The organism is Burkholderia sp. FW306-1C-G01B, assembly GCF_058781685.1.
Genome location: NZ_JBYSWZ010000018.1, coordinates 1 through 55,854, shown reverse-complemented (window position 1 = coordinate 55,854; position 55,854 = coordinate 1). Strand labels below are relative to the sequence as shown.

The 55,854-nt window shown below is 67.0% G+C and carries 49 protein-coding genes, 1 tRNA gene, 2 pseudogenes and 2 riboswitches (1 of these 54 only partly in view); of the genes and pseudogenes, 25 read left to right on the top strand and 27 right to left on the bottom strand.

All coding sequences use genetic code 11. The features are described 5' to 3' along the window. Window positions 1-676, top strand: the final stretch of a protein-coding gene (locus AC3WLY_RS29605; RefSeq protein WP_492309673.1) for an MFS transporter. Its footprint begins 935 nt before the window's first position; the window shows 676 of its 1,611 coding nt (coding positions 936-1,611); its start codon lies beyond the left edge, outside the window; its stop codon occupies window positions 674-676. Window positions 677-780: 104 nt separating this feature from the next. On the opposite strand, the gene AC3WLY_RS29600 is transcribed toward AC3WLY_RS29605, so the two are convergent. Continuing rightward, entirely contained in the window at window positions 781-1,209 is a 429-nt protein-coding gene (locus AC3WLY_RS29600; protein WP_492309674.1) for a pyridoxamine 5'-phosphate oxidase family protein, read from the bottom strand. 335 nt (window positions 1,210-1,544) lie between these two features. On the opposite strand from AC3WLY_RS29600, the gene exaC reads away from it, so the two are divergent. The 3 genes from exaC (at window position 1,545) to AC3WLY_RS29585 (ending at window position 5,177) form a co-directional block, all read left to right on the top strand. Continuing rightward, entirely contained in the window at window positions 1,545-3,071 is a 1,527-nt protein-coding gene (exaC, locus tag AC3WLY_RS29595) for an acetaldehyde dehydrogenase ExaC (protein ID WP_072445299.1), read from the top strand. Window positions 3,072-3,385: 314 nt separating this feature from the next. Continuing rightward, window positions 3,386-3,925, top strand: a complete 540-nt coding sequence (locus AC3WLY_RS29590) for a hypothetical protein (RefSeq protein WP_492309675.1) — start codon at window positions 3,386-3,388, stop codon at window positions 3,923-3,925. A gap of 211 nt (window positions 3,926-4,136) precedes the next feature. Beyond that, window positions 4,137-5,177, top strand: coding sequence for a helix-turn-helix domain-containing protein (locus AC3WLY_RS29585; protein WP_492309676.1), 1,041 nt, complete (start codon window positions 4,137-4,139; stop codon window positions 5,175-5,177). 36 nt (window positions 5,178-5,213) lie between these two features. On the opposite strand, the gene AC3WLY_RS29580 is transcribed toward AC3WLY_RS29585, so the two are convergent. Both AC3WLY_RS29580 and AC3WLY_RS29575 read right to left on the bottom strand, forming a co-directional pair. After that, on the bottom strand, window positions 5,214-6,308 hold the full coding sequence (locus AC3WLY_RS29580; RefSeq protein WP_492309677.1) for a glycosyltransferase family 9 protein: 1,095 nt from the start codon (window positions 6,306-6,308) through the stop codon (window positions 5,214-5,216). Further along, entirely contained in the window at window positions 6,305-8,008 is a 1,704-nt protein-coding gene (locus tag AC3WLY_RS29575; protein WP_492309678.1) for a thiamine pyrophosphate-binding protein, read from the bottom strand. Before AC3WLY_RS29575 ends, AC3WLY_RS29580 begins: the two co-directional genes overlap by 4 nt. A gap of 291 nt (window positions 8,009-8,299) precedes the next feature. On the opposite strand from AC3WLY_RS29575, the gene AC3WLY_RS29570 reads away from it, so the two are divergent. From AC3WLY_RS29570 to AC3WLY_RS29555, 4 genes are all read left to right on the top strand, one after another. Then, the gene (locus AC3WLY_RS29570; RefSeq protein WP_492309679.1) at window positions 8,300-8,761 is read left to right on the top strand and encodes an antitoxin PaaA2 family protein; all 462 of its coding nucleotides are present in this window, start codon (window positions 8,300-8,302) and stop codon (window positions 8,759-8,761) included. Beyond that, window positions 8,758-9,042 carry a type II toxin-antitoxin system RelE/ParE family toxin gene (locus AC3WLY_RS29565; protein WP_175962704.1) on the top strand — a complete coding sequence of 95 codons (285 nt, stop codon included), beginning with the start codon at window positions 8,758-8,760 and terminating at the stop codon, window positions 9,040-9,042. Before AC3WLY_RS29570 ends, AC3WLY_RS29565 begins: the two co-directional genes overlap by 4 nt. 252 nt (window positions 9,043-9,294) lie before the next feature. Continuing rightward, complete coding sequence (vapB, locus tag AC3WLY_RS29560) at window positions 9,295-9,531, top strand: type II toxin-antitoxin system VapB family antitoxin (RefSeq protein WP_072445316.1); 237 nt, start codon at window positions 9,295-9,297, stop codon at window positions 9,529-9,531. Next, window positions 9,531-9,932 (top strand): type II toxin-antitoxin system VapC family toxin, encoded by a 402-nt coding sequence (locus tag AC3WLY_RS29555; protein WP_492309680.1) that lies wholly within the window; start codon window positions 9,531-9,533, stop codon window positions 9,930-9,932. The genes vapB and AC3WLY_RS29555 overlap by 1 nt, the downstream gene beginning before the upstream one ends. A 66-nt stretch (window positions 9,933-9,998) precedes the next feature. Here AC3WLY_RS29555 and AC3WLY_RS29550 read toward each other — a convergent pair whose 3' ends face one another. From AC3WLY_RS29550 to AC3WLY_RS29515, 8 genes are all read right to left on the bottom strand, one after another. Continuing rightward, complete coding sequence (locus AC3WLY_RS29550; RefSeq protein ID WP_310139357.1) at window positions 9,999-11,387, bottom strand: L-serine ammonia-lyase; 1,389 nt, start codon at window positions 11,385-11,387, stop codon at window positions 9,999-10,001. A gap of 30 nt (window positions 11,388-11,417) precedes the next feature. Continuing rightward, complete coding sequence (locus AC3WLY_RS29545; protein ID WP_492309681.1) at window positions 11,418-12,554, bottom strand: alginate lyase family protein; 1,137 nt, start codon at window positions 12,552-12,554, stop codon at window positions 11,418-11,420. Window positions 12,555-12,705: 151 nt separating this feature from the next. Continuing rightward, window positions 12,706-15,633, bottom strand: coding sequence for an aminomethyl-transferring glycine dehydrogenase (gene gcvP, locus AC3WLY_RS29540; protein WP_492309682.1), 2,928 nt, complete (start codon window positions 15,631-15,633; stop codon window positions 12,706-12,708). A gap of 65 nt (window positions 15,634-15,698) precedes the next feature. Continuing rightward, the gene (gene gcvH / locus AC3WLY_RS29535; protein WP_175962709.1) at window positions 15,699-16,079 is read right to left on the bottom strand and encodes a glycine cleavage system protein GcvH; all 381 of its coding nucleotides are present in this window, start codon (window positions 16,077-16,079) and stop codon (window positions 15,699-15,701) included. A 117-nt stretch (window positions 16,080-16,196) separates the two neighbouring features. Beyond that, the gene (gene gcvT / locus AC3WLY_RS29530) at window positions 16,197-17,315 is read right to left on the bottom strand and encodes a glycine cleavage system aminomethyltransferase GcvT (RefSeq protein WP_492309683.1); all 1,119 of its coding nucleotides are present in this window, start codon (window positions 17,313-17,315) and stop codon (window positions 16,197-16,199) included. Between the two features lie 84 nt (window positions 17,316-17,399). Next, window positions 17,400-17,533, bottom strand: a riboswitch (glycine riboswitch). Window positions 17,534-17,565: 32 nt separating this feature from the next. Next, window positions 17,566-17,668: riboswitch (glycine riboswitch) on the bottom strand. A gap of 114 nt (window positions 17,669-17,782) precedes the next feature. After that, window positions 17,783-18,145 (bottom strand): hypothetical protein, encoded by a 363-nt coding sequence (locus AC3WLY_RS29525; RefSeq protein ID WP_347064609.1) that lies wholly within the window; start codon window positions 18,143-18,145, stop codon window positions 17,783-17,785. A 154-nt stretch (window positions 18,146-18,299) separates the two neighbouring features. After that, the gene (locus tag AC3WLY_RS29520) at window positions 18,300-19,352 is read right to left on the bottom strand and encodes an oxidoreductase (RefSeq protein WP_492309684.1); all 1,053 of its coding nucleotides are present in this window, start codon (window positions 19,350-19,352) and stop codon (window positions 18,300-18,302) included. Between the two features lie 232 nt (window positions 19,353-19,584). Then, entirely contained in the window at window positions 19,585-20,292 is a 708-nt protein-coding gene (locus AC3WLY_RS29515; RefSeq protein ID WP_492309685.1) for an SGNH/GDSL hydrolase family protein, read from the bottom strand. A 287-nt stretch (window positions 20,293-20,579) separates the two neighbouring features. Here AC3WLY_RS29515 and AC3WLY_RS29510 point away from each other — a divergent pair, with 287 nt between their 5' ends. Beyond that, window positions 20,580-22,667 carry a UvrD-helicase domain-containing protein gene (locus AC3WLY_RS29510; protein WP_175962713.1) on the top strand — a complete coding sequence of 696 codons (2,088 nt, stop codon included), beginning with the start codon at window positions 20,580-20,582 and terminating at the stop codon, window positions 22,665-22,667. A 115-nt stretch (window positions 22,668-22,782) separates the two neighbouring features. Here AC3WLY_RS29510 and AC3WLY_RS29505 read toward each other — a convergent pair whose 3' ends face one another. Further along, a complete protein-coding gene (locus AC3WLY_RS29505; protein WP_492332739.1) occupies window positions 22,783-23,679 on the bottom strand; it encodes a c-type cytochrome in 897 nt (298 codons plus the stop codon). Window positions 23,680-23,931: 252 nt separating this feature from the next. On the opposite strand from AC3WLY_RS29505, the gene AC3WLY_RS29500 reads away from it, so the two are divergent. Next, a tRNA-Arg gene (locus AC3WLY_RS29500) sits at window positions 23,932-24,007 on the top strand. A gap of 54 nt (window positions 24,008-24,061) precedes the next feature. Here AC3WLY_RS29500 and AC3WLY_RS29495 read toward each other — a convergent pair. Next, window positions 24,062-24,406: pseudogene (locus tag AC3WLY_RS29495) on the bottom strand (tyrosine-type recombinase/integrase); the annotation flags it as partial. Between AC3WLY_RS29495 and AC3WLY_RS29490 the strand changes: the two are divergent. After that, window positions 24,398-24,652 (top strand): annotated as a pseudogene (locus AC3WLY_RS29490) (phage portal protein); the annotation flags it as partial. The pseudogenes AC3WLY_RS29495 and AC3WLY_RS29490 overlap by 9 nt on opposite strands. Before the next feature lie 94 nt (window positions 24,653-24,746). Here the strand turns inward: AC3WLY_RS29490 and AC3WLY_RS29485 are convergent. After that, the gene (locus AC3WLY_RS29485) at window positions 24,747-26,150 is read right to left on the bottom strand and encodes a GGDEF domain-containing protein (protein ID WP_492310500.1); all 1,404 of its coding nucleotides are present in this window, start codon (window positions 26,148-26,150) and stop codon (window positions 24,747-24,749) included. Between the two features lie 364 nt (window positions 26,151-26,514). Here AC3WLY_RS29485 and AC3WLY_RS29480 point away from each other — a divergent pair, with 364 nt between their 5' ends. Together AC3WLY_RS29480 and AC3WLY_RS29475 are read left to right on the top strand one after the other, a co-directional pair. Next, window positions 26,515-28,086 (top strand): TIGR04222 domain-containing membrane protein, encoded by a 1,572-nt coding sequence (locus AC3WLY_RS29480; protein WP_492310499.1) that lies wholly within the window; start codon window positions 26,515-26,517, stop codon window positions 28,084-28,086. Between the two features lie 234 nt (window positions 28,087-28,320). After that, window positions 28,321-30,267, top strand: coding sequence for a tetratricopeptide repeat protein (locus AC3WLY_RS29475; RefSeq protein ID WP_492310498.1), 1,947 nt, complete (start codon window positions 28,321-28,323; stop codon window positions 30,265-30,267). A gap of 90 nt (window positions 30,268-30,357) precedes the next feature. Here the strand turns inward: AC3WLY_RS29475 and AC3WLY_RS29470 are convergent, their stop codons facing one another. From AC3WLY_RS29470 to AC3WLY_RS29425, 10 genes are all read right to left on the bottom strand, one after another. Then, complete coding sequence (locus AC3WLY_RS29470) at window positions 30,358-31,089, bottom strand: class I SAM-dependent methyltransferase (RefSeq protein WP_492310497.1); 732 nt, start codon at window positions 31,087-31,089, stop codon at window positions 30,358-30,360. A 4-nt stretch (window positions 31,090-31,093) separates the two neighbouring features. Then, window positions 31,094-31,879, bottom strand: coding sequence for a phytanoyl-CoA dioxygenase family protein (locus AC3WLY_RS29465; RefSeq protein WP_492310496.1), 786 nt, complete (start codon window positions 31,877-31,879; stop codon window positions 31,094-31,096). A gap of 24 nt (window positions 31,880-31,903) precedes the next feature. After that, window positions 31,904-32,434 carry a GNAT family N-acetyltransferase gene (locus tag AC3WLY_RS29460; protein ID WP_492310495.1) on the bottom strand — a complete coding sequence of 177 codons (531 nt, stop codon included), beginning with the start codon at window positions 32,432-32,434 and terminating at the stop codon, window positions 31,904-31,906. Next, window positions 32,431-33,402: a hypothetical protein gene (locus AC3WLY_RS29455; RefSeq protein ID WP_492310494.1), complete on the bottom strand. Its 972-nt coding sequence runs from the start codon at window positions 33,400-33,402 to the stop codon at window positions 32,431-32,433. Before AC3WLY_RS29455 ends, AC3WLY_RS29460 begins: the two co-directional genes overlap by 4 nt. After that, window positions 33,399-34,175 (bottom strand): WbqC family protein, encoded by a 777-nt coding sequence (locus AC3WLY_RS29450; protein ID WP_492310493.1) that lies wholly within the window; start codon window positions 34,173-34,175, stop codon window positions 33,399-33,401. Before AC3WLY_RS29450 ends, AC3WLY_RS29455 begins: the two co-directional genes overlap by 4 nt. Beyond that, window positions 34,103-35,248, bottom strand: a complete 1,146-nt coding sequence (locus AC3WLY_RS29445) for a DegT/DnrJ/EryC1/StrS family aminotransferase (RefSeq protein WP_492310492.1) — start codon at window positions 35,246-35,248, stop codon at window positions 34,103-34,105. Before AC3WLY_RS29445 ends, AC3WLY_RS29450 begins: the two co-directional genes overlap by 73 nt. A gap of 43 nt (window positions 35,249-35,291) precedes the next feature. Next, complete coding sequence (locus AC3WLY_RS29440) at window positions 35,292-37,628, bottom strand: tetratricopeptide repeat protein (protein ID WP_492310491.1); 2,337 nt, start codon at window positions 37,626-37,628, stop codon at window positions 35,292-35,294. A 258-nt stretch (window positions 37,629-37,886) separates the two neighbouring features. Then, window positions 37,887-38,186 carry a flagellar protein FliT gene (gene fliT / locus AC3WLY_RS29435; RefSeq protein WP_175962757.1) on the bottom strand — a complete coding sequence of 100 codons (300 nt, stop codon included), beginning with the start codon at window positions 38,184-38,186 and terminating at the stop codon, window positions 37,887-37,889. Window positions 38,187-38,211: 25 nt separating this feature from the next. Next, window positions 38,212-39,720, bottom strand: coding sequence for a flagellar filament capping protein FliD (fliD, locus tag AC3WLY_RS29430; RefSeq protein WP_492310490.1), 1,509 nt, complete (start codon window positions 39,718-39,720; stop codon window positions 38,212-38,214). Between the two features lie 132 nt (window positions 39,721-39,852). Beyond that, complete coding sequence (locus tag AC3WLY_RS29425) at window positions 39,853-41,007, bottom strand: flagellin (protein WP_492310489.1); 1,155 nt, start codon at window positions 41,005-41,007, stop codon at window positions 39,853-39,855. 519 nt (window positions 41,008-41,526) lie between these two features. Between AC3WLY_RS29425 and rpsU the strand changes: the two genes are divergently transcribed. Beyond that, window positions 41,527-41,739, top strand: a complete 213-nt coding sequence (gene rpsU, locus AC3WLY_RS29420) for a 30S ribosomal protein S21 (RefSeq protein ID WP_006401410.1) — start codon at window positions 41,527-41,529, stop codon at window positions 41,737-41,739. A gap of 246 nt (window positions 41,740-41,985) precedes the next feature. On the opposite strand, the gene AC3WLY_RS29415 is transcribed toward rpsU, so the two are convergent. Beyond that, window positions 41,986-42,588 (bottom strand): DNA-3-methyladenine glycosylase I, encoded by a 603-nt coding sequence (locus AC3WLY_RS29415; protein ID WP_492310488.1) that lies wholly within the window; start codon window positions 42,586-42,588, stop codon window positions 41,986-41,988. A 142-nt stretch (window positions 42,589-42,730) separates the two neighbouring features. Between AC3WLY_RS29415 and AC3WLY_RS29410 the strand changes: the two genes are divergently transcribed. After that, on the top strand, window positions 42,731-43,612 hold the full coding sequence (locus AC3WLY_RS29410; RefSeq protein ID WP_072443087.1) for a glucosamine kinase nucleotide-binding domain-containing protein: 882 nt from the start codon (window positions 42,731-42,733) through the stop codon (window positions 43,610-43,612). Window positions 43,613-43,749: 137 nt separating this feature from the next. Further along, a complete protein-coding gene (locus AC3WLY_RS29405; protein WP_492310487.1) occupies window positions 43,750-44,574 on the top strand; it encodes a Cof-type HAD-IIB family hydrolase in 825 nt (274 codons plus the stop codon). Window positions 44,575-44,705: 131 nt separating this feature from the next. On the opposite strand, the gene aqpZ is transcribed toward AC3WLY_RS29405, so the two are convergent. Then, window positions 44,706-45,449: an aquaporin Z gene (aqpZ, locus tag AC3WLY_RS29400; protein WP_072443091.1), complete on the bottom strand. Its 744-nt coding sequence runs from the start codon at window positions 45,447-45,449 to the stop codon at window positions 44,706-44,708. Window positions 45,450-45,749: 300 nt separating this feature from the next. Between aqpZ and AC3WLY_RS29395 the strand changes: the two genes are divergently transcribed. Beyond that, the gene (locus AC3WLY_RS29395) at window positions 45,750-46,046 is read left to right on the top strand and encodes an H-NS histone family protein (protein WP_006489320.1); all 297 of its coding nucleotides are present in this window, start codon (window positions 45,750-45,752) and stop codon (window positions 46,044-46,046) included. A gap of 111 nt (window positions 46,047-46,157) precedes the next feature. Here AC3WLY_RS29395 and AC3WLY_RS29390 read toward each other — a convergent pair whose 3' ends face one another. Continuing rightward, complete coding sequence (locus AC3WLY_RS29390) at window positions 46,158-47,222, bottom strand: glycosyltransferase (protein WP_310139406.1); 1,065 nt, start codon at window positions 47,220-47,222, stop codon at window positions 46,158-46,160. 667 nt (window positions 47,223-47,889) lie between these two features. On the opposite strand from AC3WLY_RS29390, the gene flhD reads away from it, so the two are divergent. The 8 genes from flhD to AC3WLY_RS29350 all read left to right on the top strand — a co-directional run. Beyond that, a complete protein-coding gene (gene flhD / locus AC3WLY_RS29385; protein WP_069746442.1) occupies window positions 47,890-48,210 on the top strand; it encodes a flagellar transcriptional regulator FlhD in 321 nt (106 codons plus the stop codon). Between the two features lie 92 nt (window positions 48,211-48,302). Then, window positions 48,303-48,857: a flagellar transcriptional regulator FlhC gene (flhC, locus tag AC3WLY_RS29380; RefSeq protein WP_011350591.1), complete on the top strand. Its 555-nt coding sequence runs from the start codon at window positions 48,303-48,305 to the stop codon at window positions 48,855-48,857. A 168-nt stretch (window positions 48,858-49,025) separates the two neighbouring features. After that, on the top strand, window positions 49,026-49,886 hold the full coding sequence (gene motA, locus AC3WLY_RS29375) for a flagellar motor stator protein MotA (RefSeq protein WP_072443097.1): 861 nt from the start codon (window positions 49,026-49,028) through the stop codon (window positions 49,884-49,886). 13 nt (window positions 49,887-49,899) lie between these two features. Beyond that, entirely contained in the window at window positions 49,900-50,919 is a 1,020-nt protein-coding gene (gene motB / locus AC3WLY_RS29370) for a flagellar motor protein MotB (RefSeq protein WP_425133407.1), read from the top strand. Between the two features lie 24 nt (window positions 50,920-50,943). Further along, complete coding sequence (locus tag AC3WLY_RS29365) at window positions 50,944-51,321, top strand: response regulator (protein WP_047899513.1); 378 nt, start codon at window positions 50,944-50,946, stop codon at window positions 51,319-51,321. Between the two features lie 33 nt (window positions 51,322-51,354). Next, window positions 51,355-53,607 (top strand): chemotaxis protein CheA, encoded by a 2,253-nt coding sequence (cheA, locus tag AC3WLY_RS29360; RefSeq protein ID WP_492310486.1) that lies wholly within the window; start codon window positions 51,355-51,357, stop codon window positions 53,605-53,607. A 48-nt stretch (window positions 53,608-53,655) separates the two neighbouring features. Continuing rightward, on the top strand, window positions 53,656-54,171 hold the full coding sequence (gene cheW, locus AC3WLY_RS29355; protein WP_072443103.1) for a chemotaxis protein CheW: 516 nt from the start codon (window positions 53,656-53,658) through the stop codon (window positions 54,169-54,171). A gap of 37 nt (window positions 54,172-54,208) precedes the next feature. Continuing rightward, window positions 54,209-55,854, top strand: a 1,646-nt coding sequence (locus AC3WLY_RS29350) for a methyl-accepting chemotaxis protein (protein WP_492332738.1), incomplete at its 3' end; no start/stop codon positions are given.

Below are 55,854 nucleotides of genomic sequence, written 5' to 3'. Positions count from 1 at the left end.
GCTCGCGATCTCCGCGCCGATGCTCGTCGTGCCGTTCGCCGCCGCGACGCTCACGCGCTGGCTGTCGGCCGGCGTGATCTCGGCGCTCGGGCTGGTGGTCGCGGCGGGCGGGCTGATGTGGCTGGGTGTCGCGCTGCGCGGCGGCGCGGGGACGGCGGCGATTGCGCCGATGCTGGCGATCGGGGTTGGCGCCGGGATGCCGTGGGGGCTGATGGACGGGCTGTCGGTGAGCGTCGTGCCGAAGGAACGCGCGGGGATGGCGACGGGGATCTTCAGCACGACGCGCGTGGCCGGCGAGGGGATCGCGCTTGCGATCGTCGGCGCGGTGCTGGCCGCGCTCGCGCAGACGGGGCTGCGGCAGGCGGCCGGTGCCGCCGGCACGCCCGACGCGACGCTGCGTGCGGCCGCGCGGCTCGCGACCGGCGACCTCGCGGGTGCGGCTGCTGCGTTGCCGGGTGTCGGTCACGCGGCGCTGCTTGCGAGTTATACGCACGCGTTTGATCGGCTGCTGACCGGGCTGGCCGTCGTCACGGTGCTGTGCGCGGTGGTGGTGTTCGTGTTTCTCGGCGGGCGGCCGGCGGCTGAAGCGGGCGACGACGCGGACGGGCATGCGCCAGCCGACGCGCCGGCGCGCAGCCGGATCGAACCGGCTTGTGCGGAGACGCACGGGCGTTGAGCGTTGCGTCGTCGAGCATGGGCGTTCAGGTAATGGCAGCCGGAGCGCCGGCGCATTTCGTCATGAGCGCATCCGCACGCTGACGATCCGCCAAACGCATCGCATCACGCCAGCACGAGTAACGGCAGCGCCGCATCCGCGCGCGCCTGCGCGTGCTCCACCTCGATCACCACATAACGCCGCGCGTCGGGCCACAGATGCGCGCGGCTTTCCGCATCCTCGTCGATCGTCGCGCGGCCCCGCACGAGCCAGGTCGTCTGGCGCATGAAATCGACGAACAGCAGCGCGATGGCCGGATTCACGAGCAGGTTGCCGATCGTGTTGAACAGGTTGTTGCCCGCGAAGTCGGGCAGCACGAGCGTGCGGCGGTCGGGGATGTCGACGAGCGGCTCGAACGAGCCGTCGGCGCGCGGCTGGCGGCCGCGGTACGAGCAGTCGCTGTCGCCCGCCGCGTCGGCGGTCGCGACGATCACGAACACCTGCTCGCGGATGAACGCGACGGCGTCGTCGGTCAGGGGGCCGGAGTCGCTCATGGTGTCGGTCGGCGCGAACGCCGCTGCGTATGGACGGGATGCGCGATTCGCACGCAAGCGACATGCCACGCGTCGCAGTCTGCATGTCCGTGCCGTCCGGCACAGCCGCTGTGGAAATTCCGAACACCGGCCACGCCGCTGCGCAGTCGCGGTGTTCCGAATCGGCACACCCGCCGTGCTGCGTGCGTGAACACCGCACGGCGCGCACGCGGGCCGGCCGTGGTCGTCGTGCTTTCGTTCCGCTCCCGTCCGTTTGGCACGCATGTTGCGTAAACCGATGCAGCGCGATCCAACCGGCGCTGCATTCACACAAGCACGATGAACAGGAGACATGTATGAACCCGTTTGATCTGAAACAACTGGGCCTCGACGTCGAATACCCGTACCGTCAGCAGTACGACAACTACATCGGCGGCAAGTGGGTGGCGCCGGTGAAGGGCGAGTATTTCGAGAACGTGTCGCCGATCAACGGCCAGCCGTTCTGCCGCATTCCGCGCTCGGGCGCCGACGATATCGAGCTGGCGCTGGACGCCGCGCATGCCGCGCGCCGCAAGTGGGGCAAGACGTCCGTGGCCGAGCGCGCGAACCTGCTGCTCGCCGCCGCCGACCGGATGGAAAAGAACCTGAAGCTGCTGGCCGTGGCCGAGACGATCGACAACGGCAAGCCGCTGCGCGAGACGATGGCGGCCGACCTGCCGCTCGCGGTCGACCACTTCCGCTACTTCGCGGGCTGTATCCGCGCACAGGAAGGCGGCATCTCCGAAATCGACGACAACACCGTCGCGTACCACTTCCACGAGCCGCTCGGCGTCGTCGGCCAGATCATCCCGTGGAACTTCCCGCTGCTGATGGCCGCGTGGAAGCTCGCGCCGGCGCTCGCGGCCGGCTGCTGCGTCGTGATGAAGCCGGCCGAGCAGACGCCTGCGTCGGTGCTCGTGCTGATGGAATTGATCGGCGACCTGTTCCCGGCCGGCACGATCAACATCGTGAACGGCTTCGGCAAGGAAGCGGGCGAAGCGCTCGCGACCAGCAAGCGGATCGCGAAGATCGCGTTCACGGGCTCGACGCCGGTCGGCAAGCACATCCTGCGCGCGGCGGCCGAGAGCCTGATCCCGTCGACGGTCGAACTGGGCGGCAAGAGCCCGAACATCTTCTTCGCCGACGTGCTCGATCGGGAAGATGCGTTCCTCGACAAGACGCTCGAAGGGCTCGCGATGTTCGCGCTGAACCAGGGCGAGGTATGTACGTGCCCGTCGCGCATCCTGATCCAGGAATCGATCTACGAACGCTTCATCGAGAAGGCCGTCGCGCGCGTCGAGCGCATCAAGTCCGGCCACCCGCTCGACCTGCAGACGATGATCGGCGCGCAGGCGTCGCAGCAGCAGCTCGACAAGATCCTGTCGTACATCGACATCGGCCGCGGCGAAGGCGCGCAATGCCTGACGGGCGGCGAACGCACGGCGCCGGCTGCCGAACTCGGCACGGGCTACTACGTGAAGCCGACGATGCTGCTCGGCAACAACAAGATGCGCGTGTTCCAGGAAGAGATCTTCGGGCCGGTCGCGTCGGTGATGACGTTCAAGGACGAGCAGGAAGCGATCGAACTCGCGAACGACACGTTCTACGGGCTCGGCGCGGGCGTGTGGACGCGCGACGGCACGCGTGCGTACCGGATGGGCCGCGAGATCGAGGCCGGCCGCGTGTGGACCAACTGCTACCACCTGTACCCGGCGCACGCGGCGTTCGGCGGCTACAAGCAGTCGGGGATCGGCCGCGAGACGCACAAGATGGCGCTGTCGAACTATCAGCAGACGAAGTGCCTGCTGGTCAGCTACCAGGCCGAGGCGCTCGGGTTCTTCTGACCTGATCGTCAAGGCAGTGGCGAAGCGCCGGGGCCGGCCGTACGGTTGCCGGTGTTCGGCGGTGACACGCGCGATGCGCGGGCTGCGTAGAACGTTCGACGGCCGAGCGATGTTTGCCCGACCGTCGAGCGGCGCACACGCGGGTGCGATGTGCTGACTGCCTGTCATCCGGTCAGCCGGCACTTCGCCATTTTCGACTTCGACATCCGACACCCGGCGCAGGCCTCGCACCGTCGCGGCCAGCGCCGGAAACGATAGCGGCAGCCGCGTGTTCGCTGCGGCCCGGTGCGCCGATGCGTGTAACGAAAACCGGCATGGCAGACCTTCCCCGATCCTTTCCGCGCCACCCCGTATTCCACGCGGGCGAACTCGACGCACAGCACCGCTTCGGCGTGGCGGACGAAGCCGAGCGGATGAGCGACGCCGTCACGACGCGCGTGAGCATCGGCGTGCGGCAGTTCGTCGAAACGCAGCCGTTCATGTTCGTCGGCACTGCATGCGGGGGACGCGCAGCCGTGACCTGCGACATCGTGCAGAGCTTGCGCGACGCGAACGGCGACCTGCTGCCCGTCGTCCGCGTGATCGACACGAAGACGCTGCGGTTCGTGTTGCCCGCACACGGCGATGGCCGGATCGACGCGACAGCGTGCGACGGCAGCGGGGTCGGGTTGCTGTTCGTCGATTTCGTGCGCGGCATCCGATACCGGATCAACGGCCGCGCGACGCTGCGCGCAGATTTGCCCGAAGCGGAAGCGGCGCCCTGGCCGACCGGCAGCGCGATCGTCGATCTGGCGGTCGCGCAGGCGTACGGCAACTGCGGCACGCGGGTCGTGCGGCTGAAACCGGCCGGGTAGCCGGTATTCGGTAGCCGGTGGCGACGGCAGCGGATATGCGCGGTCGCAGCGCGGATCGCACCGGCGGCGTGCGCGGCACGCCGCCTTCGGGTGCGCCCGTATCGCGCACAACGGCCGGACAGCGTGAAATGACGGGTTGTGCGCCGGGCCACGCGGTTCGGCACGGGACTTGCGTGACAGGTGGGGTTCCGGGCAGGCGAGGGAGAACACGATGGATCAATACGTGGCGAGTATCGAAGAACCGACGGCCGAAGACACGCGTCGCAACGCGCAAGGCGACGACGCGCTGGCCGGGCAGGCGGTCGTCAGCGTCGCGCACGACGCGGACGAGCAGGCGCGCAACCTGATCGGCTGGCGGCAGACCTACGACCAGCTCGCGGCCGGCCGCTTCGTCGGCACGCTGACCGAGCTGCCGCTCGACACGATGAAGCTGTTTCGCGAATCGACCAGCCATCTGCTGCGCCAGGCATGCGAGGTGCGCGGCGATGCGTACTGGTTCGGCATCCCGCTCGTGTGCGACGGCGCGGCACGCGTCGATGCATGCCGGATCGGGCCCGGCGCGCTCGCGTTCCGGCCCGGCAACGTCGAATTCGAACTGCTGACGCCCGCGCAGTTCTCGATCTACGGCGTCGTCGTGCGCGGCGAGGTGCTGCGCCGCTATGCGGAGGAGGTCGAACGCTGCGCGCTCGACGAGCGGCTGTTCACGCAGCGCGTGATGCAGGTCGGCGATGCGCGGCTCGCGCGCCTGTGCGCGCTGCTCGGCCGCCGGCTCGACGGCGCGGTGGCCGTGGCCGTGGCCGGCCCGCTGCCCGATGCGCAGCGCGACGAGCTGCAGGCCGAGGTGCTGGCCGCGCTGTTCGATGCGTGTGCGCAACCGGCCGACGACGGCGCCGGCCGCGCGCCGTCGACGCGCCGCTGGATCGTCGAGCAGGCGCGCGACTACGTGCTTGCGCACCGCACGCGTCCGGTCGGCGTGCCCGAGCTGTGCGAACAGCTGCACGTGAGCCGGCGCACGCTGCAATACTGCTTCCAGGACGTGCTCGGGATGGCGCCCGCGACCTATCTGCGCACGCTGCGGCTGAACGGCGCGCGGCGCGACCTGTGCGGCCGCGCGGCCGGCTCGGTGCAGGACGTCGCGGAGGCGTGGGGCTTCTGGCATCTCAGCCAGTTCGCGACCGATTATCGAAGGCTGTTCGGCAAGCGGCCGTCGGAGACGCTGCGCGATCGCGCGGCGATGGTCGCGGCGGGGTGACGACGGCGTTCCGGCTGGCTGCCGCGTGCTGTTTTCTTATCCGGTGATCGCCGCCGCTTCGCGCGGCGCCGGCCACGCGAGCGCATCCCAGTCGATCGCGCGATACGCGGCCTCGACCGCCGCGAGATCGGCCGGCCGCTCGCTGCGATGCAGCCCGTGCAATTCGGCCGGCACGTCGAGTTCGACCGGCACGCAATGCGGATAGTCGCGCACGCGCAGCGCCGGCCCGATCGTCGTGAAACACGCGAGCGTCGGCACGTCGAAACCGTCGGCGAGATGCAGCGCGGCCGTGTCGGGCGCGAACAACAGGCTTGCACCCTTGATCCATGCGATGAAGCGCGCGGTATCGGCAGCGTCGCCGCTCACGTCGGTGTAGGCCGGATGCGCGACGGGGCCGAACCCGGCCACCGGCAGCCCGTAGCGTTGCGCGAGCCGTTCCACGAACGCCGCGCGCAGCGCGGGCGGCACGCTGCGCACCGCGGTGCTCGCATTCGGGCAGAACAGCACGTACGGCCGCTGCCATGCGGCCGGCAGCGCGGGCAGCGGCAGCCGCGCGAGCCAGCGGTTGCGCTTCGCGGCGGCCGGCACGGCGGCCGGGTCGGCGCCGAGCGCGTCGAGGAAGAAATCGATCATTGGCAGCCGCGCGAACGCGGGCCAGTACAGGTGATTGCCGACGTCGATGCACGGCGCGTCCGCCGGCAGCGCGTCGACGGGGCACGGCAGCGTGCGCGATGGAGCGACGACGTCGGCCGCGAGCGCATACAGCGCGTCGACATGGCGCGGCGTGCGGGCCGGCCGGTACAGCGTGAAACGCAGGCCCGCGTGCGCCGCGCGCAGTGCGGCGAGCGCGGTCAGCCCGATCACCGAATCGCCGAGCGTGACGCCCATCCCGTTGATCACGTGCACATGCCGTGCGCCGTCGTAGTCGAGCCGGAACGGCCGGTGCGCGGCGTGCAGCAGGCCGAGCGCGGCCGCGGCCGGCACGTGGCCGACGGCGCGGGCATCGCCGTGCTCGATGTCGTACGGCGCGACGAGTGTGCCGTCGGGCGCGAGCAGCGTGCCGGGGAGCACGAGCGCGTCGTCGTGCGACAGCGCGACGCCGCGCGGCGCGGTGCGCATTTCCACCGTCATCCGCCGCGTGCGCGGCGGCCCTGCTCGCGGATCTGTTCTAGTGTAGCGGCCGGCGTGCTGGCGTCCTGCGGGATGCGGATCTCGATCAGCGCAGGCAGCCCGCAGGTCAGCGCGCGCTCGAGCGCGGGCGCGAAATCGGCGGTGTGCTCGACCGTCTCGCCATGCGCACCGAACGCGCGCGCATATGCGGCGAAATCGGGATTCGTGAGCCCCGTGCCGTGCACGCGGCCCGGATAGTTGCGCTCCTGATGCATGCGAATCGTGCCGAAATGCCCGTTGTTGACGACGATCGCGACGATGTTCAGCCCGTACTGCATCGCGGTCGCGAGCTCGTTGCCGGCCATCATGAAGCAGCCGTCGCCCGCGAGCGCGACGACGGCCCGCGACGGGTACAGCGATTTCGCGGCGAGCGCGGCCGGGATGCCGTAGCCCATCGCGCCGCTCGTCGGCGCGAGCTGCGAGCGGAAGTGCCGGTACGCGAAGTGGCGATGCAGCCAGATTGCATAGTTGCCGGCGCCGTTGGTCAGGATCGCGTCGTGCGGCAGGCGCTCGCGCAACTGCACCATCACGTCGCCGAGCTGGACGTCGCCGGGCATCGGCAGCGGCGCGTGCCATTCGCGGTACGCGCGATGCGCGTCGGCGGCCGTGCCGGCCCACGCAGGGCGCTCGGGCGGTTCGAGCGCGGCGAGCGGCGCGGCGATCTCGGGCATTCCCGACACGATCGGCAGGTCGGCCGCATACACGCGGCCGAGCTCGTCCGCGCCCTGGTGCACGTGGATCAGCGTCTGGCGCGTCTTCGGGATGTCGAGCAGCGTGTAGCCGCCGGTCGTCGCTTCGCCGAGGCGCGGCCCGATCACGAGCAGCAGGTCGGCGTCGCGGATGCGTTTCGCGAGCGCCGGATTGATCCCGAGCCCGACGTCGCCCGCGTAGTTCGGGTGCGCGTTGTCGATCGTGTCCTGGTAGCGGAACGCGCATGCGACCGGCAGTTGCCAGCGCTCGACGAAGCTGCGCAGGTTCGCGCACGCGTCGGGCGTCCAGCCGCTGCCGCCGACGATCGCGAGCGGCCGTTCCGCGCGCGCGAGCCGCTCGCGCAGCTCGTCGATCTGCGCGGCCGACGGCGCGGCGGCGACGCGTTTCGCGGCCGGCACGACCGGCTGCGGCGCGCATGCTTCGGACAGCACGTCTTCCGGCAGCGCGAGCACGACCGGGCCGGGCCGGCCCGACATCGCGACGTGGAACGCATGGCTCAGGTATTCGGGGATGCGGCGCGGATCGTCGATCTGCGCGACCCATTTCGCCATCTGGCCGAACATCCGACGGTAGTCGATTTCCTGGAAGGCTTCGCGGTCGAGGTGCTCGCGTGCGCACTGGCCGACGAACAGGATCATCGGCGTCGAATCCTGGAACGCGGTGTGCACGCCGATCGACGCATGCGTCGCGCCGGGCCCGCGCGTGACGAACGCGATGCCGGGGCGGCCGGTCAGCTTGCCGACGGCCTCGGCCATGTTCGCGGCGGCCGCCTCGTGGCGGCAGACGACCGTCTGGATGCGCGCGGTGTCGTCCGCCAGCGCATCGAGTACGGCGAGGAAACTCTCGCCCGGCACGCAGAACACGCGTTCGACGTGATTGGCGAGCAACGCATCGACGAGCAGTCGCGCACCGGTGGTGGCGCGCGGCTCGAGATCCTTGGAATGCGACATGGGCTGCCGTCTCCCTGGGTAGCGGGACGTACAGCTTACGCCTGTCGGCGGGGCGGTGAAAAGTGTCGGAACACGGAGTGATTCGGACGGCGCGTCGCCCGCGTTCGCCGGTTGCGGTTGGCCGAACGGGCAGCTTGTGCGCGATCGCCCGACAGGGAAAAGTGAGGGCTACGAATGTCGAGACGAATACGGGTCTCGATCGTCGATGTCGCGTCTACCAAGTAATAATAAAATGGGATGCCATTCAATAGTAAAATTTCCCGGAATGACGAACGGAATCGAGAATCCACCATGACAACCGAAACGATCGATCAAAAGACGCTCGTCCAGCTCGTCGAGGCCGGCGCCGTGCACGCCGCGCGTGTGATCGGCTGCGGCAACGGCTGGGCCGTTTCGGCCCGCTGCGGCGCGAGCGAACGGCTCCTGGCGGCCAAGCACGGCGACGTGCGCGTGTTCCGCCGTTTTGAAACGCTGGTCGGGTTTCTGCGCGAGATCGGCATCAGCCGGTTCGATGTGGACGCGTCGGATTTCGACCCGGATGCAGCCGGCCGGGCGACCCGGCCCGATCGTGCGGCCGCGCTGAAGGCGGCCCATGAAGCGGCAGTCCACGACCGCTGGTTTCGCGAGCAGGTGCAGCAGGCGCTGGACGATCCGCGCCCGTCGATTCCCGATGCCGAGGTCAGCGCAGAGTTTGCGTCGCGCCGTGCCGCGCTGCGTCAACGGATCGCGGGCAAGCGGGGTAATGCTGCTTGACCCTCGCGCTGCATTGGCATCCGAAGGCGTGCGAGGACCGCGCCGCGATCATGGACTACATCGGCCAGGACGACCCGCTGGCCGCGCTCGAGCTGGACGAGCGGTTGGAGAAGCGGGCCGCGGCGTTGCCCGCGCGCGCCGAGCTGTATCGGCAAGGGCGCGTGGCGGGCACGCGCGAGCTGGTGGTCGCGCCGAACTACGTGCTCGTGTATCGGATCCGGCCGGCCGACAACATCGTGGAGATTCTCCGCGTATTGCGTGCGCGGCGGCAGTGGCCGTGATGCATGGCCCCGGGCTCGGTGCTCGATGCAATTCACCAAGTGTCGGAACGGGGCTGAATCAAGCCCTCGAGCACCGGAGGAACATCATGACGGGAGGGGAAAGATGGACGTGCAAATGTTCTGCTTACGGATCGAGGCACGACCCCATTGAGCACACCTCTGCCGAGCGGATCATCATGTACACACATGGATTTACAAGAGATCAGAAATGACCTAAAGTACATCCGACGTACATCCGGATGGGAGATCGACATGCATACCACCAGGGTATTTCGGAACGGCAACTCGCAGGCCGTACGGATTCCAGCGGACCTTGCCTATGAGCGCAGCGATATCGAACTGGAAATCGAGCGAGTGGGTGACGAAATCCGTATTCGGCCTACGCGGCGGCCTCTGACCCGAGTGCTCGAGAAGTTCGCGAAATTCGGGCCGGATTTCATGTCCGAAGGACGCGGCGATCAGGAGCAGGCCGAGCGCGAGGGTCTGTGATGCCGCGCTATATGCTCGACACCAACATGTGCATCCATCTGATGAAGAATCAGCCGGAGCAGGTCGCAAGACGATTCGCGCAATGCTACACAGGGGACGTCGTGATGTCGGCGATCACGTATGCCGAACTCGAGTATGGCGTCGCCGTGTGTGCGAGTCCTGCACGGGAGCGCCGCAATCTTGCCGCGCTGATCGACGATATTCCCGTTGCGCCGTTCGACGTCGCGGCTGCGCAAGCGTACGGTCCTGTCCGTGAAGCAACCCGCGAGCGGAAGAAGGATCATCTCGACAAACTGATCGCGGCTCATGCCGTATCGCTCGATGTCGTCCTCGTGACCAACAACGAGCGGGATTTTGCGAGCTATCCGGGGTTGCGGATGGAAAACTGGCTGAACGATTAGTGCGTTGGCTGCGTTCGACGGTAATGCGGGATATCGATTCGCCCCGCGTTACCGTCGCGTACTGCCTCAGCACTCGACGATATTCACCGCCAGCCCGCCGCGCGACGTTTCCTTGTACTTCGTCTTCATGTCGGCGCCCGTCTCGCGCATCGTCTTGATCACCGAGTCGAGCGACACGTAGTGCGAGCCGTCGCCGCGCAGCGCCATGCGCGCCGCGTTGACGGCCTTCACCGACGCCATCGCGTTGCGTTCGATGCACGGGATCTGCACCATCCCGCCGACCGGGTCGCAGGTGAGGCCGAGGTTGTGCTCCATGCCGATCTCGGCCGCGTTCTCGACCTGCTGCGGCGTGCCGCCGAGCACGGCCGCGAGCGCGCCCGCCGCCATCGAGCAGGCGACGCCCACTTCGCCCTGGCAGCCGACTTCCGCGCCCGAAATCGACGCGTTGAGCTTGTAAAGAATGCCGATCGCGGCGGCCGTCAGCAGGAAGTCGATCACGCCTTGCTCGTTCGCGCCGGGCGTGAAGCGCGTGTAGTAGTGCAGCACGGCCGGGATGATGCCGGCCGCGCCGTTGGTCGGCGCGGTGACGACACGGCCGCCGGCCGCGTTTTCCTCGTTGACCGCGATCGCGTACAGGTTGATCCAGTCGATCATCGACAGCGGATCCTGCAGCGCGCGCTCCGGGCTGCCCGTCAGCGTGCGGTACAGCTGCGGCGCGCGGCGCTTGACCTGGAACGGGCCGGGCAGGTTGCCGTCGGCATCGGGGTTGCCGATCCCGCAGCCGCGCGACACGCACGACTGCATCACGGCCCAGATCTTCAGCAGCCCGTCGCGTGTTTCTTCCTCGGTGTGCCACGCGCGCTCGTTTTCCCACATCAGCTGCGCGATCGACTTGCCGGTCGATTCGGTCAGCGCGAGCAGCTCCGCGCCGGTGCGGAACGGGTGCGTCATCTGCTCGGCCGCGCTCAGCACCTTCGTGTTCGGCGCGCCGGCCGTCACGACGAAGCCGCCGCCGACCGACAGGTACGTGCGCTCGACCAGCACCGCGCCGTTCGCGTCGGACGCGCGCAGCTTCATCCCGTTCGGATGCTCGGGCAGCGCCTGGCGGTAGAACGCGATGTTCTCCTTCAGCACGAACGGCACCGGATGCGTGCCGAGCAGCGCGAGCTTCTTCGACTTGCGGACCTCTTCCAGCCGCGCGTCGATGGTTTCGGGATCGACGGTGTCGGGCGCGTCGCCGAGCAGGCCGAGCATCACGCCACGGTCGGTGCCGTGGCCCTTGCCGGTGGCGCCGAGCGAGCCGTACAGCTCGACCTTCACGTGGGCCGTCGCATCGAGCTGCCCGTCGCGCTCGAGGCCCTGGACGAACATCAGCGCCGCGCGCATCGGTCCGACCGTATGCGAACTGGACGGACCGATGCCGATCTTGAAGAGGTCAAACACGCTGACTGCCATTTCGATACCTGCCTTGCTTTAAGAGTAGTGCTAGCGCGCCTGCAATGGCAGGCACGCGGCGAGCCATGCGGGCGGCGTCGGGGAAAGCTGCTGCGCGACGCGGGCGTAGCGCCCGTCCAGCCGCGCGGCCAGATGAAAGAGTTCAGTGGCGTTTTTCGGGTCCCACTGCCCCGTGTAGCCCGGCAGGCCGGCCTCGCGGCGCTTCGCGTCGAACGGCACCGGCGAATTCACGAATTCCTCGTGCGTCTTCTCGCCGAGCGCGTACGGCACGAGCCAGTCGAGCGCGGCCTCGAGCGTCGCGCCGTTCGCGCCGCGCTCGCGCAGCCAGTTGCGGTTGAAGCGGCGCGCGGCGAGCGCGGCCGTCACCAGCGGCTGCAGGTCGTACACCGCGTAGTGCAGCGCATCGCGCTCCTCGAAGTCCCACGTCCTGCCGTCCGGGCCGATGTTGTCGGCGAGATGCTCGACGAACAGCCGCTGCGCGGCGTTCATCATCCTGCGGTCGCCGAGCGTGAACGCGGACAGTGCGATCAGCTTGATCCGGTGGCTCTGCCAGTTGTTGCGCCAGGTGCCGGTGAGCGGGCGCTTCTGCGCGTCGATCTGCGCGACATAGCCGGCGCCGAGCTTCGCGATGAACGCGGCCGTCGCGTTGCGGGTCTTCACCGGCAGCGCGCTCGCGGTCATGTCGTACGCGATGATCAGGCTTTCGAAGCGCGTCTCGTCGATCGGGTTGAAGCTCGGCTGGTAGGTCGCGACCCACGCGGACAGGAAGCGGTCGACGAGCTGCAGGTAGCGCGGCGCGTTCGTCACGCGCCACGCGAGCGCCGCATCGCGCATCAGGTCCATGTCCTTCAGCGCGGCGGCGCTCTGATCGTAGATGCCTTCGTGCGGCAGCGTGCCCTCGGTGTGCACGCGCGGCATCGCCTTCGGCTGCTCGCCGATACGCGCGTCGACGCTGCGGATCAGCGCCTGCACGCCCGGCTCGGCCTGGGTCGTCTCGCTCGCCTGCAGTGCCGGCGCCGCGCAGAAATTCATCGCCGCGCGCGCGCTGCCGGACGCGCCGAGGCCGGCGGCGGCGAACGACAGCGACGCGACGAGCATCGGCACGAACCGGCGCGCACGCGGCCGACTCTGCGTTGCACCATGGCCCGGAAACATCGGACGCACCATGCGGAACTCCTTCATTGGCTGGATCGCGTGTGATGTTAGCCGGATTGGCGGACGAACGCGCACCGGTTCGAGCGGCGAACGCAAAAACCGCACGCAACACGGAGTTGCGTGCGGTGCGATCACCATCGGACGGCTCGGGGCCTGGCGCGCGTTATGCGTACTCCGACATCGGCACGCACGAGCAGAACAGGTTGCGGTCGCCGTACGCGTTGTCCGCGCGGCCGACCGGCGGCCAGTACTTGTTCGTGCCGAGCGACGCGACCGGGTATGCAGCCTGCTCGCGCGAGTACGCGTGCGGCCATTCGTTCGCGGTGACGACGGCCGCCGTGTGCGGTGCGTGACGCAGCGGGTTGTCCTCGCGGTCGGCGCGGCCTTCCTCGACCGCGCGGATTTCCTCGCGGATCGCGATCATCGCGGCGATGAAGCGGTCGAGTTCTTCCTGCGATTCCGATTCGGTCGGCTCGACCATCAGCGTGCCCGGCACCGGGAAGCTCATCGTCGGCGCATGGAAGCCGTAGTCCATCAGGCGCTTCGCGACGTCGTCGACGCTGATGCCGCTCGAATCCTTGATCGGACGCAGGTCGAGAATGCATTCGTGCGCGACCAGCCCGCCCGGGCCCGAGTACAGCACCGGGTAGTGCGGCGCGAGGCGCTTCGCGATGTAGTTCGCGTTGAGGATCGCGGTTTCCGTCGCGGCGGTCAGGTTCTTCGCGCCCATCATCGCGATGTACATCCACGAGATCGGCAGGATCGACGCCGAGCCGTACGGGGCGGCCGACACCGCGCCGATGCCGTTTTCGTCGCGCGCGTAGCCGGTCGAACGCTGGTTCGGCAGGAACTTCGCGAGGTGCGTGCCGACCGCGACCGGGCCGACGCCCGGGCCGCCGCCGCCGTGCGGGATGCAGAAGGTCTTGTGCAGGTTCAGGTGCGACACGTCGCCGCCGAACTGGCCCGGCGCGGTCAGGCCGACCATCGCGTTCATGTTCGCGCCGTCGACGTACACCTGGCCGCCGTGCGCATGGACGATCTCGCAGATCTCGCGGACGTTCTGCTCGAACACGCCGTGCGTCGACGGATACGTGATCATGATCGCCGCGAGGTCCTTCGAGTGCTGCTCGGCCTTCGCCTGCAGGTCGGCGATGTCGACGTTGCCCTGCGCGTCGCAGGCGACGACCACGACCTTCATGCCGGCCATGTGCGCGGACGCCGGGTTCGTGCCGTGCGCGGACGCCGGGATCAGGCACACGTCGCGGTGGGCTTCGCCGCGCGATGCGTGGTAGGCGTGGATGATCAGCAGGCCCGCGTACTCGCCCTGCGAGCCCGCGTTCGGCTGCAGCGACACGGCCGCGTAGCCGGTGGCCGCGACGAGCATCTGCTCGAGCTGGTCGATCATCTCGCGGTAGCCGACGGTCTGGTCGGCCGGCGCGAACGGGTGGATGCCGCCGAACTCGGGCCACGTGACGGGCAGCATTTCCGACGTCGCGTTCAGCTTCATCGTGCACGAGCCGAGCGGGATCATCGAGCGGTCGAGCGCGAGATCCTTGTCCGACAGGCTGCGCAGGTAGCGCAGCATTTCGGTTTCGGAATGGTGGCGGTTGAACACGTGGTGCGTCAGGTACGCGCTCGTGCGCTCGAGGCCGGCCGGCAGCGCGGCGACGCCGGCGAGGCCCGCGTCCAGCGCGTCGACGGCCGGCGCGGTGCCGCCCGCGGCCTGCGCGAACACATCGAGGAGATCGGCGAGGTCGTCGCGCGTCGTCGTTTCGTCGACCGATACGCCGACTTGCGTGTCGCTCACGCGGCGCAGGTTGATGCGCTTGCCCTTCGCGAATTCGTGAACCTGCGCGGTGCGCGCGCCGGTGTCGATCGTCAGCGTGTCGAAGAACGTGTCGTTGACGGTCGCGAAGCCGAGCTGCTTCACGCCGGCGGCGAACAGCGCCGCGATGCGGTTCACGCGCAGCGCGATCGTCTTCAGCCCGTGCGGGCCGTGGTAGACCGCGTACATGCTGGCCATGATCGCGAGCAGCGCCTGCGCGGTACACACGTTCGACGTCGCCTTTTCGCGGCGGATGTGCTGTTCGCGCGTCTGCAGCGCGAGGCGCAGCGCGGGCTTGCCCTGCGCGTCGACCGTCACGCCGACGAGGCGGCCCGGCATCTGGCGCTTGAATTCGTCGCGCACCGCGAGATACGCGGCGTGCGGGCCGCCGAAGCCCATCGGCACGCCGAAGCGCTGCGTGTTGCCGATCGCGACGTCCGCGCCCCATTCGCCGGGCGGCGTCAGCACGGTGAGCGCGAGCAGGTCGGCCGCGACGACCACGTGGCCGCCGGCCGCGTGGATCGCTTCGGTGAGTGCGCGGTAGTCGCGCACGTCGCCGTTCACGCCCGGGTATTGCAGCAGCACGCCGAACGCGTTCGATTGTGCCGCGTCGGCGGCCGGGCCCGTCTTGACCTCGATGCCGATCGGCAGCGCGCGCGTGCGGATCACTTCGAGCGTCTGCGGCAGCACGTCGTCGGCGACGTAGAACACGTTCGACTTCGGCTTGCCGGTGCGCTGCAGCAGCGTCATCGCTTCGGCCGCGGCGGTGGCCTCGTCGAGCAGCGACGCGTTCGAGATCGCGAGGCCCGTGAGGTCGGTCACCATCTGCTGGAAGTTCAGGAGCGCCTCGAGGCGGCCCTGGGAAATTTCGGGCTGGTACGGCGTGTAGGCCGTGTACCACGCCGGGTTTTCGAGCACGTTGCGCAGGATCACCGCCGGCGTGTGCGTGTCGTGGTAACCCTGGCCGATATACGAGCGGAACACCTGGTTCTTGTCCGCGAGAACCCGCAGCGCGGCGAGGGCTTCGGCCTCGCTCTTCGGCTGCGCGAACGGGCCGAGCGGCAGCGTTTCGGCGCGGCGGATCGAGGCCGGGATCACGGCGTCCATCAGGGCGGCGCGCGACGCAAAGCCGAGCGTGTCGAGCATGGCCTGCTGGCTGGCGGCGTCGGGGCCGATGTGGCGTTCGGCGAACGCGTCGTGCGTTTCGAGCGCGGCGAGCGAGAGGGGCGTGCGGTTCATCAGGCGGTCCGGGTGTTCGAGCTTCATGGCGTGACTCTGGTCCCGCGCGGGACGGGGCGGCTGGCCGGCCCCGCGCGGTTCGGGTAAGGAAATTAGTCGATCAGCTTGGTGTAGGCGGCGGCGTCGATCAGCTTGTCGGTCGATGCGCCGGCCGCGAGCTTGATCTTGAAGAGCCAGCTTGCGTACGCGTCGCCGTTGACCTGGTCCGGCGCGTCGACGATCGCGCCATTGACTTCGACGATCTCGCCGGACACCGGCGAGTAGATGTCGGATGCCGCCTTCACCGATTCGACGACGCCGACCGCGTCGCCCGCGGTCACCGACTTGCCGACTTCGGGCAGTTCGAGGAAGACGATGTCGCCGAGCGTGCTCTGCGCGTGATCGGTGATGCCGACCGTCAGCGTGCCGTCTGCCTCGGTGCGGATCCACTCGTGTTCTTCGGTGTATTTCAGATCGGCCGGGACGTTGCTCATCGGATGCTCCTGGATAAAAGGGTGTGATTCGTTCTGCTGGCGCGCCGCCGGGGCGCGCCGGATGTGGTTTGCGCCGGGCGCCATCTCCCGGCTTCCCGGGAGGCAGGCCCCCGGCCGTTACGCAGCGAGGACCTTGCCGTTGCGCACGAACGGCAGTTTTACCACGCGCGCGGGAAGATTCTTGTCGCGAATTTGCACCTGGATCGTGTCGCCGACCTGGACGGCCGTCGGCACGCGCGCGAACGCGATCGATTCCTGCATCGACGGCGAGAACGTGCCGCTCGTGATCTCGCCTTCGCCGTGCGGCGTGACGACCTTCTGGTGCGCGCGCAGCACGCCGCCCGCCTTGCCGTTTTCCTTCTGCAGGACCAGGCCGACGAACGCGGCGCGCGTGCCGTCGCGCTCGAGCGCGGCGCGGCCGACGAAGTCGCGCGGTGCGGTGAGGTCGACCGTCCACGCGAGGCCCGCGTCGAGCGGCGACACGGTGTCGTCCATGTCCTGGCCGTACAGGTTCATGCCGGCCTCGAGGCGCAGCGTGTCGCGCGCGCCGAGCCCGCACGGGCGCACGCCGCTTTGCTGCAGTGCGTTCCACAGCGCTTCGACATGCACGGCCGGGACGATCACCTCGAAGCCGTCTTCACCGGTATAGCCGGTGCGCGCGACGGTGAGATCGCCGAACGGCGTGCCGGCGACCTGCGCGGCGTTGAACGGCTTCAGCTCGCTCGTCGCGGCGCGCGCGGCGGGCACGGTCGTCCAGACCTTTTCGCGGGCGTTCGGGCCCTGTACGGCGACGATCGCGAAATCGCGGCGCGGCGCGATCGTGAGGCCGTAGCCGCCTTGTTCGTTGAGCTTGTTGAACCACGCGATGTCTTTCTCGGCGGTGCCGGCGTTGACGACGACGCGGAAGAATTCTTCGGTGAAGTAGTAGACGATCAGGTCGTCGACGACGCCGCCCTGCGGATTGAGCAGGCACGAGTAGAGCGCCTTGCCGGGCGTCTTGAGCTTGCCGACGTTGTTCGCGATCGCGTGCTCGAAGAACGCGCGCACGCGGCTGCCGGTGAAATCGACGACGCACATGTGCGACACGTCGAACATGCCGGCGTCGGTGCGCACGGCTTCGTGTTCTTCGATCTGCGAGCCGTAGTTGACGGGCATGTCCCAGCCGCCGAAGTCGACCATGCGGGCATTGAGCGCGCGGTGCGCGGCGTTGAGCGGGGTGTGATTCAGTGCAGTCATCGAGGCCTCAGGCAAGGCGCTTGCGCGCGGATCAGAACGGCCATGTGCCGACCGCCGCGGCCGACGGGCTGCGAGCGATCAGGTACATGCCCCTCTGTCCTCGATACCTGAGAGATTGCGCTGCGAGCAAAGCCCGGCGAGCGCGCGCCCCTTCGGTGGGCAGCTTGCCCGCGCAGCATGTGCGCAGCGGGCTACTGCCGCTCTCCAGAGTGCGGGGAGTGCGGCCCGCGCAATGCGCGGACGGGATTCCCCGACGCGGTCGGTCCTTTTGCCTGAGAGTTTGCGGGTGTGCCCCTTCGGCGGCGCGACCGGCGTTTCAGCAACGCGGTCACACGCTCTCCCGACGCGTGCGGGCGACTGTACGCGAGCGGTTGGACCTTGTCAATTTGAGCAAAAGAATGTCGCTTCGCGACAAGCGGCGGCAACCCGTGCCGCCGCTTTTTTCCACTCCGGCGGGCGCCGGCGCGTTACTCGCCGATCGCGCGCGCGGCCGTGTCGAGTTCCTGGTTCAGCACGCGCTGCTCGTCGCCGGACAGGCCGCCGCTGTGCTGCGCGGCCATGTCGTTCGCTTCCTGGCGGATCACGTCGAGGCGGTGGTGAAGCTGCGCGCCATACGGCGGCGGGTAGTAGCCGCCGTTCACGCGCGCGTCGATGCGGCGATGCAGGTTGTCGATCCGGCCCTGGACCTCCTGCATGCGCTCGTTCGCGACGACCTGCGGATTCGGCCGCGGCGGGGGCGCCTGCCGGGCAGGCCGCTGCGGCTGCACGACACAGGCCGCGAGCGAGGAAACCAGCACGCAGCACGCTGCTGCGCGAATCAACCGTTGCATCAACATTCTCCTGACGGATTGGTGTCGGATCGACTTTTTTTGAGAAACGCGTCAGACAGGTCTACCGCTGACTTTCGTTCCCCCGGCATTTGTAACCGATTGTTCCGGTTGCCCCGGCACACGCGTGCCGGCCGCAACCGGCCGGCGCGCGGTGTCAGACCGTGCGGCGCACGAATGGCAGCCGGCGGCCGTCGTGCTCGCTCTGCGCGGCGAGCTCGATGATCGTCATCACGTCGACGGCGTCCTGCGCGGTGACGGGGAACGGCGCGCCGTCGCGGATCGACGCGGCGAGCGCGCGGTAGAACTCCGCGTACTGGCCGTCGAGCGTCGGCACCGGGCGCTCGACTTCGACTTCGCCGTCGAGCACGCGCAACAGGCCGGGCGGGTTGCCGCCGCCGAACTCGACGTCGTCCGCGGTGAGGCCGGCCTTGAGCTGGTCTTCCTGCGTGTCGAGCCCGAACTTCTGGTAGCTGCCGCGCGTGCCGTGCAGCGTGAAGCGCGCGGGCTCGATCGCCGCCAGCGCGCTCGCATGCAGCGCGACGTCCTTGTCCGGATAGCCGAGCAGCAGGTGCACGAAATCGGGCGCCGTGCCGTTGTCGCGGCGCGTCTTGACGGTTGCGCTCACCGTTTCCGGCACGCCGAACAGCACGAGCGCCTGGTCGATCAGGTGCGGGCCGAGGTCGAGCAGCAGGCCGCCGCCGCGTGCGGGCTCCTCGCGCCAGCGCGTGCGCGGCGTCGGCCGGAAGCGGTCGAAGTGCGACGCGAAGCAGGTCAGCCGGCCGAGCTCGCCCGATTCGACGATGCGGCGCACGGTGAGGAAATCGCCGTCCCAGCGGCGGTTGTGGAACGGCGCGAACAGCCGGCTGCGCGCGTTCGCGAGCCGCGCAAGCGCAAGTGCTTCGTCGGCGGTGAGCGTGACGGGCTTGTCGACGACCACGTGACGGCCGGCTTCGAGCACCTGGCGCGCGAGCGCGAAGTGCGTGTCGTTCGGCGTGGCGATCACCACGCACTCGATGTCGTCGAGGCCGAGCAGCGTGTCGAGGTCGGGGACGACGCGCGCGCCCGGATACGCGGCCTGTGCGCGATCGGGCTGGCCCGTCGCGATCGCGGCGACTTCAGTGCGGCCGCTCGTGGCGATCACGGGCGCGTGGAACGTCGCGCCGGCGAAACCGAAACCCATCAAACCAATCCTGAGCAATGACGACATGGCAATTCCTGGCTGCGAAGGAAATTAAAGGATGGCGCGCCGAGGCGGCGCGAGGACGACCGGCTATTTTGGCATGGCGCCGCCGCTTGTACTGGCGCGTTGGGCGAAATGCGCGGGGAGACGCGGCGCATGCGCAATGGAAGCCGGCATTTGCGCGAGACCGCGCACCGTGCGCGCGTGGCTGCCTGCCCGGCTTCGAGGCAAACGGCCGGCGCGTGAGCGCCGTGCCGTGTCATGCGGCCGCCCGCTGCCGCACGGCGGCAGCGACCTGTGCGGCCCACACGGCGCATGCAGCTTCGCCTGGGTGGAAGCCGTCGGCGGCCATCAGGTGGCGTTCGAGCGGCAGCGCGACTCGCAGGAACGTGCAATGCGGCTGCGCGGCGGCCCAGCCGGCGAGCGCCGCGTTGAGCCGTTTCGCGCGCAGCCCGAGATACCACGCGAGCGGCTGCGGCAGCGCCGGAAAGCGTTCCATCGGCGGCACTGCCGACAGGATCACGTGCCCGACCCGGAAGCGCCCGGCGAGCGTCCGGACGAGTTCGGCCTGCGCCGCCTGCCAGCGGGCCGGCGGCACGCCGCCCGTCACGTCGTTGACGCCGAGCGACGTCACGGCAACGTCGAACGGCTTGGCCGGCTCGGCGGCGAGCCAATCGACGAGATCCCGGGTGGTCAGGCCCGTGCGCGCGAGCAGCTTCCAGCTCACGCGGTGCGTGGCCGCCAGTTCGCTCGCCAGTTGCCCGGACAGCGCGTCGTGCTGCGTCGCGACACCGACGCCCGCGGCGGCGGAATCGCCGACCACCAGCACACGCAGCGGCGGGCCGTTGCCGGCCACGCCGTCGCGCGGGCCGGCCGCCTCGGGCAGCCGCGGCGTGACGCGCCGCACGTAGCGCCCCTGCGCGAACAGTAGCGGGCCGAGGGCGGCGGTGGCGAGCGGGTATCCCATGGTGTCGATCCGGTGGCGTTTCAGGCGGTTCATGCGGGCCCGGCGTGCGGCGCCGCCGGTGTGCGCATATTGTGGCCGATCGGTGCGCGAACGGGGCCGGATTGGCCGGACGGACAGGGCGCGGCCGGGCGATCGGCCCGCACGGCCCCGTCCGGCGGCGCTCCCGAAATACGCGCCGCCGACGTGTTAACATGCGCGTCCTGCCCGCGTGTCCGCCTGCTTCGCCAGCCTGCCGCGCACGGCATCCTCCCGGCGTTCCGCCGTCAACCGCAACACCATCCGTCATCATGTCCGCAGGCCTCAATCCCGCCCAGAACGAAGCGGTGCGCTACCTCGACGGTCCCTGTCTCGTGCTCGCCGGCGCGGGCAGCGGCAAGACCCGCGTGATCACGCAGAAGATCGCGCACCTGATCGAAGCGAAAGGCTTCGAGCCGCGCCACATCGCCGCCGTCACGTTCACGAACAAGGCGGCCGCGGAAATGCGCGAGCGCGTGTCGAAGCTGCTCGAGGGCAAGACGCTCACCACGCCCGGCAAGGAAGGCCGCAAGGTGCCCGTCAACCAGCTCACCGTCTGCACGTTCCATTCGCTCGGCGTGCAGATCCTGCGCCAGGAGGCCGAGCACGTCGGCCTGAAGCCGCAGTTCTCGATCATGGATTCGGACGACTGCTTCGGGATGATCCAGGAGCAGCTCGGCACCACCGACAAGGGGCTGATCCGCAAGATCCAGAGCATCATCTCGCTGTGGAAGAACGGCCTGATCATGCCCGACGAGGCGATGGCGATCGCGGCCAACGAGGACGAGCACCAGGCCGCGCTGGTCTACCGCAACTACGTGGCGACGCTGCATGCGTACCAGGCGGTCGACTTCGACGACCTGATCCGCCTGCCCGCCGAGCTGTTCGCGAAGAACGAGCAGGTGCGCGACCGCTGGCAGAACAAGCTGCGCTACCTGCTGATCGACGAGTACCAGGACACCAACGCGTGCCAGTACGAGCTGCTGAAGCTGCTCGCCGGCCCGCGCGCCGCGTTCACGGCGGTCGGCGACGACGACCAGGCGATCTACGGCTGGCGCGGCGCGACGCTCGAGAACCTCGCGCAGCTCGGCAAGGATTTCCCGAAGCTGCACCTGGTCAAGCTCGAGCAGAACTACCGGTCGACGGTGCGGATCCTGACCGCCGCGAACAATGTGATCGCGAACAACCCGAAGCTGTTCGAGAAGAAGCTGTGGTCCGAGCACGGGATGGGCGATTCGATCACCGTCACCCCGTGCAACGACGAGGAGCACGAGGCCGAATCGGTCGTGTTCCGGCTGTCCGCGCACAAGTTCGAGCGGCGCGCGCAGTTCCGCGACTACGCGATCCTGTATCGCGGCAATTTCCAGGCGCGCATCTTCGAGCAGGTGCTGCGGCGCGAGCGGATCCCGTACGTGCTGTCGGGCGGCCAGTCGTTCTTCGACAAGGCCGAGATCAAGGATCTGTGCGCGTACCTGCGGCTGATCGCGAACGCCGACGACGATCCCGCGTTCATCCGCGCGGTCACGACGCCGCGCCGCGGGATCGGCAACACGACGCTCGAGGCGCTCGGCTCGTTCGCGGGGCAGGCGAAGGTGTCGCTGTTCGAGGCCGTGTACATGGGCGGCATCGAGGCGCGGCTGTCCGCGCGCCAGGTCGAGCCGCTCAGGATGTTCTGCGACTTCATCCAGCGCCTGACCGAGCGCGCGGACAAGGAGCCCGCGACCGTCGTGCTCGACGACATGATGGAGGCGATCCACTACGAGGCGTACCTGTACGACGCGTTCGACGAGCGGCAGGCGCAGTCGAAGTGGCAGAACGTGCTCGAATTCCTCGAATGGCTGAAGCGCAAGGGCACGAAGCCAGAGACGGAGGCCGTCGACGGCGAGGCGGAAGGCTTCCACAACGCGGACGGGCTCGCCGATACGGGCAAGAACCTGCTCGGCCTGATCCAGACCGTCGCGCTGATGTCGATGCTCGAGGGCAAGGACGAGGATCCGGACGCCGTGCGGCTGTCGACCGTCCATGCGTCGAAGGGGCTCGAGTATCCGCACGTGTTCCTGGTCGGCGTCGAGGAGGGCATCATGCCGCACCGCGGCGGCAGCGAGGACGACGGCCCGATCGACAGCGAGCGGATCGAGGAAGAGCGCCGGCTGATGTACGTCGCGATCACGCGCGCGCAGCGCAGCCTGCACCTGAACTGGTGCAAGAAGCGCAAGCGGGCGCGCGAGACGGTCGTGTGCGAGCCGTCTCGCTTCATCCCCGAGATGGGCCTCGACGAAGCGCCGCCGCCCACGCCGGAAGAAGCGCCGATGTCGCCGAAGGATCGGCTCGCGAGCCTGAAGGCGTTGCTGCAGAAGTGATGCGGCGGCGCCGTCGGGCGCACGGCGATCCGGCAGCCGGCGATCCGGCGGCCCGGCAAAACAAAACCCCCGCGATGCGCGTGCGCCGCGGGGGTTTTTTACGGGTGGGCCGGCGTTACTTCGACGCGTTGACCATGTAGTCGACGGCCGCCTTCACGTCGGCATCCGACGCGTTGTTCGCCCCGCCCTTCGGCGGCATCGCGCCCTTGCCGTGCAGCGCGTAGTTGTAGACCGTATCCATCGAGTCCTTCAGGCGCGGCGCCCAGTCTTCCTTGCTGCCGAACTTCGGCGCGCCGAGCACGCCTGCCGCGTGGCAGGCCTGGCAGGTCGACGTGTACAGCGCCTTGCCGGCGGTTGCCGCATCGGCGCTGGCCGGTGCGGCCGCGGGCTGTTCGCCGGCCTTCGGGATCGCGGCGATCGCGGCCTGCGCCGCGGCGATCTGCGCGCTCGCGGCGTCGGCCGCGCCCGACGCGCTTGCCGTGCCGCTGGCGGGCTGCGCCGCGTTGGCGGCCGGCGCGGCCGGTTCGGGGAAGTTCGCGCCGTCGTTGTTCGCCATGTAGACGATCGCGCGGGCGATTTCATAGTCGCTGACGTCGTCGGGGCTCGTGCCGCCGCGCGGCGGCATCGCGCCCTTGCCGGCGAGGGCCGTCTTCAGCAGCGTGTCGAAGCCCTGCGAGATGCGCGGCGCCCAGTCGTCCTTGTTGCCGAACTTCGGCGCACCGGCGGCGCCCGTGCCGTGGCAGGTCACGCAGACGGCCTTGTAGACTGCCTCGCCGGTCTTGTACGTGCGGGGCGCGTTGGCGTCCTTCACGTCGACCTGCGCGAGCGGCTTGATACGTGCGGCGACCTGCTCGTCGGACAGCGCGTCCGTGCCGGCGCCGGAACGGAACACATGGTTCGCATAGGTGGCGAACAGGACGATCAGGACGATCGGGATCGCGAACGACGCGATGATGACGGCAACCAACTGCCCGGGGGTTTTGACGGGAGATTCGTGGGGTGCTTCGCTCATGCTTGCCTCGTCTCCATGAATAGGAATTGTGAGCGCGGTGCAACGGCAAAATGGCAGTCCAATGAAGCACGGACGATTATAGACGGAACGTTTACATCACGGCGAGCGGCGCGATGGCGCGTGTTTACCCGCACGCAGCGCGGCCCGGCGGCGATTCGGCGGGCAAGGTGGACGCGTCAGGGGAAACCGGGTATCCTTGCCGTCTTGCCAATCGTGGGCGGCCTGTATATCGGGGTCGTTTCACTGTCAAATGCGCCCGTAGCTCAATGGATAGAGTACTGCCCTCCGAAGGCAGGGGTTGCTGGTTCGATCCCAGCCGGGCGCGCCAAGTCTAATCAGGCTCTCAGCCGTTTCCTTCCCTCGTCGGACAGTCTCATTGCAGCTAAACTGCAGCTAGCATCTGCACCGGCTCGGCCGTCAGCGGCGTGACCCACTGCGCCAGGTGCGCCACCGCCAGGTGCGCGTAACGCTGCACCATCTCCAGCGTTTCCCATCCGCCCAGCTCCTTCAACACCTGCAACGGCGTGCCGCGCTGCACATGCCAGCTCGCTCAGGTGTGGCGCAGATCGTGCCAGCGGAAGTCGCGGATGCCGGCACGCTTGAGCGCCTTGCGCCAGGCGGCCGTCCCCGTCTGGTAGACCGGCCGGCCCTGGTACACGAACACGCTGTCGACGCACTCGGGCGCGCGCTTCTTCGCGAGCTGGCGTCGCAGCACGACAATTTCCGTAACGTGCTCATGGACGCGCCGAACGGGAAAAAGGACGGCATCCAGCTCATACCGGTGTCGGAGGTCGCGGCGAAGGACGAGTTCTTCAACATCAAGAACGTGACGCGCGACGATCTGCTCGCCGCGCATCGCGTGCCGCCGCAACTGCTTGGTATCGTGCCGAGCAATTCGGGCGGGTTCGGCACGCCGGACACGGCCGCGCGCGTGGTCGGCCGGAACGAAATCAAACCGCTGCAGGCGCGCTTCGTTATGCAGTTTTATGCGCCTTGGTTATGCAGTCTCTGCGTGTAGTCTTAGCGTTGCAAGCGTTTGTGCTTGCGCGAGATTTCACCAGGAGAAATTACGCGACAACAACACGGTTGCGACCTTGATGCTTCGCGCGGTACAGGCGTTCGTCCGCCTTGCGCAGGATCGCGTCGATCGTCTCGCCGTCCCGGCCGAATTCGGAGGCGCCAACGCTCACGGTGACCTCGATCGGCTTGCCGATGCCGGCCTCAAATGGTGCGCCCGCGATCGCTGCACGGATGCGTTCACCGATCGACTGTGCGGTATCCAACGCGGCTTGCGGCAGCAGGACCATAAACTCTTCTCCGCCCACCCGCGCAACGCCGTCGTACGGCCTGATCGCATCGAGGCATTTGGTGACGAAGCGCTGCAACACCCGGTCGCCCGCCTGATGTCCGTAGCTGTCGTTGATTGCCTTGAAGTGGTCAAGATCGAGCGAAAGCAATGAGAACGGCGCGCCATTGCGCTTCGCCCGGGTAATTTCCGTTTCCACGCGCTCGATGAATTGCCGCCGGTTGGCCGCGCCCGTGAGCGGGTCCGTTGCAGCCAGATGTTCGAGCTTCTCGTTGGTCCGCTGCAGCGCCTGCAGGGCCTGCTCTGTCCTCGCCATGGCTTCTCTCAACCGGGCAAACAGCTCTTCCTGGCTGTAGATCTTCGAAAACGAACGCGTCGTGTGAAAGGCCTGCACCACACCGAAACTGAGCAGGAAGAAGCCGGCAGCAAAAATCGCATGCGCGAGCCACCACATGTGATTCCACGGCCGCCCGAGGATGAAGGCGACCGAGGACAGTGCGAACCACGCCACCGAAATGCCGTAGATCGTCATCAGGGGCGAGCGGATGCGACGCACGACTGGGGCGACAACATTCACGGTGGAGAACACCATTGCACCCCCCTCCAACGAAAGGCGCACCCACTGGTTGCCGGCCACCGGCGAATAGGCGAGCGCGGCGACCGCCACGTCGATCAGCCCAAACAGCGCGATCCACGTGATCCAGGTGCGGCGATCGACGCGGGTTGCGTCGCTGTCGGCCTTGCGGCTGTAGGCGAGCTGCCCGACAAAAATCAGGATCGACATGGTGAGACGCGAGGCCGGCCCATACAGCAGGAACAGCCAGATATTGTGATGCGCCATGCCGGTGAAGGCGCCATGCAACGCATAGACGAGGGAGAAGCCAAGAAAGCCTAGCGTAAGCCAACGCAGCAACGGCTCGCCGGACAGGCGATAGCAACGCCAGCAGACATAGGTGACGAACGCGCCTTCGAGCGTGGCAGCAGCGATCGCCAGCTCGTGAAAGGCGTGATTCTCGAATTTCAGCGACGGATCCTGGAAGAAGTACAGGTAGGCAATCAGATACGCCGGCACCAACGCGAAGCCAGTCAGCAGGAGCTTGGCATATATCCGGGTGACGAACTGGGCAGCGCCAGTCGGCTCTTTGGAGGCAACATTGGCGTGCATGTTCGGTCCTCGGTTTCTTCGGACGAATTCAGTATAGGCACGGGAACGCATTCGGCGAGACCTTTATGCGTCCCGCTCTGGGAATCTGATTCCGCAGCGGATTTCCTGGCGCACTGTTTTCCTTCCCGTAGTGAAATCGCAGCCAGCTGGTGGTCATCGGCGCTTTTCGGTGTCGTGATCTTCGGTCGGTTGAGGCTACGGCCGTGCTTGCCGGCGCCCCTCTCCCGGGGCCCGTCGCATCGCACGATTTTGGGCAGGACCGGCGGACAGGCGTCGCACTGCTGCACCGTTATGCGAGAATCGCCCGCAACGACAACTCCAAGCGTCGATCGCGGCGGCCGTCCGCGCATCGCGCCGACTCCCGATGGCTGCCATTCCGTCTTCCTCGACCGCAGTCGATGCCCGCGCGCTGACCGATGCGCAGCATGCCTTGCTCGCACGCCTGCACGCGTATTCCCCCGACGATCCGAACGCGCCGCTGCCATACAGCCGGCGCCTCGCCGACGCCGAGGGCTGGTCGCACGAGCACGCACTGGCCGTGATCGACGAATACAAGCGCTTCGCGTTTCTCGCGCAGGTGGCCGGGCACCCGGTCACGCCGTCGGTCGCGGTCGATGCCGCCTGGCATTTCCACCTGCAATACACGCTCGAATACTGGGACGTCTTCTGCGCCAGCGTGCTGCGCGCGCGGCTGCATCACATGCCCGGCACGGGCGCGCCGGACGAAGCCGCCGTGTACGCGCAGCGTTATCGCGACACGCTCGACAGCTATCGCCGGCTGTTCGGCTGCGAGCCGCCGGAGTCGATCTGGCCACCTGCGTGCCTGCACGCCGCGCACGGATCGCCGCAGCCGGACCTGCCGGCCGCGGACGAGCCGGCCGAATCGGATTCGCCTGCCGCCCCGCCGGGCGGCAGGATCTGGCGCAACCGGCTGCCGAAGCTCGTGTGGCCGGCCGCCGCCGCGAGCGTCGCCGCGACCTGCGCGTCGGCGCAGGACTTCAACGTGCTGAACTACACAGGGCCGCAGTTTCTCGCGTTCTACGTGCCGGCGTGCATGGTCGCGTTGCTGCTGATCGTGGGCCTGCAACAGATCGAATATCGCTGCCGGCGCTGGGGCGCGCGCGCTCGCGAAGCGCCGCCGAACCTGACGGTCGAGGAGGTCGCGTATCTCGTCGGAGACGAATCGCGGGCCGTGCAAGTCGCGACGCTGTCGCTCATCCATGCTGGCGCGATCGACCTGAGGATGGCGGGGCGACTGGGCGCGCGCGTGCAGAGCCTCGATGTGAGGCGCGCCGGCGCATATGCGGACGAATGCTACTGGCTGGATGGGCAGCCGGGCGAGGAGGCCAGCTTCGGCGCGTTCCGGCAGCTTCTGGCGCGTCGGGTTTCCGAATACGCGGATTCGTTGCGCAATTGCGGCTGGCTTTGGGTGCCCGGCGAGATGCGGACGGCGCGCATGGCCGCGCGCACGATTGCGCTGCTGGTGCTCGGCACGGGCGCGGCGAAACTGGCGGTCGGGCTGAGTCGAGGGCGGCCGGTCCTGTTGCTCGTCATCTGTATGGCGGCGTTCGCGATCGCATACCACTTCGTCGCGCAGCGCCTGACCGGATTCGGGCGCGGCGGCCTGACGGTGGGTGGGCAGGCGTCGCTTGACGCGTACCGGAGCGCACGCCAGGGCGAGTCCGATTCGCCGGACGAGTTACTCTGGGCTGCTGCGCTGTTCGGCGCGGGAGCGTTGGCCGGCACCGCGTGGGCCGTGCATTCGAGTGCTTTGATGGAGCCGCCGCCGTTGATGCGAGCCCCGATGGCGGCGCGCACGGGCGGTTCGGATTCGTCCGGCAGCAGCGGCTCGTCGTCGAGCTGCGGTTCGTCGAGTTCGTGCAGCTCCAGTTCATGCAGTTCGAGCAGTTGCGGCGGGTGCTCGTCGAGCAACTGAGCACGTAGCCTGCACTGCGCATCGCGGGCCGCCACGGGCGGCGCGCCCCATTGTCTGAACAGCCGCGCGGAATGGGCTCAGATCGCCGCATCGCCCGCGTGCACGCTTCGGTAAGCTGTCAATCGACGCTATCCGTGCCGAAACGGTCACCCGGGCGCAGCGCGCCCCGCGCATGCCGGGCCGCAGCCGTGCCGGCCGGACGCGACGAACTCCCGCCGCTTAGCCCAGCCTTCCATGACGACGCCTGCTGCCGACGTTTCCGCGCCCGTTCAACAAGTCGCAGCCCAGTGCCAGAACGGACGGTTCGCCGACGCACTGTCGCTCGTCGCGCCGCTGCTCGACGCGCCGGCGCCGGACGTTGCAGCGCTGCACGTCGCGGCCGTCTGCGCGCTTGGCTTGAACCGGCTGGCCGACGCGGAAGCCTGGTGGCGGCGCGCGATCGACGCGATGCCAGGGTTCGATCCGCCATACGACGGCCTTGGCGCGCTGCTCGTGTCGCAGGGCCGCCTGCCTGAAGCGGAGGCGATCCTCCGCCGGCAACTCGCTTCCGTCACGCCGTTGCGGGCGTCGCATCATCACCGGCTCGGCAAGGTGCTCGAAGCGCTCGGCCGGCTCGATGAAGCCGAACAGGCGTTCGGGCAGGCGCTGCTGATCGAGCCGCAGTCCGCCAACGTGCTGACCGATCTCGGCAACGTGCTCCGCGTTCTCGGCCGGCCGGCCGAGGCGGAACTCGCCTATCGGCTCGCGATTGCCGTGCGCGCCGACCATGCGCTCGCACACGCGAATCTAGGCGCGATCCTCGTCGACATGCAGCGGCTGCCCGAAGCGGAAGCGGTCAGCCGGCAGGCAATCGCGCTCTGCCCGGACCACCCGGAAGCGCATTACAACCTCGGCGTCGCGCTGCAAAATATCGATCGCTTGCCCGAAGCGGAAGCGGCGTATCGCGACGCGATCCGTTGCGGCCCCGGCCTGCCGCAGCCGCACAACAATCTCGGCTGCGTCCTGCGCGCGCAGGGCCGCCACGACGAAGCGACGGCCGCGTTCAGCGGCGCGCTCGCGCTCGCGCCGCAGATGGCCGAAGCGCATTACAACCTGGGCACGACGTTCGCGCATGCCGGCCGCCACGACGACGCCGAACGCGCGTACCGACGCGCGCTCGAGCTGCGTGCCGATTACGGCGATGCGCGTTTCGGGCTGGCGACGCTGCTACTCGGCCTTGGCCGGTTCGAGGAAGGCTGGCGCCGCTACGAATCGCGCTACGAGCAGTCGGCGTTCGTGTATCGCCGGACGCGCGAGGTGCTGCGGTGCGCGCAGTGGCAAGGCGAGCCGCTTGCCGGCAAGACGCTGCTCGTCTGGCAGGAGGATGGCCTCGGCGACATGCTGCAGTTCAGCCGTTATTTCTCGGAATTTGTCGCGCGGCACGCGGCGCGCGTGGTCGTCGCGTGCCAGCCCGCGCTGCATCGGCTGATGGAGACGGTCGACGGCGTCGACGAAGTGCTCGATCACGATGCGGCCGCCGCGCGTGCGCAGGAATTCGACTACTGGACGAGCCTGCTGAGCGCGCCGATGCACGTCGGCACGACGCTCGACACGATTCCGCCGCCGGTGCGGCTCGTACCCGATCCCGCCCGCGTCGCGCGCTGGCGCGCGCGCCTCGATGCGCTGCCGGCCGGCCCGCGCGCCGGACTCGTGTGGAAGGGCAACCCGAAGCATTGCAACGATGCGCACCGCTCGCTGCCGTCGCTGGCTTTGCTGACGCCGTTGTGGAGCGTTTCAGGCGTGAATTTCGTGAGCCTGCAGAAGGGGCAGGGCGAGGACGAGGCGCGCGATCCGCCGGGCGGCCTGCCGTTGCTGCATCTGGGCTCGGAGATCGACGATTTCGCGGATACCGCTGCGATCGTCGCGCAGCTCGATCTCGTGGTGTGCGTCGATACGTCCACCGCGCATCTGGCCGCGTCGCTCGGCAAGCCTTGCTGGGTGCTGCTGCCGAATCAGGACGTCGACTGGCGCTGGATGCACGACCGCGACGATTCGCCGTGGTATCCCGGCACGGTGCGGTTGTTCCGGCGCGGGCGCGACGAGAACTGGATTCAGGTGGCCGAGCGCGTGCGCGGGGCGTTTGCGGCGTATATCGGCGAATTCGACTCGCCTCCGCTTGCGACGGCCGGTGGCACCCGTTGACCTCGGCACGTCGTATCTCAACCGGACGCCACGCAAATTGAGGCGGGCGAGCAACTCACGGAGAAGTGGGTGACACGTGGAGTGTCCGGTTTACTCCCCCCGCCCGCATATTCCGTAGATGCTCGAGCAGAGATCCGGATAGGTGCGTCCCAGCTCAAAACATCCTTCCAGATAAGCGTCCGAAACGATTCCCGCCGCGAGCGCCGCATCGATCTGGAAATTCGCTAGCCCCTTGAAGGCGACGCCGCCCGATGTTTCAACGTGGAGGCCGGCTGCCCGCAGGTTGGCGAGCAGCGTATCGAGCGAATAGGTAATACGGTGACCGTGCGCCGCTTCCGCCGGGGTCACCGCCGCGGCGTGTTCGATCAATCCCATATGCACGGCGATCTGCCGTGATGCTGCGCGTGCGTTCGGAACGGCAACGAACAGTCTTCCCTTCGTCGATAGCCACCCGCGTATGCGGCGCAGCACGTCCACCGGATGATCGAGGTGTTCGAGCGTATGGATCAGGAAGATATTGTCGTAACGCCTCGCGGGCTCGAACGTCTCGAACGTCGAGTGATGAAAGGTCACCGCGCCACTCGTCTTTTTCGAAGCGGCCGCCACGCAATCGGCGGATGCCTCGACTACCTCCAGATCCTGGAAGCGTCGAGCGGCCAGATGCGTAAAATTGCCTTCGAAGCAGCCGAGTTCCAACGCGTTGCCGCTCACGAAAAATGGGGCAAACGTCCGGATCATGTATTCATGCATCCGGTAGTCGAAGCCGTAGGCGTAGCGATGCTCGGGGTGGTCCTTCGCCTCGGAGTCATAGTCGCGGGTCATGGGGTCAATCCTGTCCACGTTGATAGAAGCGCCGTTCGACCGGCACGTAAAAATCTTCGAGCGACTCGGGCACGCGAGCATTGAAGCCGATCACCTGACGCAGCCACGGATCGTAGTGCTCGAGATTGCGATAGCCGAGCAGCCGCGGGTAATCGAGCTGTGGTTTGAAGAACGGGCTCGTGAACGTGAGCGTCAGCGCGCGGCGCGGTGCGTCCGTCACATTGTGCCCACCGGCGTGCCACAACCGGGAATCGAAAAGCAGCAGCGAGCCCCGCTTGCCGGTCGCACGTGACGCTTGAGCGTAAAACCGATCGTCGTCGGGCGGCTCGGCGAGTGCCTGCGAGCCGGACAGTAACCACGTCGCACCATTGTCCGTCGTGAAGTCGTCGAGCATCACGAGTGCATTCAACATGAAGCGCCGGTCTTCCGAACCGAACCGAATGTCGCGATGCACGTTCTTGACGTATGCATGCGTGTCGCGTTCGTTGATGACGCCGCCGTACGAGTTGAGGATGAACCTGCCGCCGAAGTAGGCGTGAAACAGCGATGCGAACCGCTCGAACGCGGCCAGCAGCGTGATGTAGCACGGATCGTCGGCGAGCAGGTGGTGCAGCGTGCCGCTAGCGTCCGCTGCGACGCCGTTGCGTTGCCGGATCGCATCGCGCAACGCGAGCGATGGGCCGAGCGCGCGGCACAGCATGTCGGTCAGAGCCGTGTCGAACGCGTGGGGTACAACGGTCCAGCCGGCGCAAGCCAGCTCGGCTTCGTGGCGGTTATCGGTAGCAGTCATACTTGTTGACGGGAAAAATTCGATTCAGCGACGCGTCGGGCGCTCGTGCGCGAGGATGGCCATCGGCACGACGTCGACGTGGCGTCCCGATTTGAAGGCGGCTTGCCGCTGCAAACCTTCGGCCTGGAAGCCGGCCTTCTCGTAAAGCGCGATCGCGTGCGTATTGGAAGCCAGAACGGTCAAGTGCACACGGTGCAGGTTGAGGTCGTCGAACGCGTGATCAAGTGCAAGGCGGGTCGCTTCTGTCCCGATGCCAAGACCGCGCGCCGCGGTATCGCCGATCTGGATCGCGAACTCCGCGTCGCGACTGACCCAGTCGATGTCGAGCAGGTAAACGACGCCGATTGCTTGTTGCGTTGTGGTGTCGCAGATGGCGAGACGCACGTTCCGGTGACGGTTCGCCAGATATGCGTCGAACCACTTCTCGTCGACTTCGGTATTCACATATCGGAATGGACTGCCGAGCATGTCGACGAGGTTTCGATCTGCGCGCCAGGCATTCAGCACCGGGAGGTCGGCACGGTCGAGCTCGCGCAAGGTGATGACGGTTTTCATTGACGGCACTGCTCCAGGATCTGGTCGACGAGCGGCTTCAGTTGTTCCGGCGACAGGCGTTGGTCGCATGGGACGAACAGCGTGTCGTGCGGAAGATTGCGCTCGAAATCCGGCATGTCGGGGCCAGAGGGCAGATCGGGCCAGTACGTCGCGCTGTAGATGCGTTGCGTGCGCCATATGTCACGCAGCCTGCGCGGCGCGCCGAAAAACGGATAGCAAAGCGGCGCGCGATCGGTCGTGTCGGTGAGCGACAGGCGATTGCGGGAGCCGAGGCGCGCGTGCAGATAGCGGAAATTGGCGATCCGGCGCGCGCGCACGGTATCGTAGTCGATGCCTGCGAGGAGTCGCTGCGTCAGTGTCGACATGCGTTGCGGTTCCTGTTGCTGGAGGCTTGCCTCGGCCGCTGCGAAGTCGGCATAGCCGGCTTCCGCGCCGGCAGCCATTCTCGTCAACAGGTGGCGGCAGCGTGCGATCGAGTCGTTGTCGGTGCGTTCCGGGAGCGGCATGTGGGCGTGCGAGACGAGGTAGCCGCCGTCGGGCACGCCAACGAACTTGCGGGGAGAATAGATGGTCGCCAGGCAGTCGCGCGGCGAGGAGAAGAACGCATGTGCGTTATCGATCACGACCCGCTCCCGTGGGTGCCGGACAAGCATGTCATCGACGTGGTGATCGCATACACCAAAATAATTTACATACAGGAGCCACTCGCCGTCACCGAGTGTGATGGTCGGGCAGCCGAGGTCGCGATCGAGCGCGTAACGCCGGATTGAGGTGCCGGCCGCCCGCAACGGTTCGACCATGCTGTCGCATAGATACCACGGCGCCCAGACGGCGGACGGCCTACGTGCGCGCAACAATGCGAGAAATGCCGCCCGTGCGGATTGGAAGCGCATCGCGTCGCGATGCCACTCGCGCCCGCAATCCGGCCATTCCAGCGCCAGGTAACCGCCGATCGCGTCGTCGATCATGCGGCCACCGTGTCGGTTGCAAGCATCGTGCGGACCGCGTCGACGCGATTGAACATCAGTACATCGATGATCGACAGGTTCGGCACGAACGGCATGCCGAATTGTGTGTACGAGCCGGATTCGGGTTCGATGAACGCGAGGTCGATGCCGGCGTCGAGAAACGCTGCACGATCGTACAAGGTCCGGCCGCCGGGCGCGTTAACGTAGAGTCGGGCGTTTTCTCGGCGACAGATATCGATCACCCGCATCTGACCACGCAACGTGACGTTGCCGTAACCGGTCGACGTGGCGATGAATTGGGTTTCGATGCCGAGATAGGCGCAAGTCTCGGCGACACTGTGCGACGCAAGCCGCCCGATTGCATCGGTATCGGCCGACAGCACGCGTTCGACGAGCCGGATAACAGGCGCATATTGCGGTGCGCGCGAATAGGCGTGATGCAGCATTGCGAGCAGTTTGGGCATCCAGCGATCCCGCGGCTGGATGCGTACATCCAGAATGGGGTGCGACGAGCCGGCACCGTTCAGCGGAACGGTGAGGTAGTGCGGCGCGCCCCCGAGCAGAATGCGATTCCGGTTGATCCAGCCGTTTTTGATGTACGCGACGTCGTCGTAAAACACGAAGCGGTCGACCGACGCCGCGAGCTGAAAGTAGCCGAGATACGGAAACAGATACGGCTGCATGATCGCCAGGCGCACGATCAGTGCTCCGCGATCACGCTGACGATGCGCAGCAGGTCGTATTCCGTCAATGCCGGATAGATCGGCAGGCACAGTACCTTCATCGACGCCTCGGCGGCCACCGGCAGGTTCGCACGACTGGCGGACGGCAAGCCGCGGTACATCGGGAAGTCCGAAACCAGCGGATGGAAATAGCGGCGTACATAGATGTCACTGTCGCGGAACTTCGCGTATAGCGCGTCGCGGCTCAATGGATATTCCGGCTCGACGAGGATCGGAAAGTAGGCGTAGTTCGCCGCGATTTCGCCGGCGTCCGTCAAGCAGCGGATGCCCGGTATATCCCGCAGCAGTTCCCGGTAGCGAGCGTCGATTTCCTGACGGCGGACCAGCGCGCCGTCGATGTGTTGAAGCTGCAGCAGCCCGAACGCCGCGTTCACTTCGCTCATCTTTCCGTTGATGCCGGAGGCGACGACCGTGACTTCGTCGACGAATCCGAAGTTTTTCAGATGATCGATGCGCTGCTTCGTTTTCGAATCGGGGCAGATGATGGCTCCGCCTTCGAACGTGTTGAAGACCTTGGTTGCATGGAAGCTGAGAATCGACAGGTCGCCATGTTTCAGCACGCTGCCGTCGCCGGTTCGAACCCCGAACGCGTGCGCGGCGTCGTAGATCACGCGGAGGTTGTAGTTGTCGGCGATTTTCTGGATCGCATCGACGTCGCACGGATGTCCATAGCAATGCACCGGCATGATTGCCGTCGTCTGTGGCGTGATCGCCGCCTCGATTTTCTCCGGGTCGAGATTGAGCGTATGCGGATCGACATCGACGAATACCGGCTTGATGCCGTTCCAGAGGAGCGAGTGCGCCGTCGCGACGAACGAATAGGGCGTCGTGATCACCTCGCCGGTGACGCGTAGCGCCTGCAGTGCGGTGACGAGTGCGAGCGTCCCGTTCGCGAACAGCGACAGGTACGGCACGTCAAGATATTCACAAAGCGCGCGCTCGAACTGCTGGTGGAACGGGCCGCCGTTGGTCAGCGTCCGGCTCTCCCAGATCTTCTCGAGGTATGGCAGGAACTCTTCGAGCGGGGGCAGGTGCGGTTGCGTGACGTAAATGCGGTCCTGCCGCAGTGCGGCAACCGATTCGGGCGGAAGGCTGGCAGTCATGATGTCCGATTCACCTCGTGCGTGAACGTTTGACGCGAACCCGTCAGGCGGGATCGGTGACGACACCTGGCGTTGTCGCCGTGGCGTCGAAAGATACGGGTGGTTCGCCCGAGCACCAGCGTGTCCACATCGTGCGCAACGCGGACGATAGGCCCGCTGCGATCGTTTGGGGCTGGAACGCGGCTGACGCGAGGCAGCGATTGCGCATCGACGTGCGCAATACGTTCAATTCGTCGAGACGCTTCGACAGCTCGAGTGTGCGTTCGACGAAGTCGTTGGCATCGTGCGCGATGAATTGCTCGAGTCCAAGGTGACTTAGCCAGCATGCGCTACCCCGACTCGGAAGACTGCGGCCTGCAATCGTGACGGTCGGAACACCCATCCACAGTGCATTGAGCGTCGTAGTCGAGCCTGCGTATGGGAACGTGTCGAGGCAGATGTCGACCTGGTGATGCTGCTGCAGATAGACGGCGGTCTGCGCACGTGGGCGAAACGTGAGTCGCTCCGCAGGGATGCCCTCGGCACCGAACCAGTCGACGAGCGTGTGTTGGTCGTGTTCCTGCGCAATTGCGCCGATCGTCATTCGCGCGTGCGGGTCGGCTCGCAGGATCTTTGCCCAAAGCGCGACGACGTCCGGGCGCAACTTGTTCAGGCGGTTGAAGCTGCCGTACGTGACATGCCCGGCATGCAGAGCGGGCAACGCATTGATCGGCGGACAATGCGGCGGCGGAGAGAACGGCGCAATTGCCGGCAAACGCGCGATCTTTTCGACGAATTGAGAATCGAGCAAGCCAGGCGGGGTGACGAAGCGATCCGCAAGGTAATAGTCGAGCGCAGTCAGGCCTGTCGTCCCGGCGTAGCCGATCCACGAAGCCTGAACGGGCGCCGGCTTGTGCGCGAACGCGGTCAGGCGGTTGCGGCCGGTATGGCCGGACAGGTCGATCAGGATATCGATTCGATCGCGCCGGATCGTGTCGACGAGCGCAGCATCGTCGAGTACCGTGACGTCGGTCCACGTCTCGGCCTTTTCGCGAAGCTTTTCTGTGATGTGATCCTCGAATAGATGATTCGAGTAAAAATGCAAGGAAAGTCCCGGATCGTCGCTCAGATGGTGCACGACGGGTGCAAGATACGATGCGACCGCATGGTTGAACAGGTCGCCGGACACGAGGCCCACGCGCAGCTTGCGATGGGGCTCCCGAGGGTTGGCATGGCGCAAAGGCTTGACGCGCGCCTCATGCAGTTTCCCGAATGCGCGATGCTCGCGCAGCAACGTTTCCTCATCGACCGCATCGTCGTGAATCAGGCAGAACAGCAGGCTGCTGTGCGTGATGCTGTCCATCGGATTGATTTCGATGGCGCGCCGGAACCACGGGATCGCTTCGAGCGATGCGCCCTGGTCGAGCAGCAGGAAGCCGAGCGCGGAGTGCATTGAAGCGACCTGCGGCGCCAGTTCGACTGCGCGGCGGCATGCCGCGATCGATTCGTCGTGGCGACGCAGGCCATGCAGGACGAGGCCGAGAATCCGGTGACCTTCGGCGTTGTCGGGCTGCATCGCGATGATGTGACGACATTGCGTTTCCGCCTCGGTCGCCCGGTCGGCCGTGCGCAGCGCCTCGGCCAGCAGCGTGCGCGTCATCAGGTCGTGAGGTTCGCGCTCGATCAGTTGATAGGCGGCGTCGATGGTTTCGCGATAGCGGCGATCACGATACAGCGAGACGGTGAGCGCCCGCCAGCTCGCGGCGTCGGCCGGATACGCGGCAACCAGTTCCCGGGCGAGCGCGATCGCTTCGATATTGCGCCCCTTGTTGAACAGCGCCGTGTGCGCTTGCAGCTTGCGCGATGGTACCCGATGAAGGATCGGGCGATGGGCCGTCGGCGTCGCCTGCGTGGCGTCGTTGGCGGGCAGCGCCGCCAGCGATATGTCGAGCGTCGCCGGCGCGGGCGCGGCCGGTGCAGTCGGGAATACGACCGTCGGCGCGGCCATCTGCGCAATCAAGCCATCGAGTGCGGGGCCGTGCACACCGCGTTGCTGCGCCATCTCGACTGCGATCCACGCGGCCGGAGTCTGGCCGCTGCGGTACAGCGCGTTGATGTAGCCGACCCAGTAGTTGCCGTTGTGCGGAACTGTTCCGAGCGCGATCTCGAAGTGCGGAACGGCCGAACCGGGATCGCCCGCATCGACTTTCAGAACCGCCAGGTTGTAATTCGCATCGCCATGCTCGGGCAGCGCGCCGAGTATCGCTTCATACAGCGCTTTTGCATCGTCGAGCGCGCCGGCGTGGTGGCGCTCGATGGCGCTTTGCAGGACGAGCGCAATATCGTGCTCGAATTGCTGATCGGATGTCGGCGCGGCGATGGACGAATCGGACGAAGGCATGGCGATGGTTACGGGGAATCGGTCGGTACCATTATCTGCAGCGTCGCGGCGAGCCGATGCAGCGAGGTGACGCCAAAAGCCGCGTCAATTTGATTGATAGGCGCGTCCGCGGCATGGACCGCCGCGGGCCGGCGGCCCCCCCCCCCAAAAAAAACGCCCGCACGAGGCGGGCGGAGGCGAACGAGCACGCCCTCACATCAGCGCGTAGTTCTTGTTGTCGGGTTGGCGCGCGCGGGTCGGCGCGGCGTTTGCGGTGCGTTAGCGGCTCGCGACGTTCTGGTACTGGCCGACGGCTTGCACGCGGCCCATCGCCGCCTGGTATTCGTCGGTCAGCTCCTGCTGCGCGCGTTGCGCGTCGGCGAAGATGCGCTCGTTGCTGGCCTGCATGCGGCGGATCGCGGCGATGCCGGCCGGCGGCTGGTCGGACGCGAGCAACGCGACGAGCGGCTCGCGCGCGTCGACGAGGCGTGTCGCCTCGATCCAGTCGGCCATCGACGCCGCATGTTCGATCGCATCGGTGAGCGCGTCGAGCTGCGCGATCAGTTCGGTCTGTTCCATCGTGGCTCTCCTGTCCGGCCGGCGGTCAGCCCTTGTTGTTCGACATCGCGCCGGCGCTGTTTGCGCCGCCGAACAGCTGCGTCAGGTACTGCGAGTTGCTGTTCATCGTCGACATCAGCTTGTTGAGCGCGGTGAACTGCGCCTGGTACTGGCTGGTCAGCTGTGCCGCGTAGTTCGACAGGTTCGTCTGCTGCGTCGTGACGCTCTTCAGGTCGTTGCTGAGCGCCGTCGTGCGCGCGGCGATCAGCCCGTTCGTCTTCGTGTAGTTCGTGATGTTCGTCGTCAGCTGCTCGCCGATTCCGTTCGTCGAATTGAACAGCGACGCAACGCCCGACGGGTTGGTCTGCAGCGCGGTGTTGAGCGTATTGCTGTCGGTCTTCAGCGTGCCGTCGGCCTGCAGCGTGACGCCGATCGACGCGAGGTTGATCGTCGAGCCGTTGTTGTTCACGCCGCTCGCGACGATCGACGCGAGCGAGTTCTTGATCGTGTTCAGCGTCGAATCGCCGAGCAGCGGGCCTTGCGACGACGCGCCTGACGTGAAGCTCGACAGCGAGCCCATCGTCGTGACGAGCGTGTTGTAGAGCGTCACGAAGTTGTTGACCGCGGCGGCCTGGGTTTTCGTGTCGGTGGCGACCGTCAGCGTCTGGGTCTGGTTCGCGTTGACGGCGGCCGTGGTCAGGTTCAGCGTGACGCCGGTGATCGCGCTCGTCACGGTGTTGCTCGCGCTCGTGCCGGCGATGCCGTTGATCGTGAACGCGGCGTCCTGCGCGGCCGTGCTCTGCTTCCATGCGGCGCTGCCGTTCGCGGACGTGAACGTCGACTGGCCGCCCGTCGTACTGGCCGTCGACGTGACGCCGAGGCTGGACAGGCCGTTGTCGCCGGACACGTTGCTGAGCGCGACGCTGATCGTGTTCGCCGCGCCGGTCGGCGTCGAGCTGAGCACGAGGTGCGCGCCGTCGCTGCCGTTGACGACCGATGCGACGATGCCCGGGTTGCCGGTTGCAGTGTTGATCGCGGCGGCGATGCCGGACAGCGTGTTGTTCGTGCTGCTTACGTTGACCGTGAACGACTGGCTGCCGAGCGACAGCGTCATCGTGCCGGTGCCGAGCGCCGTCGACGAACCGAACGCGGCCGACGACAGCGACTGCGACGTCGCGATCTGCGTGACGCCGACCGAATAGCTGCCGGCGACGGAGCCGGCGCCGGCGGTCGCGGTGAGGCCGGTGCCGCTCGCGGTCGCGGTGAAGGTGTTCTGCAGCGAGCCGTTCGACAGCGTCGTGAGGCTGGTCTGCAGCGCGCTCAGCGCGGCCGAAAGGGCGCCGTACGCGGAAATCTGGGTGTTGTCGCTGGCCTGCTTCGCGGTGAGCGCGGCGCTTTGACCGGCGGTCTTCGCATTGACGAGCGCCGTCACGAGCGAGTTGACGTCCATCGACGAGTTGCCGGTCGAACCGCTGATGATCGATTGCGCGGCCTGCTGCAGCTGGCTGTTGGCCGAGTTGGTGGCGGAATTGACGGCGGAATTGATCGTCGACATCGTGTTGCTCCGTGCGGCGGATGATCCGTGAAATGCTGGGTGAAGACCTGGCCGCGGGGCGAAGCCCCGCGCGCCAAGCGCTTGCGGCCGGGCCGCGCGTTACGCGGGGCCCGGCCGTCGGTTGCTACGCGATTACTGCAGGAGCTTCAGGACCTGCTGCGGCAGCGAGTTCGCCTGTGCGAGCACCGAGATGCCTGCTTGCTGCAGCACCTGGTTTTTCGACATGTTCGCGGTTTCCTGCGCGAAGTTCGCGTCGGTGATCTGCGACTGTGCCGACGACAGGTCGGTCGATTCTGCCTGCTGCGCCGTTGCGATTGCCGTGAAACGGTTTTGTGCCGCGCCGAGTGCCGCCTGCACGTTGTTCACCGTCTGCAGCGCGTTGTCGATCGACACCATCGCGACGTTCGCACCGCTGACCGTGCTGATGTCGAGGCCCGACACGGTCTTCGGATTGTTGACCGCATTGATCTGGGCGATCGAGTTGTTGATTGCCGTGAGCTGCGCGGGCGTCGTGCCTGCGCCGGTTGCGCCCGCTTGCAGCGCCAGTGCGCCGACCTGCGTGCCCGTACCGGACGTTGCGTTGGCGCCGAACACTGCCTGTGCGACCGTTGCCGTGATGCCTTGGCCGTTCTGGTCGGTGAACGAATAGCCGCCCTTGCCGTCGGAAATCACGTTGATCGCGGAGATCGTCGCGGAGGCCGACGTATAAGCGCCGGCTGCGTCGAGGTTCAGGCCCGTCACCGTGCCGACCGTCTGGCCCTTCTGCACCAGGCCGCCGCCGATCTTCGCAGCCGACATGCTTTGGCTCAGGTCCAGCGAAATCGTCTGGCCGACGTTCGCGCCGACCTGGAACGACACGATGCCTGCCGAGCCGTCGAGAATGTTCGTGCCGTTGTACGTCGTTTGCGACGAGATACGGTTCACTTCCTGGACCTGCTGCGCAACTTCCTGCTGCAGTGCTGCCTGGTCGGTCGTGGACATCGTGCCCGTCGACGCCTGGACGGCCAGTTGGCGGATACGCTGCAGGCTGTTCGTCAGCGACGACAGTGCGCTCGATGCCGTTTGGATCATCGACACGCCGTCGTTCGCGTTCGACACGCCCTGGTTCAGGCCGTTGATCTGCGTTTGCATCCGCGTCGAAATCGCGAGGCCGGCTGCGTCGTCGGCTGCGCTGTTGATGCGCTTGCCCGACGACAGACGCGTGATGGCTTGCGACAGTGCGCCTTGCGAGCCGTTGAGGTTCTGCTGAGCAACCAGCGAGTTGATGTTGCTATTGATTCCGAGCATGGAAAAATCTCCTGTTTAAGCCGAAAGCCCTGGAAAGCCGTTTTTGGCGTCGGCGGAAGCACTCGTTCATTGCTGGCCGCCTCAGAGCAGGATTTCGGCGTACCAAAACAAAACTTGAGGGGTCTGTTGAGATTCGTCCCGATTTTTTATCGTTCTTTGTCATTTCGGACGGGGCGGGCCAGATGCCCGACTAACGGGGGCTGAGGCCGGCCTGCCGACGGAGTTGCAAGGCTGTGAACACGGAATCGACAAAAGGATGGTTTTGTCTGTGATTCCCTGATATGATGGCGGGCTGAATTGAGATTTCTGTCACGCCTTTGCCGGTTTCGGCATGTCTGCTGGCAGTCAAACGCGGCGCTGCACGCGGTTGTGAAGCGTACTCGCGGTGCTTTCCGCCTCTCTTTTCCGGCCTCCGAGGCCGTATTTCCGCTCGTTTCGCCTGTTGTGGGGACGCTCGGATGGCCGGTGCGTGGCGCTTGGCCGCTACGTTTTTGACCGTTTAAGCAATTTAGGAACGACATGACGACGATTCTTCTGAAAGAAAACGAGCCGTTCGAAGTGGCGATTCGCCGCTTTCGTCGCGCTATCGAAAAAAATGGCCTGATCGCTGAGCTGCGCGAACGCCAGTCTTACGAAAAGCCGACCGCAGTCCGCAAGCGCAAGAAGGCAGCAGCCGTCAAGCGCCTGCACAAGCGCCTGCGCAGCCAGATGCTGCCGAAGAAGCTCCACTAAGAGCGTCTTACGGCTCGCCGCTACGGTTCGCCGCGAAAACGGCGGAGTGTGTCTCGAAAGAGGCCGCTCCGCCGTTTTGCTTTTGGAGGCCGGGAAAGTCCCGATGCCGTGACGTCGAGGCCGCCGACCCGCGCGTGCTGGTGATCTATCTGTCGCTCGCGGTCGGTCGTGCCGGCGTCGTCACGCGCCGCGCGGTGATTGGAGGGGGCAGAGCCGTTGCCGGCTCCGGGTGATGGTTGGCGCTGGTCAGCCCGCCTTGCGCCGGCGTGCCGGCTGCTTGCCGCCGAGCGCCGCGCATTGCGCGTGGCACGGGCAGCCGGTCTCGTGATCGTTGACCATGCCGGTCGCCTGCATCAGCGCATAGCAGATCGTCGAACCGACGAACTTGCAGCCGTACGCCTTCAGCGCATTGCTGAGCGCGTCGGATTGCTCGGTCGACGCGGGCGCGTCGCGATACGACTCCCATGCGTTCTGGACCGGCGTGTTGCCGACGAACGACCACAGGAACGCGGCGAGCGACCCGTGCTCGTCGCGGATGCGCTGCACGGCGCGCGCGTTGGTCACCGCAGATTGCACCTTCGCGCGGTTGCGCACGATGCCGGGGTTCTCCAGCAGTTTCTCGATGTGCTTCGGCGTGAAGCGCGCGACGGCGTCGACGTCGAAATCGGCGAACGCTTCGCGATAGCCCGCGCGCTTGTTCAGGATCGTCGACCACGACAGCCCGGCCTGTGCGCCTTCCAGGATCAGCATTTCGAACAAGTGGCGATCGTCGTGCGACGGCACGCCCCACTCGGTATCGTGATAGTGAGCATCCGCTTCCGTCTTCACCCAGTTGCACCGCTGCGACATCGTCTGCCTCGTTTTCAGTGTCGGTTCGATCGCGCCAGCATAGCGGAAGCCCTTTTCGCGGGATAGCCGGCCGAACGGCAGATGGGCGCGCGGCGCCGATCCGGTTAAGCTTGGCGCCTGTTCGAATCAGCGGGATGGAAGCATGGCGGCATTACTTTTTGCGATCGGCATCGACGGCGGCGGCACGGGTACGCGCGCGGTGCTGGCCGACCGGCACGGGCGCGAGCTCGCGCAGGGGCGCGGCGGCCCGTCGGGGCTCGGTCTCGGCATCGAGCGCGCGTGGGCGTCGATCGGCGCGGCCTGCGCGGATGCGTTCACGCGCGCCGGTTTCGCGTTCGAGTGGTCGCAGTGCGCGCTCGGCTGCGGGCTCGCAGGCGTCAACAACGCGGCGTGGCTCGCCGCGTTCCGCGCGCAGGCGCCGCTCGGCGCGCTCGCGATCGAGAGCGACGCGTATACGACCGTCGTCGGCGCGCACGGCGGCGCGCCGGGGCTCATCGTCGCGCTGGGCACCGGCAGTATCGCGGCGGCGCTCGATGCGGGCGGCGCGTGCCGGATCGCGGGCGGCTTCGGCTTTCCGTCCGGCGACGAGGCGAGCGGCGCGTGGCTCGGCGTGCGTGCGCTCGCATATGCGCAACAGGCGCTCGACGGCCGCGTGCCGCGCGACGCGTTCGCCGACGCGCTGCTCGCGGAAACGGGCGCGCAGGATCGCGACGCGCTCGTCCAGTGGTCGTGCGATGCGAACCAGACGATCTATGCGCGGCTCGCGCCGATCGTGTTCGCGCACCGCTCGCACCCGGTCGCGGGCGCGCTGATCGCGCAGGCCGGCGAAGAGATCGGCAAGATGATCGATGCGCTCGATCCGCAGCAGGCGCTGCCGGTCGCGTTGTGCGGTGGGCTCGCGGACGCGCTCGCGCCGGCCGTGCCGGCGCGCCACGCCGCGCGGCTGCGCGCGCCGCTCGACGATTCGGCGCATGGCGCGCTGCAGCTCGCGCTGCAGGCGCTGCGGGCTGCGGAAGGCGGTTGAAGGCGGGTTGACGGCGGGTTGACAGCGCTCCGCAGCGGCGCCGAAGGCGGCGCCTGACCGGGAACCGTCCGGCGCGCAGCCGGGCGCGACGTTAGAATGGCCGTTCCGCAGAGCCCTGAGCGCCATTCTTCCGTCCCATGTACAAAGTCATCGCCACCGATCTCGACGGTACCCTGCTGAACAGCGACCACCAGCTCGATCCGTACACGATCGATACCGTCCGCCGGCTCGAGCGCGACGGCCTGCAGTTCGTGATCGCCACGGGGCGCCATTACGCTGACGTCGCGGGCATTCGCGACGTGCTCGGCATCCGGCCGTACCTGATCACGTCGAACGGCGCGCGCGTGCATGCGCCGGACGACACGACGATCCACGCGCAGGACATCGATCCCGCGATCGTCCGCGGCCTCGTGCAGCCGGACGTCGTCGGCACGCATGGCCGCGTGATCGTCAACCTGTTCACCGACCAAGGCTGGCTGATCGACCGCGATGCGCCGCACCTGCTCGAATTCCACCAGGATTCGGGCTTCCGGTACGACGTGATCGACATGCCCGCGCACGACGGCGCGGATATCGCGAAGGTGCTGTATATCGGCGAACCGGCCGATCTGGCGATCGTCGCCGAGCAGATGCGCGTGCGGTTCGGCGATGCGCTGTACGTCACGTACTCGCTGCCCGACTGTCTGGAAGTGATGACCGCGAACGTGTCGAAGGGTCGCGCGCTGCGCACGGTGCTCGCGCGGCTCGGCGTCGATACCGGCCACTGCGTCGCGTTCGGCGACAACATGAACGACATCGACCTGCTCGAAACCGCCGGCCACGCGTTCATGATGAACAACGCAAATCCCGACCTGGTCGCGCGGCTGCCGCACATCCCGCGAATCGGCAACAACTTCGATGCGGGCGTCGCCCGCCACCTGCGCACGCTGTTCTCGCTCGAGGACAACGTCGCCGCTTCCTGAGCGAACGCCCCGAGCGTGCTTCCCGAGCGGCAATGAAAAACGGGCGCCAAGGGCGCCCGTCGAAATTGCCTGCCTCGATGTTCTTCGACAGCGTGAGGCTCGCTGCTCTGCTCGCGTAACCCCGTAGTGTTTTATTCGCTTGTGCGAGCCGATGCCGGCAGCAGGTCGACGGCGTCGTCGCGCCCTGCGACCAGCGGGTAGATGATCCCGGCGAGTACCGCGCCGATCAGCGGTGCCACCCAGAACAGCCAGAGCTGGCCGATCGCGTCGCCGCCGACGAACAGCGCCGGGCCGGTCGAGCGCGCCGGGTTCACCGACGTGTTGGTGACCGGAATCGAGATCAGGTGAATCAGCGTCAGGCACAGGCCGATCGCGATCGGCGCGAAGCCGGCCGGCACGCCGCGCTTGTCGGTGGCGCCGAGGATCACGAACAGGAAGAAACCCGTCATCACGACTTCGCAGATGAACGATGCCGCCAGCGAGTAGTGGCCGGGCGAGCGCTCGCCGAAGCCGTTCGTCGCAAAACCGCTGCCGACGACGTCGAAGCCCGGCTTGCCGGTCGCGATCAGGTACAGCACGAACGCGCCGAGCGTTGCGCCGACAACCTGCGCGACGATGTACGGCGCGAGATCGCGTGCCGGGAAACGCCCGGCGACCGTCAGGCCGACGCTCACCGCCGGATTCAGGTGGCAGCCCGAAATGTGGCCGATTGCGAATGCCATCGTCAGCACGGTCAGGCCAAAGGCAAGTGCGACGCCGGCAAAGCCGATGCCGAGGCCCGGAAAGGCGGCGGCCAGCACAGCGCTTCCGCACCCGCCGAGCACCAGCCAGAACGTGCCGAATACCTCTGCAGCGAGACGCTGAGAAAGCTTCATGTAAGGACCTCGTTCAAGTGGGTTGAAAACAACCGGACGACACGACGGATTTATTCCGTCGCCCGGAATTGGTCTGGATTATAGGAAATGAATCGGGTCCGGGAGGGTCAACGATTGTTAAATTTGAATGGCTGACGAATGCCTTTTATTAGAATAAGCCCGCATTCTCGATATAGCCGAATTGGTTAAAGATGACAGTATTTATTTCGAAGGGCAGGGCGGCAGTACGGATGGCGTAACGGATGTTTGTGTCCCGGTCGGATTCGCCGGGGCCGCATCATCGAAAAGGGAGTCGAAAAAATGTCTCAATACGCGAAACTCAAGGCGCAGATCGCCGATCTGCAGGCCCAGGCGGACGACGTACGCCGCCAGGAAGTGGCGGCGGTGATTGCCGACGTCCAGCGAATGATTGCCGAATACGGCCTGACGGCCCAGGACCTGGGCTTCGCGGAGCGGGCGCGGCGCGGCCGCCCGCCGAAGAAGGCGCCGCTGCCCCCGAAATACCGTGATCCGAAGTCGGGTGCGACCTGGAGCGGGCGCGGCAAGCCGCCGAATTGGATCGTCGGGAAAAACCGCGATCGATTCCTGATCGAATGACGGAAAGCCAAAAAGAAAGAGCCGCATCGTCGATGCGGCTCTTTTGCTTTGCGGTTTTGCGCGCCGATTTCGGCGCGGATTTTACGGAATATTTCCGCGCGGATTTCCGCGTCAGGCGCCTGCGACCCGGCGCAATGCCGGTTGCCCGGTAGCCGTGCAAAGCGATTCGTAAGTCTCGACATAACGCTGCGCCATGGCCTTCGAGCTGAAACGTGTGTCGAACCGTTCGCGGATCGCGGTGCGCGACAGGCTGTCGATCCGGTGCAATGCGCCGACCGCGCCCTGCACGTCCTCGACGATGAAGCCGGTCACGCCGTCCTCGATCACTTCCGGCACCGAGCCGCGATTGAACGCGACGACCGGCGTGCCGCACGCCATCGCCTCGATCATCACCAGGCCGAACGGTTCCGGCCAGTCGATCGGAAACAGCAGCGCCTTCGCGCCGGACAGGAACGCGGGCTTCTGCGCTTCGTTGATCTCGCCGATGAATTCGACGTGCGCCTGGCCGAGCAGCGGCTCGATCACTTCCTTGAAGTAGTCGGCGTCGGCCTTGTCGACCTTCGCGGCGATCTTCAGCGGCAGCCCGCTTTGCGCGGCGATCCGGATCGCCGTGTCGACGCGCTTTTCGGGACAGATCCGACCGAGGAACGCGAGATATTCGGGCTTCACGCCCGGCTGCGGCGTGAGCAGCGTGTCGGGCAGCCCGTGGTACACGGTGCCGGCCCACGCGGCCTGCGGCAGCGGCTTGCGCTGGTTGTTCGAGATCGACACGACCGGCGCGTCCGGGAACGAGTCGAACACGGGCTGCAACTCCGGCAGGTCGAGGCGGCCGTGCAGCGTCGTCACGTACGGCGTGTCGAGACGCGACATCAGCGGGAACGGCAGGTAATCGAGGTGAAAGTGCAGCACGTCGAATTCATGTGCGACGCGGGCGACCTGCTCGAGGAGCCGCATGTGGGGCGCCATCGAATCGCGGATCGACGGGTCGAGCCGCAGTGCGCGCGGCCAGGCCGCCTCGAGGCGGGCCGACGTGACGGAGTCGCCGCTGGCGAACAGCGTCACGTCGTGCCCGAGTTCGACGAGCGCCTCGGTGAGGTAGGACACGACACGCTCGGTGCCGCCGTAGAGTTTCGGCGGGACGGCTTCGTAAAGGGGCGCGATCTGGGCAATTCGCATGGATGTTCTCCGATGTCGATCCGTGTGGGCGCTGCGGCGCCGATGCGGATCCCCTACAAGGTTGCGGAACTCGCCGACGCACGCTGTTGGCGGTACGTGGCCGGGCCCTGGGCGGGGTGCGCGGGGCGCCGGACGGCAAGCTGCGGGGCGGGCCGGCACGGCTCGCGCCGCCGCCCATTGGAGTCCATTATCGATATCGGCCTGAGGGGTTCGAGTGTTTTTTCAAACACTTAAGGCTTGTTACACGATGAAATACGCGAAAACCCCGAGAAAAAGGGCGGGAAAACATAAATCGAGACAGAATCAACTATTGTTGCGCCATCGTGAAAAACCACTATAATTTTTACCGATCCGATGGTCGGCGGCCTTGCCGGCAAGCCTTCCGCCATTGCGCGGCGGTCATCGAACCCATCTCGGCCGAATCCGCGCCGTCACCCGCTTTCCCGATTGCCCCCTTTCAATTCGCCTTGTCGGAAAAATTCCTACACGGATTACAGACAAATCCTGCGCGGCATACGCCACTTCGCTGATACCGACATAAATGCCGTTTGGCCAAAATTTGCCCTGTAAGAATATAAACGAGCCGACTGAGCGCCTGGTGCGCGCTGATCGAGCAAACGTTGTCATAACACGAATGGCCAAAGCAAAGCTCTTTAACGGGGGAATCATGAGCGCTACCAGCGAAATGCTCAGTGAGATCAAAGAGGTCAACCTGTCGTACCTCCTCCTCGCGCAACGCCTGTTGCGGGAAGACAAGGCGATGGGCATGTTCCGCATGGGAATTTCCCAGGAACTGGCCGACGTGCTCGCGAACCTCACGCTCGCACAGACCGTGAAGCTCGCCGCGTCGAACCAGATGCTGTGCCGCTTCCGCTTCGACGATCACGCACTGCTGTCGTCGCTCGCCGACAAGGGCCGCAGCGATGTCGTCGCGCATGCCCACTCGGCCATCCTGATGGCCGGGCAGCAGGTCGAAAGCGTCCGCTGATCCATCCCGCCTTGCGTTTGTCCCGGCGTGCCGCGCCGGCCGGCAGCGTATTGGCCACCCATCCGAACCACGTCAAGCGGACGGTTATCACCATGGCAAGCAAAAGCGTCGTGATCGAGGTGAAGGAAATCACCCTCGCCATCGAACTGATCGAACTGGGCGCCAGGCTGCAGTTGCTGGAGGCGGAGACGAGCCTGTCGCGGGACCGTCTGATCAAGCTGTACAAGGAACTGAAGGGCGTGTCGCCGCCGAAGGGGATGCTGCCGTTCTCGACCGACTGGTTCATGACGTGGCAGCCGAACATCCACTCGTCGCTGTTCTACAACATCTACCGGTTCATGCAGGACCACGGCCGCTGCGAGCCGATCCAGTCGATCGTGAAAGCGTACCGGCTCTATCAGGAGCACGTGAACCTGTCCGGCGACGAGGCCGCGCTGAGCCTCACACGCGCGTGGACGCTCGTGCGCTTCTTCGATTCGGGGATGCTGCAGATGACCCCGTGCACGCGCTGCGGCGGCCACTTCGTCGCGCACGCGCATGATCCGCATCAAGGTTTCGTCTGCGGCCTGTGCCAGCCGCCGTCGCGCGCGGGCAAGACCCGCAAGGCCGCCGCCGCGCGCGCCGAACTGGCCGCCGCCGCGGCCTGAGCGCCGCCGGGCGGGGTGCAAGCGGCTGCCGCGGGCCGCGCGAACCGTCTGCCGACTGCTGGTAAACACCGTCGGGCCGCCGCCGGGCGGCCGCGAAAGTTTTCCTGCCGACTGCCGTAAACCTGTTTAACGGCGATCTTCCCGCCGGTCTTTCATGAGGGACAGGCAGTGCTGATTATCGTGGGAACACTCGTGACGCTGTTGTCGGTCTTCGGCGGTTATGCGCTGGCAGGCGGGCATCTGGGCGCCTTGATCCAGCCCATCGAGATCCTGATGATCGTGGGCGCCGGCGTCGGCGCATTCATCCTCGGCAACGGTGGCAAGACCATCAAGGCCACGCTGCGCGTGCTGCCGACGCTCTTCAAGGGCTCGAAATACACGAAGGACGTCTATATGGAGCTGATGGCGCTCCTGTACGTGCTGCTCGCGAAGGCGCGCAAGGAAGGCACGCTGACGCTCGAGGCCGACATCGACGATCCGGAAAAGAGCCCGATCTTCACGCAATACCCGAAGATCCTCGCCGATCACCACATCGTCGAATTCCTGACCGACTACCTGCGCCTGATGGTGGGCGGCAACATGAACGCGTTCGAGATCGAGAGCCTGATGGACGAGGAGATCGAGACGCATCACTCGGAAGGCGAAGGCCCCGCGCACGCGCTGATGCGCGTCGGCGACGCGATGCCGGCGTTCGGCATCGTCGCGGCCGTGATGGGCGTCGTGCACACGATGGCGTCCGCGGACAAGCCGCCCGCGGTGCTCGGCGCGATGATCGCGCAGGCGCTGGTCGGCACGTTCCTCGGGATCCTGCTGTCGTACGGGCTGATCGGGCCGCTCGCGAGCCTCGCGGAGCAGCGCGTCGCCGAGTCGACCAAGATGTTCCAGTGCATCAAGGTGACGATCCTCGCGACGCTGAACGGCTATGCGCCGGCGATCGCGGTCGAGTTCGGCCGCAAGGTGCTGTTCTCGACCGAGCGGCCGTCGTTTTCCGAGCTCGAAGAGCACGTGCGCCGCGTGAAGGCGAAGTGACGCGGAGCGACCAATGAGCAAGAGCAAGGATCGCGCGATCGTCGTCAAGCGGGTGGCCCCGGCGAAGAAGGGCCACCACGGCGGCGCATGGAAGCTTGCGTACGCGGACTTCATGACCGCGATGATGGCGTTCTTCCTGCTGATGTGGCTGCTGAGCTCGGTCACGCCGGTGCAGCTGAAGGGGATCGCCGAATACTTCAACACGCCGCTGAAGGCCGCGCTGTTCGGCAGCGGCGACCGCAACTCGCAGGACTCCAGCATCATCAACGCCGGCGGCCGCGACCTGTCGAGTACCGACGCCGGCACGCTGCGCCGCACCGACGGCACGACGTCGCTCGCCGAGCGCGTCGCGAAGCCGGTCGACGAGCAGGCGCAAGCGCAGGCGCAGGGCGCGATCGAGCGGCGCGAGCAGGCGCGCCTGCACGACCTGCAGATCAAGCTGATGGCCGCGATCGAGGCCAACCCGACGCTGCGCCAGTTCAAGCAGCAGATCCGCATCGATTCGACGCTGATGGGGCTGCGCATCGAGATCGTCGATACGCAGAAGCGGCCGATGTTCGCGATGTCGAGCGATCACGTCGAGCCGTACATGCGCGACATCCTGCGCGAGATCGGCAAGACGCTGAACGACGTGCCGAACCGGATCATCGTCCAGGGCCACACCGACGCCGTGCCGTACGCGGGCGGCGAGGGCGGCTACAGCAACTGGGAGCTGTCGGCCGACCGTGCGAACGCGTCGCGCCGCGAGTTGATTTCCGGCGGCATGGACGAGGCGAAAGTGCTGCGCGTGCTCGGCCTCGCGTCGACGCAGAACCTGAACAAGGCCGACCCGCTCGATCCGGAAAACCGCCGGATCAGCGTGATCGTGCTGAACCGCAAATCCGAAGAAGCGCTGATGCGCGACGACGCGACGACCACGACGCTGTCGGCCGACGCGGCGGGCTCGAAGCTGCTCGCGCAGCAGCTCGCCGGCCCGGCGCCGGCCGCGCGTCCGGCGGTCGCGAGTGCCGCCGCCGCGGCGCCGAAACCCTGACGTTCCCGAGATTCCGAGACAGACATGATCCGAACCATTCTCGCCATCGACGACTCCGCGACCATGCGTGCGCTGCTGCAGGCGACGCTTGCGCAGGCCGGCTACGACGTGACGGTGGCGCCGGACGGCGAAGCCGGCTTCGACATGGCCGCGACCGCGCCGTACGACCTGGTGCTGACCGACCAGAACATGCCGCGCAAGAGCGGGCTCGAGGTGATCGCCGCGCTGCGCAAGCTGACCGCGTATGCGGACACGCCGATCCTCGTGCTGACGACCGAAGGCAGCGATGCCTTCAAGGACGCCGCGCGCGACGCGGGCGCGACCGGCTGGATCGAGAAGCCGATCGATCCGGTCGTGCTGGTCGACCTGGTCGCGACGCTGTCCGAGCCGGCTGCCTCCTGAAATGAACGCGACGAATCCAACCGGTGACCGGGCATGACTCTCGATATCACGCAGTTCTACCAGACCTTTTTCGACGAAGCGGACGAGTTGCTCGCGCAGATGGAGCAGCTTCTGCTGAACCTCGACGTCGACTCGCCCGACCCCGAAGACCTCGCTGCGATCTTCCGCGCCGCGCATTCGATCAAGGGCGGCGCGGCGACGTTCGGCTTTTCCGCGCTGACCGATACGACGCACATCCTCGAATCGCTGCTCGACCGCGCGCGCAACCATGAGTTGACGCTGACCAAGGAGATGATCGACGCGTTCCTCGAGACCAAGGACGTGTTGTCCGACCAGCTCGTCGACTACCGCGCGAGCGCCGAACCGGACGCGGCAGCCGCCGCGACGATCTGCGCAAAGCTCGAACGGTTGAAGGCCGAGAGCGGCGCGGGCGCGCCGGCGGTCGCTGCGGCCGCGCCTGCCGCGCCGGTCGCCGCTGCTGCCGAACCGGCCACACCGGCCGCGGAGCCCGCCGCCGGCGGCGATCGCGCGCCCGATCATGTGGTCGAGCAGGCCGTCGCGGCCGCGCATCCGGCGGCCGACGCGGGCGAAGACGGCCCGCACCTGAAGATCACGCTGGCGGGCGTCGACGCGAAGGACCGGGAACTGCTCAGCGAAGAACTCGGCAACCTCGGCCGGATCGTCGGCCGCGAGGAAGCGGGCGACGACCTGACGCTGTGGCTCGAATCGGACGTGCCGTCCGACGACATCGTCGCCGTGTGCTGCTTCGTGATCGACGAAAGCCAGATCCGCATCGCGCACGGCACGGCGCCGGCCGCGACGGCGGCACCGGCCGTCGCGCAGGACGCTGCGGCTCCGGCCGCCACCGCGCAACCCGCGCGGGTCGAGGTATTCACACCGCCGGCCGCCGCGCCGCAACCGGCCGCACCGGCACCGGCTCCCGCAACCGTCGAGCCGGCCGCGGCCGCGGCAACGCAACCGCCGCAGCAACCCCAACGGCCGCAGGCCGAACACGCGGCGCAGGCCGCCGCGCATCACGACGACAAGCGCGCGCGCCCGGCCGCCGCGGCCGCATCGGGCGCCGAAGGCAGCTCGATCCGTGTCGGCGTCGAGAAGGTCGACCAGCTGATCAACCTCGTCGGCGAGCTCGTGATCACGCAGGCGATGCTCGCGGAGACCGCGAGCGCGTTCGATCCGGCGCTGCACGACCGCCTGTTCAACGGGATGGCGCAGCTCGAGCGCAACGCGCGCGACCTGCAGGAAGCCGTGATGTCGATCCGCATGATGCCGATGGACTACGTGTTCAGCCGCTTCCCGCGGCTCGTGCGCGACCTCGCCGGCAAGCTCGGCAAGCAGGTCGAGCTCGTCACGTTCGGCCAGGCGACCGAACTCGACAAGAGCCTGATCGAACGGATCATCGATCCGCTCACGCACCTCGTGCGCAACAGCCTCGACCACGGGATCGAGACGGTCGACAAGCGCGTCGCCGCCGGCAAGGACGCGGTCGGCCAGCTCGTGCTGTCGGCCGCGCATCACGGCGGCAACATCGTGATCGAGGTCAGCGACGACGGCGCGGGCCTGAACCGCGAGCGGATCCTCGCGAAAGCCGCGAAGCAGGGCATGCAGGTGTCCGACAACATCAGCGACGAAGAGGTGTGGAACCTGATCTTCGCGCCGGGCTTCTCGACCGCCGAGACGGTGACCGACGTATCGGGCCGCGGCGTCGGGATGGACGTCGTGAAACGCAACATCCAGTCGATGGGCGGCCACGTCGAGATCACGTCGCAGGCCGGCCGCGGCACGACCACGCGGATCGTGCTGCCGCTGACGCTCGCGATCCTCGACGGGATGTCGGTGAAGGTCGGCAGCGAGATCTTCATCCTGCCGCTGAACTTCGTGATGGAGTCGCTGCAGCCGTCGATCGACGATATCTACACGGTCGGCAACGGCGAGCGCGTGGTGCGCGTGCGCGGCGAATACCTGCCGCTGGTCGCGCTGCACGAGGTGTTCTCGGTCGAGGACGCCCGCACCGACCCGACGCAGGGGATCGTCACGATCATGCAAACCGAGGGGCGCCGCTTCGCGATGCTGATCGACGAGCTGGTCGGCCAGCAGCAGGTGGTCGTGAAGAACCTCGAAACCAATTATCGCAAGGTGCACGGCATCTCGGCGGCGACCATCCTCGGCGACGGCAGCGTCGCGCTGATCGTCGACGTCGCGGCGCTGAACCGAGAAACCCGTGCGACGCACGGCGCCCGAGCCGGCGCCGAGCTCGCGATGTTCTGACTCTCGCCATTCAACCGATTGGGGGCAAACGTGTCTGCTGAAGTCCAAATGATCAATCCGGCCGCGGCGAACGCGGCGACGAGCCGCCGCGACGCGGCGCAAGGCGACGCGACGGGCCAGGAATTCCTCGTGTTCACGCTCGGCGACGAGGAATACGGGATCGACATCCTGAAGGTGCAGGAAATCCGCGGCTACGACAGCGTCACGCGCATCGCGAACGCGCCGGACTTCATCAAGGGCGTGATCAACCTGCGCGGGATCATCGTGCCGATCGTCGACATGCGGATCAAGTTCCATCTCGGCCGCGTCGAGTACGACCACCAGACCGTCGTGATCATCCTGAACGTCGCGCACCGCGTGGTCGGGATGGTGGTCGACGGCGTGTCGGACGTGCTGACGCTGCAGACCGACCAGATCATGCCGGCGCCGGAATTCGGCGCGACGCTGACGACCGAGTACCTGACGGGCCTCGGCACGGTCGACGGCCGGATGCTGATCCTGATGGATATCGAGAAGCTGATGTCGAGCCGTGAAATGGCGCTGATCGAGACACTCGGCGGTTAAGCGCGCCGCGCGCGCAGGAATTTCGGGAGAATCTGCAATGTTGCATAACTGGTCGATCCGCACGACGCTCACGGCGGTCGGACTCATCCTCGTGTGCCTGGCCGCCGCGGTCGGCGGGCTCGGCCTCTACGCGCTCGATCACGCGAGCCGCTCGCTCGACGAGATCGCGCACGTCGACCTGCCGGCGATCCACACGCTCGACGACACGGCCGCGCACCTGCTGCGTGCGCGTGTCGCGCTCGATCGTTTCCGTACGCTGACCGAAGCCGGCAATGCGGCCGACGCGACGAAGGTGCTCGACCGCGCGCAGGAGCTGTTTGCGAAGTCGAACCAGAACTGGCAGGCGTTCCAGTCGTTGCCGAAGCTCGGCGTCGAGCAGACGCTCGTCGACGAGCTCACCGCACGCTACACGACGATCGTGAAGGAAGGCGTCGAGCCCGAATTTACCGCGGCGCGCGCGGGCGACATGGCGGCGTACCACGCGATTGCCGACACGAAGATCAGCCCGATGTTCGTCGCGTTCGACCAGACGGCGGCAGCCGTGATCGTATCGCTGCAGAAGCACGCGGAAGAGCGCCAGGCCGCGACGCAGTCGCAGATCTCGCTGATGGTCGCGCTGATCGCGGCCGGCATCGCGGTCGCGTTCGTCGTCGTGATCGCGATCCGCTTCGCGATGCGCGGGCTGATCGTGAAGCCGCTCGAGGACGCGATCGCGCACTTCGAGCGGATCGCCGGCGGCGACCTCACGCAGCCGGTGAACGTGTCCAGCACGAACGAGATGGGGCGCCTGTTCGGCGGCATCAAGCGGATGCAGGACGCCGTCACGACGATGGTGCAGTCCGTGCATCGCGGCACCGAATCGATCGACGTCGGCGCGCGCGAGATCGCGACCGGCAACATCGACCTGTCGCAGCGCACCGAGGAGCAGGCCGCGTCGCTGCAGGAAACCGCGTCGAGCATGGAGCAGCTGACGGGCACCGTGCGGCAGAACGCGGAGAACGCGCGGCAGGCGAGCCAGCTCGCGGTGAACGCGTCGGACATCGCGACGCAGGGCGGCGAGGTGGTCGGCCAGGTCGTATCGACGATGCAGGACATCGCGGCGAGCTCGGGCAAGGTCGTCGACATCATCGGCACGATCGAAGGCATCGCGTTCCAGACCAACATCCTCGCGCTGAACGCGGCGGTCGAAGCCGCGCGTGCGGGCGAGCAGGGCCGCGGCTTCGCGGTGGTCGCGGGCGAGGTGCGCTCGCTCGCGCAGCGCAGCGCGACGGCCGCGAAGGAAATCAAGCAGCTGATCGGCGATTCGGCCGAGAAGGTCGACAGCGGATCGGCGCTCGTCGCGCGTGCGGGCTCGACGATGGACGAGATCGTGCAGGCCGTGCGCCGCGTGACCGACATCATGGGCGAGATCAGCGCCGCGTCGGAAGAGCAGTCGACCGGCATCGAGCAGGTCAACCGTGCGGTCAGCCAGATGGATTCGGTCACGCAGCAGAACGCGGCGCTCGTCGAGCAGGCAGCGGCCGCGGCCGCGTCGCTCGAGGAGCAGACGCGCCAGATGAAGGCGATCGTGTCGGGCTGGCGCGTGACGGGCGGCATCGTGCTCGCGCCGGCGCGCGGCGTCGCGCGGCCGGTCGCGCATGGCTCGGCGGCCGTGCCGGCACTGCCGTCGGCGCCGCGTCACGA

Excerpts from the sequence above, each read along its gene's own strand:
- AC3WLY_RS29600 (WP_492309674.1), bottom strand. The coding sequence starts at position 1,209 with ATGAGCGACTCCGGCCCCCTGACCGACGACGCCGTCGCGTTCATCCGC.
- exaC (WP_072445299.1), top strand. The coding sequence starts at position 1,545 with ATGAACCCGTTTGATCTGAAACAACTGGGCCTCGACGTCGAATACCCG.
- AC3WLY_RS29590 (WP_492309675.1), top strand. The coding sequence starts at position 3,386 with ATGGCAGACCTTCCCCGATCCTTTCCGCGCCACCCCGTATTCCACGCG.
- AC3WLY_RS29585 (WP_492309676.1), top strand. The coding sequence starts at position 4,137 with ATGGATCAATACGTGGCGAGTATCGAAGAACCGACGGCCGAAGACACG.
- AC3WLY_RS29580 (WP_492309677.1), bottom strand. The coding sequence starts at position 6,308 with ATGACGGTGGAAATGCGCACCGCGCCGCGCGGCGTCGCGCTGTCGCAC.
- AC3WLY_RS29575 (WP_492309678.1), bottom strand. The coding sequence starts at position 8,008 with ATGTCGCATTCCAAGGATCTCGAGCCGCGCGCCACCACCGGTGCGCGA.
- AC3WLY_RS29570 (WP_492309679.1), top strand. The coding sequence starts at position 8,300 with ATGACAACCGAAACGATCGATCAAAAGACGCTCGTCCAGCTCGTCGAG.
- vapB (WP_072445316.1), top strand. The coding sequence starts at position 9,295 with ATGCATACCACCAGGGTATTTCGGAACGGCAACTCGCAGGCCGTACGG.
- AC3WLY_RS29555 (WP_492309680.1), top strand. The coding sequence starts at position 9,531 with ATGCCGCGCTATATGCTCGACACCAACATGTGCATCCATCTGATGAAG.
- AC3WLY_RS29550 (WP_310139357.1), bottom strand. The coding sequence starts at position 11,387 with ATGGCAGTCAGCGTGTTTGACCTCTTCAAGATCGGCATCGGTCCGTCC.
- AC3WLY_RS29545 (WP_492309681.1), bottom strand. The coding sequence starts at position 12,554 with ATGGTGCGTCCGATGTTTCCGGGCCATGGTGCAACGCAGAGTCGGCCG.
- gcvP (WP_492309682.1), bottom strand. The coding sequence starts at position 15,633 with ATGAAGCTCGAACACCCGGACCGCCTGATGAACCGCACGCCCCTCTCG.
- gcvH (WP_175962709.1), bottom strand. The coding sequence starts at position 16,079 with ATGAGCAACGTCCCGGCCGATCTGAAATACACCGAAGAACACGAGTGG.
- gcvT (WP_492309683.1), bottom strand. The coding sequence starts at position 17,315 with ATGACTGCACTGAATCACACCCCGCTCAACGCCGCGCACCGCGCGCTC.
- AC3WLY_RS29525 (WP_347064609.1), bottom strand. The coding sequence starts at position 18,145 with ATGCAACGGTTGATTCGCGCAGCAGCGTGCTGCGTGCTGGTTTCCTCG.
- AC3WLY_RS29520 (WP_492309684.1), bottom strand. The coding sequence starts at position 19,352 with ATGTCGTCATTGCTCAGGATTGGTTTGATGGGTTTCGGTTTCGCCGGC.
- AC3WLY_RS29515 (WP_492309685.1), bottom strand. The coding sequence starts at position 20,292 with ATGGGATACCCGCTCGCCACCGCCGCCCTCGGCCCGCTACTGTTCGCG.
- AC3WLY_RS29510 (WP_175962713.1), top strand. The coding sequence starts at position 20,580 with ATGTCCGCAGGCCTCAATCCCGCCCAGAACGAAGCGGTGCGCTACCTC.
- AC3WLY_RS29505 (WP_492332739.1), bottom strand. The coding sequence starts at position 23,679 with ATGAGCGAAGCACCCCACGAATCTCCCGTCAAAACCCCCGGGCAGTTG.
- AC3WLY_RS29485 (WP_492310500.1), bottom strand. The coding sequence starts at position 26,150 with ATGCACGCCAATGTTGCCTCCAAAGAGCCGACTGGCGCTGCCCAGTTC.
- AC3WLY_RS29480 (WP_492310499.1), top strand. The coding sequence starts at position 26,515 with ATGGCTGCCATTCCGTCTTCCTCGACCGCAGTCGATGCCCGCGCGCTG.
- AC3WLY_RS29475 (WP_492310498.1), top strand. The coding sequence starts at position 28,321 with ATGACGACGCCTGCTGCCGACGTTTCCGCGCCCGTTCAACAAGTCGCA.
- AC3WLY_RS29470 (WP_492310497.1), bottom strand. The coding sequence starts at position 31,089 with ATGACCCGCGACTATGACTCCGAGGCGAAGGACCACCCCGAGCATCGC.
- AC3WLY_RS29465 (WP_492310496.1), bottom strand. The coding sequence starts at position 31,879 with ATGACTGCTACCGATAACCGCCACGAAGCCGAGCTGGCTTGCGCCGGC.
- AC3WLY_RS29460 (WP_492310495.1), bottom strand. The coding sequence starts at position 32,434 with ATGAAAACCGTCATCACCTTGCGCGAGCTCGACCGTGCCGACCTCCCG.
- AC3WLY_RS29455 (WP_492310494.1), bottom strand. The coding sequence starts at position 33,402 with ATGATCGACGACGCGATCGGCGGTTACCTGGCGCTGGAATGGCCGGAT.
- AC3WLY_RS29445 (WP_492310492.1), bottom strand. The coding sequence starts at position 35,248 with ATGACTGCCAGCCTTCCGCCCGAATCGGTTGCCGCACTGCGGCAGGAC.
- AC3WLY_RS29440 (WP_492310491.1), bottom strand. The coding sequence starts at position 37,628 with ATGCCTTCGTCCGATTCGTCCATCGCCGCGCCGACATCCGATCAGCAA.
- fliT (WP_175962757.1), bottom strand. The coding sequence starts at position 38,186 with ATGGAACAGACCGAACTGATCGCGCAGCTCGACGCGCTCACCGATGCG.
- fliD (WP_492310490.1), bottom strand. The coding sequence starts at position 39,720 with ATGTCGACGATCAATTCCGCCGTCAATTCCGCCACCAACTCGGCCAAC.
- AC3WLY_RS29425 (WP_492310489.1), bottom strand. The coding sequence starts at position 41,007 with ATGCTCGGAATCAATAGCAACATCAACTCGCTGGTTGCTCAGCAGAAC.
- rpsU (WP_006401410.1), top strand. The coding sequence starts at position 41,527 with ATGACGACGATTCTTCTGAAAGAAAACGAGCCGTTCGAAGTGGCGATT.
- AC3WLY_RS29415 (WP_492310488.1), bottom strand. The coding sequence starts at position 42,588 with ATGTCGCAGCGGTGCAACTGGGTGAAGACGGAAGCGGATGCTCACTAT.
- AC3WLY_RS29410 (WP_072443087.1), top strand. The coding sequence starts at position 42,731 with ATGGCGGCATTACTTTTTGCGATCGGCATCGACGGCGGCGGCACGGGT.
- AC3WLY_RS29405 (WP_492310487.1), top strand. The coding sequence starts at position 43,750 with ATGTACAAAGTCATCGCCACCGATCTCGACGGTACCCTGCTGAACAGC.
- aqpZ (WP_072443091.1), bottom strand. The coding sequence starts at position 45,449 with ATGAAGCTTTCTCAGCGTCTCGCTGCAGAGGTATTCGGCACGTTCTGG.
- AC3WLY_RS29395 (WP_006489320.1), top strand. The coding sequence starts at position 45,750 with ATGTCTCAATACGCGAAACTCAAGGCGCAGATCGCCGATCTGCAGGCC.
- AC3WLY_RS29390 (WP_310139406.1), bottom strand. The coding sequence starts at position 47,222 with ATGCGAATTGCCCAGATCGCGCCCCTTTACGAAGCCGTCCCGCCGAAA.
- flhD (WP_069746442.1), top strand. The coding sequence starts at position 47,890 with ATGAGCGCTACCAGCGAAATGCTCAGTGAGATCAAAGAGGTCAACCTG.
- flhC (WP_011350591.1), top strand. The coding sequence starts at position 48,303 with ATGGCAAGCAAAAGCGTCGTGATCGAGGTGAAGGAAATCACCCTCGCC.
- motB (WP_425133407.1), top strand. The coding sequence starts at position 49,900 with ATGAGCAAGAGCAAGGATCGCGCGATCGTCGTCAAGCGGGTGGCCCCG.
- AC3WLY_RS29365 (WP_047899513.1), top strand. The coding sequence starts at position 50,944 with ATGATCCGAACCATTCTCGCCATCGACGACTCCGCGACCATGCGTGCG.
- cheA (WP_492310486.1), top strand. The coding sequence starts at position 51,355 with ATGACTCTCGATATCACGCAGTTCTACCAGACCTTTTTCGACGAAGCG.
- cheW (WP_072443103.1), top strand. The coding sequence starts at position 53,656 with ATGATCAATCCGGCCGCGGCGAACGCGGCGACGAGCCGCCGCGACGCG.